Genomic DNA, 55284 nt, shown 5'->3' on the forward strand with positions numbered 1-55284 from the left:
GAGACGAGCACCTGGGGCTGGATGGCCTTGCCGGCGAGTTCGCTCTCGATGAGCGCCTGCACGTCCTGGGGCCGGCGTCCGGCGACGTGGATGCGCCCGGCATAGGGCACGGAGATGGAGCCGTCGCGCCCGACCGGCTGCTCGGGGATGAGGGCGGACTTGGAGCCGGCGGAGAAGCGGTCGGCGACGAGCGGCCCGGAGAACAGGCCGCCGGACCCGGCCTCCCAGACGGAGACGGAGACCATGTCGCCGACGCCGATGACGGGCTCGGTGGAGGGTCTGTGGTCGCCGAAGGAGGCGAGCAGGCTGTCGAGGGGTCGGCCGCGCAGGGCCTCGACGGCGGCGGGGGAGACGTCGATGATCTCGTAGCGGGCGAGCAGGGCGCCGTCGGCGGTGGCGACCTCGGCGCCGGCCTCGATCGCCGAGGCGGTCGGGCCCGCCGCCGGCAGCGCCGTGCAGCCCGCCATCGATCCGGCCGCCAGCGCGGCCATCAGCGCAGCGAGCGCCGTCTTACGCGAACGGAAACCTCGCAAGGTACCTCCCGGGATGAACGAGACTGCGCGGATCGAGCGGTCGGGCTGCGACGGCGCCGCGCGTTCAAGCTCAGCCATATGTCCACTTCGTTTCAAAAGACGTTTTCCAGCGCGGAAACATCGCCGGCGCCCAGGGCGTCGGCGCACGCGTCGAGAACCGGAGCGCGCGGACGGGTCAGCGATCCGGTGCTTGGGCCCAGATTAGGGGCAAGAGCGTGACCATTCAGGCGTTGGGCGGTGACGGGATCCGTTTCTCGGCGCGGTGTGCCCCGGCCGCCACGCACCGCCCGGCCTGGGACGGCCCCGCGCGCGGCGCGGGGTCGCCCGTCGTCCGCAGGTTTCCCGCGGCACGCCCCCTCTCTATAACGCCCGCGGCGCGCGTGCCGCGGCGCCGGGCAGAGACGGGACCCCAGAGCATGGCCGAGCAGGCCTCCGACGACCGGGACGGCGCCGCGCGCCGCAAGTTCCTGCACCACTTCCAGAGTTTCAACGCCAGCATCCGCTTCCCGGCGCCCTACACGGGTTTCGCCGGCAAGCCGATGAAGCACATCGCCGAGCGCGGCTACGTCTACGACCCGCTGGGCTACCGCACCGACGCCCTGCCCGGCCCGCGCGCGGCCGAGGACCTGCGGATCTTCGCGGTCGGCGACAGCACCCTCCTGGAGGGCCTGTCCACCCCCGACACGCTCCCGGGCCGGCTGGAGACGGTGCTGCGGGCGACGCACGGGGCGCGGACCCGCGTCTACAATTTCGGCGCGATCTCCGCCTGCCTCAACCAGATGACCGCGCTGATCACCACCCGACTGATGGACATGGAGCCGGACCTGATCCTCGTGGTCGGCGGGGCCACCGACATCTTCCAGCCCTGGAGCTTCGACCCGCGCGCGGGCTACCCGTTCGACCACTTCGTGACCGAGTGCCTGCAGGACTACTTCTTCGATCCGAAGGACCCGCTGGAGCCGGCGCCGCCGCTCTCCTACGAGAATCTCCAGGCGCTGATCTTCCAGCGGCTCGCCAACCTGCGGGCGCTGACCCTGTGGCAATCCGAGCCGTGGGAGTGGGAGGTGGTGCGCCAGTTCGAGCTGGGGCTGAAGCGGCTCGCGCGCCTGTCGCGCGGCCTCGACATCCCGGTGCGGTTCGTCTTGCAGCCGACGGTGGTGCGCAAGACGACGCTCGTCGGCGACGAGCGGTCGGTCGCCTCGGGCGCGTTCCTGGCCTATCTCGACCGGCAGGTCGAGCGCTTCGCGCGGGTGGTGGCCGGCGTCGGGGACGGCCCGCTCGCCGGCCCGCATTTCGGGGTGCACGACCTGAGCGCGGCGTTCCGCGACGACGCCCGCGCGCTGTTCACCGACATCGTCCACGTCGATTCGTTCGGCCGCCAGGCTTTGGCCGAGCGACTGGCCGCCGACCTCGACGCCGTGCTGCCGCGGCCGGTCCAGGCGGAGGCCTCCGCCTAGTGGACGCCCCCGAGACCGCGCCGCCGGTCGCCGTGCCGCCGATCGTGTTCATCGGCGACTCGATCACCGAGCAGTGGAGCTTCTACCGGGCCGGGACCTTCGAGGCCTACGGGCTGATCCCGCGCGGCGTCTCCGGCGAGACGGCCGGCTGGGTCGCCCGGCGCTTTCGCGGCGAGCTCGAGCGCAGCGGCGCGCGCGGCGTCCACCTCCTGTGCGGGGTGAACGATATCGGCCGCAACGGCGGCGTGTTCGTGTCGACGGACGAGATCGTCGCCACCCTGCTCGGCATGCTCGACGAGGCCCGGGCGCTGGGGGTGAAGGCCTGGGTCGGCTCGATCACCCCCGCCGCCAACATCCCGTGGAACCCCGGGGTGCCGGACGCCCCGGCGATGATCGACGCGGTGAATGTCCGCCTGCGCGCCGAGGCCCCGGCGCACGGGGCGACCTTCATCGACTACTACGCCGTGCTGGCCGACGGGTCCGGCGGCCTGCGCACCGAGTACGGCAGCGACGGCCTGCATCTCAGCCCGGCGGGCTACGCGGCGATCGAGCCGCTGATGCTGACGGCGCTCGGGCGGATCGCGCCGCCGGCGACCGCCGCGACTCCCGCCCCCGCGGCGCCCGAGGCGCCGGCGCGGACGGCGTTCGGTCCGATCGGGCGCACCGGCGCGGCAGCGCTCGCGGCGCTCGCCGCCCTCGTGGTGCTGGTCCTGCTGGCGCTCGCCGTCGCGCGATCCTGAATCGCTCGAACCCGAACCGCCTGCATCCCATCCGGTTGACTCGATCCCGGCCGCCGGCCGGGGACACGGAGTGGGCGGCGATGACGGGCGCGGACGGCCTTCGCAGGCGGATCGATCAGGGCACCGGCCGCGCCGCGGCCGACCTCGTGCTCAAGGGCGGCCGGTTCCTCGACCTCGTCACCGGCGACCTCGTCGCCTCCGACGTCGCGGTCTGCGGCGACCGGATCGTCGGCACGCACGGGACCTACCGCGGCGCGCGGGAGATCGACGTGTCCGGTCGCGTGATCGTGCCGGGCTTCATCGACACGCATTTCCACGTCGAATCGTCGCTGATGCCGCCGCTGGAATTCGAGCGCTGCGTCCTGCCTCGCGGCGTCACCACCGGCGTGTGCGACCCGCACGAGATGGCCAACGTGCTCGGCACCGCGGCGTTCGACTGGTTCCTCGACGCCGCCGGGGCGATGGCGATGGACCTGCGGGTGCAGCTCTCCGCCTGCGTGCCGGCCGCGCCGGGTCTGGAAACCTCCGGCGCCCGGATCGAGGCAGCCGACCTCCTGCGCTTCGCCGGCCATCCCCGGGTGCTCGGGCTCGCCGAGGTCATGAACTTCCCCGGGGTTCTCGCGGGCGATCCGGACCTCCTGGCCAAGCTCGCTGCCTTCCAGGGCCGGCCGATCGACGGGCACGCGCCGCTGCTGCGGGGGCTGCCCCTCAACGGCTACGTCGCGGCCGGCATCCGCACGGAGCACGAGGCGACCACGGCGGAGGAGGCGCTGGAGAAGCTGTCGAAGGGGATGACGGTGCTGATTCGCGAGGGCTCGGTCTCCAAGGACCTGCACGCGCTCGCGTCGATCCTGACCGAGCGCACCGCGCCGTTCCTCGCCTTCTGCACCGACGACCGCAACCCCCTCGACATCGCCGAGGAGGGGCATCTCGACCACGCGGTCCGCACCGCGATCCGCCTGGGCTGCCCGCCCCTCGCCGTCTACCGCGCCGCCTCGTGGTCGGCGGCCCGCGCCTTCGGCCTGCACGACCGGGGCCTCGTCGCTCCGGGCCAGCGCGCCGACCTCGTCGTCCTCGACGATGTCCTGGGTTGCGCCGTCTCGCGGGTGATCTGCGCGGGGCGCCCCGTGGACGAGGCTCTGTTCGCGGACCGGGCGCCCGTCGCCCCGATCGGCCGCGGCAGCGTCCGGGTGCGGCGGGTGACGGAGGCGGATTTCGCCGCGCCGGGCTCCGGGCCCTCGACCCCGGTGATCGGCGTCGTGCCGGGCAAGATCATCACGCGGCGCCTCGACCTCGCCCTCCCCTACCGGGACGGCGAGCGCCGGATCGACCTCGATCAGGACGCGGTGAAGGTCGCGGTGGTGGAGCGCCACGGCCGCACGCCGCCGGGGCTGCGCGGCATCGGCGTCGCCTTCGTGAACGGGTTCGGCCTGAGGCGCGGGGCGATCGCCTCCTCCGTCGGGCACGATTGCCACAATATCACGGTGGTGGGTGCCGACGAGGCCGACATGGCGGTGGCGGTCAACCGGCTCGCCGAGATCGAGGGCGGGTTCGTGGTGGCCGCGGGCGGCCGGGTGCTCGCCGAGATCGCCCTGCCGCTCGCCGGGCTGATGAGCCTGCTGCCGTTCGAGGCGATCGGCCGGGAGCTCGGCGCCCTGCGGGCGGCGGCGCGCGGCCTCGGCTGCACCCTGCCCGAGCCGTTCCTCCAGGTCGCCTTCCTGCCGCTGCCGGTGATCCCGCACCTCAAGATCACCGATCGCGGCCTCGTCGACGTGGACCGCTTCGCGCTGATCGAGGCGTGAGCCGCCGGAACCCGGGGATGGCATGCGCGAGATATCGATTGCGCACAATCGATGTCCGGTCTACCCGTCTTCCCGGGCCGGCCCTAGATGCCGGGTCTCGCCCACAACCGGAGACCGCACGATGTCCGTCGACGTGAAGTACCGCACCACCGCCACCGCCACCGGGGGCCGCGACGGCGCGGCCAAGACCGAGGACGGATCGCTCAGCGTCAAGCTCTCGACCCCGAAGGAGCTGGGCGGTGCCGGCGGAGAGGGCAACAACCCCGAGCAGCTCTTCGCGGCGGGCTACTCCGCCTGCTTCCTCGGCGCCATGAAGGCGGTCGCCCCGTCGCTGTCGCTGAAGGTCCCGGCCGACACCTCGGTCACTGCCACGGTCGGCATCGGCCCGCGCTCCGAGGGCGGCTTCGGCATCACCGCCGACCTCAAGATCAGCCTGCCGGGCCTCGACCGCGCCGACGCGCAGAAGCTCGTGGATAAGGCGCACACGATCTGCCCGTACTCCAACGCGACCCGCAACAACGTCGATGTCGGCCTGACCGTCGTCTGATTTTTTTCGGATTTGGCCGCCGGACGCTCGCGCCCGGCGGCATTTTTTCGCCACCCGTGCCGCCCGCGAATCACGCTCCGGGTTCGGCGCTCGCCCGCATGCAGACGCGCCCGTCCGCGTCGAGGGTGACGCCCTCGAAGCCCGCCTCGGTCCGCCGCCCGCAGACGGAGAAGGTCTGGTTGGCGGTCATCGGCGAGAGGCCGCGATACCGGAAGATCCGCGGCACCCGCCCCAGCAGCGCCGCCGCGAGGTTGACGAGCAGCGTCGCCTGCATCGGCCCGTGCACCACGAGATCGGCGTAGCCCTCGACCTCCGTCGCGTAGGGCCGGTCGTAGTGGAAGCGGTGGCCGTTGAAGGTCATCGCCGAGTAGCGGAACAGCAGGACCGGCGTCGCCGGCACCCGCCAGACCCGCTCGTAGGCGGAGGCGTCGTCGCGGGCCGCCTCGGCATTCGCCCCGGTCTGCGCGCCTGCCGCCTCGCGGTAGACGATGTCCTGCCGCTCTCGGACGGCGAGGCCGCGCGGGCTCGACACCGCGTGCGCGACGGTGACGAAGCACAGGCTGCCGCTGCGCCCGGCCTTGAAGGCCACGTCGCGCACGATCTCGGTGCGCGTCACCCCATCGCCCGCGCGCAGGGCGTCGAGGAACTCCATCTCCCCGCCCGCCCACATCCGCCGCGGCAGCGGGACGGGGGGCAGGAACCCGCCCTTGGCCGCGTGCCCGTCGGGCCCGAGCGCGTCGGCGGCCGGCGTCTCGGGGGCGAGGCACCAGTGCAGGGCCGGCGGCGCCTCGCCCGGGCCGACCGGGGCCAGATGCGGCCCCAGGGTCGCCTGGAACTCGCTCAGCAGCCGGGGGGTGACGAGGTCGGTGCTCTCGCGCGTGCGGCCGATCCAGGCGGTGAGATCGGTGTCCATCGCGCCCGTCTCAGGCCGTGCGGCCGCCGTCGACCGGCAGGTCGATCCCGGTGATGAATTCGGCCTCGTCCGAGGCGAGGAACAGGGCCGCCGCGGCGATGTCCCGGGCCGTCGACATCCGCCCGAGCGGGATCGTGGCGATGAACCTCTGCCGGTTCTCGGGTGTGTCGGGCACGCCCATGAACTCTTCGAGCAGCCCGGTCGCGCCCATCACCGGGCACAGGGCGTTCACCCGGACTTTCCAGGGCGCGAGTTCGAGGGCCAGCGACTTGGTGGCGAGGCTCGCCGCCCCCTTGGACGCGTTGTACCACGTCAGCCCCGGGCGCGGCCGCAGAGCCGCGGTCGAGCTGACGTTGAGGATCACGCCGCCGCCGTTGTCGCGCATCAGCGGCGCGGCCGCGCGCACCGCGTGGAAGATCGACTTCACGTTCACCCGGAAGACTCGGTCGAAGTCGTCCTCCGTCACCTCCAGGAGCGGGCGGTTGCGGTGGGTGGTGCCGGCGTTGTTCACGAGGATGTGCGGCGCCCCGAATCGCGCGCGGGTCTCCGCGACCATCGCGTCCACGTCGGCGGCGGCACCGACATCGGCGGCGAGGGCGATGGCGCTCGGGCCGATCCCGGCGGCCACCGCCTCGGCGGCCTCGCGGCGGATATCGACCACGGCGACCCGCGCGCCCTCGGCCGCGAAGCGCTCGGCGATGCCCGCACCGAAGCCGCCGCCGGCCCCCGTGACGATCGCGATCTTGCCCTCAAGCCTCATCGTCGCCTCCCGATCCATCGCTTCTACGGACGCCCGGAGAACTCGGCGCGGATCCGCGCGCCGTGCTCGCCGAGACCCGGCACCGGCCCGAGCGGCCGCACCGCCCCGTCGATCAGCACCGGCGGAGCCACGATATGCGCGGTGCCGGCCGGGGTCTCCACCGGCGTGCGCTTGAGCGCCGGGTGGGTGGCGAGGTCGACCAGCCCGTTGACGAAGCCGTAGGCGGTGCCGGCGGCCTTCAGCCGGGCGGCGGCGGCGGCGCGGGTCAGCCGCACCAGAACGGCGCCGATGCGCAGGTCCACCGCCGCGCGGTTGGCGACGCGGGCGTTGTTGGAGTCGAACCCCTCCGCCCGCGCCAGCCCGGGCTCGCCCAGAACCGTCTCGCAGAAGAGCGCCCACTCGCGCTCGTTCTGGATCGCGATCAGCACGAGGCCGTCGTCGGCGGTGGGGTAGGCGCCGTAGGGGCTGATCGAGGGGTGGGCGAGGCCGAGCCGCTGCGGCGCCTTGCCCGTGCCCTCGAAGTAGAGCAGCGGCACGTTCATCCAGTCGGCGGCGCCGCTGAACAGGCTGACCGAGAGGGCACTCCCCGCCCCCGTGATGCCGCGGGCGATCAGCGCCTCCAGCACGGCGGCGTGCGCGTCCATCCCGCAGGCGATGTCGCAGGCCGAGACGCCGATCCGCCCCGGCCCGGCCGGGTGGCCGGTGATGGCCGCGAGCCCGCTCTCGGCCTGCACCAGCAGGTCGTAGGCCTTCATGTCGCTGTAGGCGTGGCCCTCGCCGTAGCCCGAGATGTCGACGGTGATCAGCCGGGGATGGCGCGCCCGCAGCTCCGCCGAGCCGAAGCCGGCCCGGGCGGCGGCGCCGGGCGCGAGGTTCTGCACGAACACGTCCGTCCGCGCGAGGATCGCGTGCAGCAGCCGCGCGTCCTCAGGATCCTTGATGTCGGCGACGAGGCTCTCCTTGCCGCGGTTGAGCCAGACGAAGTAGCTCGCCAGCCCGTTCACGGCGGCGTCGTAGCCGCGGGCGAAGTCGCCCTCGGCGCGCTCGACCTTGATCACCCGGGCGCCGGCATCGGCGAGCCGCGAGGTGCAGTAGGGCCCCGCCACCGCCTGCTCCAGGGCCAGCACGGTCAGGCCGGCGAGCGGCCGCGTCTTCCCGGTCTCCGCAGGGCGTTCCGCCGTCTCCACCCGTCCGCCCTCCCGTGCTGCATCCCGTGGCGCGTCCGGTGGCGCCCATCGTCGAGCGACGTGACATGCGGCAAGCCGGACGGCCCGTCCAATATCTCTTCGGCCTACCTTCGATACGAGAATCGTATGGATATCCGCCGGCCCCGGTATCGTCTTTCGAGGGCGGAGGTGCTGCACGTCGCCCGGGCTGCGACCCGGGGCGCGATCGGCGCGTTCCGGGCCGGCTTCACCGCCTCGGCCCCGTTCACACCCCGGTGGTGGGCGCGCCGCCGGACCGGGGACGGAGGCGTGAGCCCTACTCGGCCGCCCGCAGCGGCTTCGGGTGCGCCGCCGCACCGGCGGCGTCCGGAACCGCCTCCGGCGCATCGCGCCACGACAGCCGGTGGGCGAGCCCGTCGAGGTAGAGGTAGATCACCGGCGTGGTGAACAGCGTCAGGATCTGGCTGATCGCGAGGCCGCCGACCATCGCGTAGCCGAGCGGCTGGCGGATCTCGGAGCCGGTGCCGGTGGCGACCATCAGCGGGATGCCGCCGAGCAGGGCCGCCATCGTCGTCATCAGGATCGGGCGGAAGCGCAGCAGCGCGGCCTGCCGGATCGCCGCCTCCGCGCTCACCCCCTCCTCGCGCTCGGCCTCGATCGCGAAGTCGACGAGCATGATGCCGTTCTTCTTCACGATGCCGATGAGCAGGATGATGCCGATCAGGGCGATCAGGCTGAAATCGTAGCCGCCGAGCATCAGCGCGGCGAGCGCCCCGACGCCGGCCGAGGGCAGGGTCGAGAGGATCGTGATCGGGTGGATGAAGCTCTCGTAGAGCACGCCGAGGATCAGGTAGACCACGAACAGGGCGGCGAGGATCAGCAGCGGCACGGTCGAGAGCGAGGCGCGGAACGCCTGCGCGGTGCCCTGGAAGCCGGTTATCACCGTGGCCGGCACGCCCAATTCCCGGTTCGCCCCCTCGATCGCCGCCACCGCCTGCCCCAGCGCGACGCCGGGGGCGAGGTTGAAGCTGATCGTCACCGCCGGGAACTGGCCCTGGTGGTTGATGGAGAGCGGCGCGACGGGCATCGTCGTCCAGGTCGCGAAGGCCGCGAGCGGCACCTGCCCGCCGCCGATCGGCGCGCGCAGGTAGATCCGATCCAGGCTGTCGGTCGCCCCCTGGAGCGCCGGCAGGATCTCCAGGATCACCCGGTAGGTGTTGAGCTGGGTGAAGACCTGGGCGATCTGGCGCTGGCCGAACGCGTCGTAGAGCGTGTCGTCGATCATCTGCGGCGAGATGCCGAAGCGGGCGGCGGCGTCGCGGTTGATCGTCAGACTCAGGGTGGTGCCGCGGGTCTGCTGGTCGGAGGCCACGTCGCGCAGTTCCGGCAGGGCCTGGAGCCGCTGGAGGATGCGCGGCGACCACGTGTTCAGCTCGACGAGGTCCGGATCCTGCAACGTGTACTCGAACTGCGTGCGCGTGGTGCGCGAGCCGGTGCGCACGTCCTGCGAGGCCTGCAGGAAGGTCTTGACCCCCTGAAGGCGCTCGAGCTGGGGCCGCAGCCGGTCGATCACTTGGAAGGCGGTCGCGTCCCGGTGGTCGCGAGGCTTCAGGGTGATGAACATGCGGCCGGTGTTCAGCGCCTGGCCGTTGCCGCCGATCACCATCGCCACCGTGTCGACCGCCGGGTCCGCCTGGACCACCGCGCCGACCCGCTCCTGGTGCTCCTTCATGGCGGCGAAGGAGATGTCCTGGGCGGCCTCGGTGATGCCGACGACGAGCCCGGTATCCTGCTGCGGGAAGAAGCCCTTCGGGATGACGATGAACAGGTGGATCGTCAGGGCCAGCGTCGCCAGGAACGACATCAGGGTCAGGAAGCGGTAGCGCAGGGCGAGGTCGAGCCCGGCCGCGTAGGCGGCGAGCAACCGGTCGAACGCCCGCTCGCTCATGAGGTACAGCCGCCCGTGCCGGGCGGCCCCGTGCGGCTTCAGCAGCCGCGAGGCCATCATCGGCGTCAGCGTCAGCGAGACGAAGGCCGAGACTGCGATCGCCATCGACAGCACGATCGCGAACTCGCGGAACAGCCGCCCGATGATTCCGCCCATCAGCAGGATCGGGATCAGCACCGCGATCAGCGACACCGAGATCGAGACGATGGTGAATCCGATCTCGCCCGCGCCCTTGAACGCGGCCTCCATCGGCCGCATCCCCTCCTCGACGTAGCGGCTGATGTTCTCCAGCACGACGATGGCGTCGTCGACCACGAAGCCGACCGAGATCGTCAGCGCCATCAGGGAGATGTTGTCGAGGGTGTAGCCGAACGGCCACATCAGCGCGCAGGCGCCGAGCAGGGCCAGCGGCACCGTCACGCTCGGGATCACCGTCGCCCAGAAGCTGCGCAGGAAGACGAAGATCACCGCGATCACGAGGGCGATCGTCAGCAGCAGGGTGAATTGCACGTCCTCCACGGAGGCGCGGATCGTCTGGGTGCGGTCGCTCAGCACCTCGACCTTCATCGCCGCGGGCAGCGTCGCGGTCAGCCGCGGGAGCTGTGCCTTGATGCTGTCCACCGTGTCGATGACGTTGGCGCCGGGCTGCTTGAAGATCACGAGGAAGACGCCGCGGCGGCCGTTGGTCCAGCCCGCCTGCTTCATGTCCTCCGGGCCCTGGACCGCTTGGCCGATGTCGCGCACCCGCAGCGGCGCCCCGTCGCGGTAGGCGACGATCACGTCGTTCCACTTGTCGGCCGCGGTGAGCTGGTCGTTGGCGTAGATGGTGTAGCTGCGCCGCGGCCCGTCGATGTTGCCCTTGGGCCCGTCCACGGTGGTGACGGACAGCGGCAGCCGCACGTCCTCCAGCGAAAGGCCCTTGGCGACCAGCTTGGCCGGATCGACCTGGATGCGGATGGCGGGCTTCTGCTGGCCGCCGATGAACACCTGCGCGACGCCCGAGATCTGGCTGATGCGCTGCGCGAGCTGGATGTCGGCCGCGTCGCTGACCTCGGTCAGCGGCATGCTGTCGGAGGTGGCCGAGAGCAGCAGGATCGGCGAATCGGCCGGGTTGACCTTGCGGTAGGTCGGCGGGCTCGGCAGGTTTTTCGGGAGCTGGCCGCCCGCGGCGTTGATCGCGGTCTGGATGTCGCCGGCCGCCGCATCGATGTTGCGGTTCAGGTCGAACTGCACCGTGACCACCGAGATGCCGAGCGTGCTCGTCGAGGTCATCTGCGAGACGCCGGGGATCTGCGAGAACTGGCGCTCCAGCGGCTGCGCCACCGACGAGGCCATGGTCTCGGGGCTCGCCCCCGGCAACTGGGCCGTCACCTGGATCGTCGGGAAGTCGACCTGCGGGAGCGGCGCGACGCCGAGCAGGGGGTAGGCGACGATCCCGAGGAACAGGATGCCGATCATGACGAGCGTCGTCGCGACCGGATAGCGGATGCTGGCGCTGGAGAGGCCGCCCGACATCTCAGTGGGCGCCCGGCTGCGCGCCGCCGCGCGCCTGGGCGGTGCGGGGCGGGTGCGCGTCGGCGACGAGGCTGCCGTCCTGCACCTTGTACTGGCCGGCGGTGATCACCCGTTCACCGGGGGAGAGGCCGCCGAGGATCTGCGTGCGGCCGGCATTCGAGCGCCCCGCCCGGATCGGGCGCTGCTGGGCGCGGCCCTCGGCGTCGACCACGTAGGCGAACAGGCCCTCGGGCCCGTGCTGGATCGCGTCGTCGGGCACCGTCACCGCGTCCGTCACGACCCCGATCCGGGTCCTGGTGGACACCGACAGGCCGGGCCAGAGGGCGTTGTCGCGGTTCTCGAACGTGGCCTTGAGCCGGATGGTGCCGGTCGCGGTGTCCACTTGGTTGTTGAACAGGGCGAGCGTCCCGGCCGAGAGCCGGGCGGTCCCCTCCGTGCTCCACGCCTCGACGGGGACGGTGCCGGCCTTCAGCGCCGCGGTGATCGCCTGGAGCTGCTCCTCGGGGGCGGTGAACACCACGAAGATGGGCTCGACCTGGGTGATCGTCACGATCGCCGATTGCCCCGAGGCGTTGATGATGTTGCCGATATCCACCTGCCGGAAGCCGGTGACGCCGTCGATCGGCGCGCGGATCGTGGCGTAGCCGAGCTGCGTCTGCGCGTTGTCGATCGCCGCCTGATCGGAGGCGACCTGGGCGGTGAGCTGCGCCACCATCGCCGTCTGGGTCTCGAGCTGCTTGCGCGAGGCGTAGGAGCCGAGGCCCGTGTAGCGGTCGAGGTCGAGGCGGGCGTTGCCGAGGTTGGCGACGTCCTGCTCCTTCTTGGCCTTGGCCTGGTCGAGGGAGGCTTGGTAGGGCCTCGGATCGATCTGGACGAGAAGGTCGCCCTTGCGCACCTTCTGGCCCTCGCGGAAATCGACCCGCTGGATCTCGCCGTCGACGCGGCTGCGCACCTGCACGGTGTTGTAGGCCTGGACCGTGCCGAGCCCGTTGAGCACCCGGTCGAAGGCGCCCTGCTCCACGGTCGCGAGGCTGACCGGCACGGGCAGCGGCGCGGGCTTGTCCGCCCGCACCGCGGTCTCGGTCATCCGCGCGTAGCCGTAGGCGCCCCCGGCGACGAGCCCGAGCAGGATCACGAGCGGCAGCGACCGGCGCGCGCGGATGCGCCGCCGCGCGTGGCGCCCGGCACCCGGGGCTTCGACCCGACGCCCGCTAGCTTCGGGCTCGCGCCCGCTCGGCGACTCCACCCGCGGCCTCCCTCACCTCCGACCTTCGGACCCTCGCGGATCCCGGGGCGGTTGATCGAACGCTAACATTCCGGGGACGATCACGCAGCCGTCCGACGCGGCCCGGAGCGGCGCTATCGCCCGACCGTCACAGGAAATGTATTCATTTCGGGTCCCGGACCGCGGACGCGCCCCCGCGACCCGCTGTCGCGGGCGATAACCGCTCCGACGCGGCCGCGGGATACACGTCCGCCGTCGCCCTATGAGCGTGACGGCCGGTCCCGCGGACCGGATCCCGCAACCGGCTGACGTCGAGGACCGGAATGGCCGACAGCGAACTGGACGCGATGCGCGAGGTGCACGCCGCGCTCCTCGAAGAGCGGCGGAACATCGCACGCGCGGTGGCCCGGCTCCGCAACACCCGGCGGCTGAAGGGGACCCTCCTGCCCGGCGACGGAGCGGAATCGGGCGCGCGGATCCTGGAGATCCAGCAGCAGATCGCGGCGGTCGAAGCGATCGTGGCGGCGCTGGCAGGTCCCGGTGTGTGACGCCGCACGTCGCGACGGCGATTTATCCGCAACACCGCGAAGCGGAAGCGTTCAGTAACCGAATGTCACCGGTTCATGCGCCTGAGTTCTGTGGGTCCGCGGCTCAAGCATGGCCCTGGATCTTGAAACCGCGTGCCAAGTCACAAAGATTGTGCACGAATCAATCATCGTCACGAGGAATGCAGGAATGCGCGAGGAAGCGGGCGAGGCGTCGGCGAACGACCGGACGCAGGAGATCACGCTGCTGGCTGGCGACATCGTTTCCGCGTACGTCTCCAACAATTCGGTTCCCGTCGCCGAGCTTCCGGGGCTCATCGCCAGCGTTCACGCGGCGCTCGCACGCCTCGGGTCCGGCATGAGCGCCCAGCCCGAGCCGGAGCCGGTCGAGCAGCCCGGCGCCGCCGAGATCCGCCGGTCGATCGGGCGCGACGGCCTCGTCAGCTTCATCGACGGCAAGACCTACAAGACGCTCAAGCGCCATCTCACCAGCCACGGCCTCGACCCGCGCAGCTACCGGGAGCGCTACGGCCTGCCGGGCGACTACCCGATGGTCGCCCCCGGCTACGCCGAGCAGCGCTCGGCGCTCGCCAAGGAGATCGGCCTCGGCCGTCCGGGGGCGCTGGCCGAGCGGCAGGGCCGCGGGCGCCGCGACGCCGCCTGAGGCCGTCCCCCCGGATCGGGGCCACCGTCCCGGCGGTCGCCCGTGGCGGTTCCGGATGACGTTCGCGCCGGGCTGTCGCCGGGGGACCCGGCGTCCGGGCTGGCCCGCCGGGAACCCGACTGCTAACGGACGCGCTCTCGACCGCGAGGGAGGCGGACCATGGACTCGCTCGATCGCCGCAGGGGCGGCACTTCCGCGGCGGAGGACGCCGAGGCGCAGCGTCGCAGGGACGCGGCGGCCCTCTGGTCGGCGCTCCGGGCCGAGCGACGCTCCGGCGACGAGCGGATCGCGCGGCTGCGCGCGATGCTCCTCGCCGCGGGCGACGACGCGGCGGCCTGACCGCTCAGACTTCACGATCGTCCGACGGGGCCCGGACGCGCTCGGCGAGGGCGAGGCCGGCCGCCAGGGCCATCGCCTCGGCCTGCACGATGAGCGCCGGGTCTCCGAAGCCGCGGGCGGCGTCGAGCAGCGCCAGGGCGGCGCGCCCGAGGCGCAGGTCGGACGCGTCCCCCGACGCGCGGGGGCCGGGATCGCGATCATCCATGGGCGTAGGCCGTGCTGAGGGCGCCCGAGCGCGCGATCCAGGCGGCGGTGTCGGTCACCTCGGCGTAGACGCGCATGATCGCGCTCACCGAGCGGTGGACCGCCTCGCCGGACAGCCCGTCGAGGTCGTGGCTCGCGGAGGCGTCGGACAGGAAGGTCAGGTCGTGTCCCCGGTGGAAGCCCTCCACCGCCGTGGCGAGGCAGGCGGCCTCCCCGGGGAAGCCCGCCAGGACGAGGGATACGTCGGCGCGCTCCATCGCGTCGGCGAAGGCGGGGCTGGCATAGGCCGAGGGGCGGTCGCGGTCGAAGATCGCGTCGCAGCCGTGCGGCTCGAACCCGTCGATCCACCGGGCGAACCGCGATCCGGCCTGGAACAGGGGCGCCCCGATCCAGCGGACGTAGACGACCGGCATCCCGCTCGCCCGGGCGTGATCGAGGGCGCGGCGGCAATTGGCCAGCGCGGGCGCGAGGAGCGGCAGGGCCAGGGGCCGTCCCGCCACCGCGTATTCCTGCTGGAGATCGACCAGGACGAGCACCGGAACCTGCGTCGGCCTGCGGTAGAGCGCCGGATTCAGCGGGCGGGTCATCGCGCGGCCACCCGCGTGTCGACCGAGGGCCGCGTCACCGGACGGATCCGCGACCAGTCGAGCACGCCCGCCCGGTGCCAGCGCCCCTCGGGCCGGATGAGCACGTAGGGGTCGGCGTCGAGGCCGATCGCCTGCGGGTGGGGCTCCGCCTCCAGCAGCATCTCGACGTAGTCGAAGTCCGAGAAGGTGAATTCCCGGGCGCCCTCGAAGACGCGCGCGCCGAACCGGCTCCAGAAGTCGACTAGCCGCCGCTGGGCGTGGCCGTAGATCTGCCGATAGCCCTTGACCCGGGCGAGCTCGATGCCGGCCCGCACCAGGGTAAAGGCGAGGCGCGTGTTGCGGTGCTCGGCGCGGACCGCGAGCCGCTCGATCTTGGCGAAGTCGGCGAAGAACCGGATGCGCAGGCACCCGGCCGGCTCGTCGCCGACGTAGCCGACGAGATGCGTGGCCGAGAGGTCGTTGCCGTCGAACTCCTCGTCGTAGGGGCAGGCCTGCTCGGCCATGTAGACCGAGGCGCGCAGGGCGATGACGCGGGCGAGGTCGTCCATGGAGCGGACCACCGCGACGCTCACGCCGCGCCGTCCGGGGCGGTGGCTGTCGTAGATCGGCGCCGCCTCGGGCGCGGGCGAGCGGGCGAGGTGGTAGAGCGACCGCGCCGCCGCCCCCGGGAGCGTGCCGCGGACGAAGCCGAGGCCGGTCAGCAGGTCGGCGCCCTCGGGCGTGGCGGCCCGTGCGTAGAAGTCGACGCCCCGGTAGAGCGGGCTCGACAGGCGGTCGAAGACGAGGCCGACGCCGCCGGCGAGCCGGCGCCGGGCGTGGACGCCCCAGACGTAGATGGCGGCCGGACGCTCGTGCTGGCCGGCGAGGAGGGCGGCGGGCGGATTGGACGCGTCGAACGCGCCGGATCTCAGCGCGGCGAGGCCGTCCGCGTTCAGCATCAGGCAGGCGACGAAGCCCTCGCCGCGGGGATCGGCCGCATCGAACCGGGCGCGCGGGGCGATCGCGTAGACCGAGTCGGGATTGGCCGTCATGACCCGGCGGACGGTGGCCAGCGACGCGAGGCCCGGGAGGTCGGCGCGGGCCACCGCGATCAGCCGCGCCAGATCATCCGGCGTCGGCGTGAATACGACCAAGTGCCGCGCCATGCGGCCGACATCCATCGTCAGGAGGCCGTGCCGCGGCGCGCCGCCCTGCCGGGCAGCGTCAACGTCAGATATGTCTCTCGGGAGGAACGTCGTTCCCGCGTGATGGAACGTCATGACTGACCTGTGGTCTACGACCTGATTGACCCGGCAATCCTTCGCATCTAACCCTCAGGTTGTATGCCTACATTTTGAAACAGGGGTGTTCCGCTCATGGAAAGGGTCGATGCCGGAACCGGCCCGATGCCCGACTGGCAAAGCCTCTTCGTTTTCCTGGAGCTGGAGCGCAGCGGCAGTTTCCGCGCGGCGTCCGGGCGCCTCGGACTGTCGATCAACGCGGTCCGGCGCCGGATCGAGCTGCTCGAAGCCAGCGTCGGCGCGCCGCTGATCACGCGCCACATCGACGGCATCCGGGCGACCGCCGAGGGCCGCGCGGTGCTCGAAGCCGCGGCGCAGATGGAGAGCGCGGCCTTCGGCGTGCTGCGGGCGCGCGACGCCGCCGGGTTCACCGAGGCCGGCGAGGTTCGGATCGCCGTGACCGAGGGGCTCGGCGCCTTCTGGATCGCCCCGCGCCTCGTGGAGTTCCAGCGCGCCAACCCGCGGCTCACCGTCGACCTGCGCTGCGCGATGGAATCGGCCGACGTGCTGCGGCTGGAGGCGGACGTCGCGATCCAGCTCACGCGGCCGACGAGCCCCGACCTGCGCGTGGTCAAGCTCGGCCGGATGCACGTGATGCCCTACGCGGCCGCGGTCTACGCGGATCTCTACGGCCTGCCCGACCGGGCGGCCGATCTCGTCCGCCACCGGATCGTCGTCCAGTCCGGCGGCCAGACGATCAACCTCTCGGACTACGCCCGCGCCCTGGACGGCTTTCCGGAAACGGTCTCGGTCGCGCTGAAGTGCAATACGAGCAGCGCCTATTACTGGGCGATCGCCCGGGGGGCGGGGATCGGCCTGCTGCCGACCTACGCGAGCCCCAGCGGCGCACGCGTGATCCCGGTGGACAATCTCGGCCATTTCGGCCTCGATATCTGGCTGACCTATCACCCCGACGCCGAGCGCATCGGCCGGGTGCGCCGGACGATCGACTGGCTGCGCGCCTCCTTCGACCCGGTGCGCTTCCCCTGGTTCGGCGACGCCTTCATCCACCCCCGCGACCTGCCCGCCAAGCTGCGCCGCGGGGCGATGCCCGAGCTGCTGCCGGAGTTCACGGAGGTGACGGACTGATCCGCCCGCGCGGCGCTCGGGCGCCGTCCGGATCCGCGTGGCGGAGCGATCCGACGGATCCGCCACGCGCCCTCCCGACGGGAGCGGCGCCGGGCCCCGGCCCCCCCGGATCCGCCCTCCGATTCGCCCGCCGATTCGCCCTTGACCCCATTCCGCGCATGATCCTTGCTCCGCCGCGACGGAACGGGCGAACGGGCGAGACGACGGTGCTGCTGACACCCCGCGAGAAGGACAAGCTGCTGATCGCCATGGCGGCGCAGGTGGCGCGCAACCGCCTCGCCCGCGGGGTGAAGCTCAACCATCCGGAGGCGGTGGCGCTGATCACCGATTTCGTCGTCGAGGGCGCCCGCGACGGGCGCTCCGTCGCCGAGCTGATGCGGGACGGGGGCACCGTGCTCACCGCCGATCAGGTGATGCCGGGCGTGCCCGAGATGATCCACGACATCCAGGTCGAGGCGACCTTCCCCGACGGCACCAAGCTCGTGACCGTGCACCAACCGATCCGCGGCGCGGCCTCCCACGACGTGCCCGGCGCGGTGACCACGCTGCCCGGCGAGATCGTCTTCAACGCCGACGCCGAGCGGACGACCCTGGAGGTCGCCAACACCGGCGACCGACCGATCCAGGTCGGCTCGCACTACCACTTCTTCGAGGTCAACCCCGGCCTCGTCTTCGACCGGGAGCGGGCGCGCGGCCGACGCCTCGACATCGCCCCGGGGACCGCCGTGCGCTTCGAGCCCGGCTCGACGCGGGAGGTGACGCTGGTTCCGCTGTCCGGCTTGCGGGCGGTGTACGGGTTCCGCGGCGACGTGATGGGACCGTTGTGAGCCCTTGCCGGCGATGCGTGCCTCTCCTTACAATCTCGTCGCTTGGTAAGGAGATTGCGGGTGAAGGCGATCGAAGCGACCATCACGTCGAAGGGTCAACTCACCGTACCGGCGGCCCTTCGGAAGGCGCTCGGACTCAAGGCCGGCGACAAGCTCGTCTTCACGCGGGACGCCGAGGGGCGCTTCGTCGTTGACGCCCGCACCGATGCCCTCGCCGACCTGCGCGGCATCGTCGGGTCCGACGCGCCGGGACCGGTCAGCGGCGCGCAGGTGAAAAACTGGATCGCCGAGAGCCGCACGGACCGCTGGAGGCGGGCGGGCGCGGCGGACGAGGACGGGACCGCGTGATCGGCCTCGACACCAACGTGCTGCTGCGCTGGCTCGTGGACACGGCAATCTGGCCCGACGATGCGCCGCAGGAGACGGCGCTGGTCGCCGAGACCTTGGCGCGCCGCGACGCGCGCTTCTTCGTCAACGTGATCGTTCTCGCCGAGACGGTCTGGGTCCTGGCGCGCCCCTTGCGACAGCGCAAGGCGCTCCTCGTGACGGTCGTTCGCCGACTCCTGGGGGCCGCGAACATCGAGATCGACCAGCGCGAGGCGGTGACGCGGGCGCTCGCAGCTTGGGCGACGGGTGCGGGCGACTTCGCCGATCATCTGCTCGGCGCGCTGAACGAGCAGGCCGGCTGCGCGACGACACTGACCTTCGACCGGAAGGCGGCGCGCGCGGGTCCGTTCACCCATCTGGTCCGGGAGACGTGACGGGGATGTCCAACACCCGAAAGCCCGCCGCCCTGCCGCGCTCGGCCTACGCGGCCATGTTCGGGCCGACCGTCGGCGACCGGATCCGGCTCGCCGACACGGCGCTGGAGATCACGGTGGAGCGCGACCTCACGGTGTACGGTGAGGAGGTGAAGTTCGGCGGCGGCAAGGTGATCCGCGACGGCATGGGCCAGTCGCAGGCGACCAACGCCGGCGGGGCGGTCGACACGGTGATCACCAACGCCGTGGTCCTCGACCACTGGGGCATCGTGAAGTGCGACGTCGGCCTCGTGCGCGGGCGGATCCACCGGCTCGGCAAGGCCGGCAACCCCGACGTGCAGCCGGGCGTCGACATCGTGGTCGGACCCGGCACCGAGGTGATCGCCGGCGAGGGCAAGATCCTCACCGCCGGAGGCTTCGACAGCCACATCCACTTCATCTGCCCCCAGCAGATCGAGGAGGCTTTGTGCTCCGGCGTCACCACGATGCTCGGCGGCGGCACCGGCCCGGCGCACGGCACCTTCGCCACCACCTGCACGCCCGGGCCCTGGCACATCGCGCGGATGATCGAGGCGGCGGACGCCTTCCCGATGAACCTCGCGTTTGCCGGCAAGGGCAACGCCTCGCGGCCCGAGGCGCTGGTCGAGATGGTGCGCGGCGGCGCCTGCGCGCTGAAGCTGCACGAGGACTGGGGCACGACCCCGGCCGCGATCGATACCTGCCTCAACGTGGCCGACGCCCACGACGTGCAGGTCATGATCCACACCGACACCCTCAACGAATCGGGCTTCGTCGAGGACACGATCGCGGCGTTCAAGGGCCGCACCATCCACGCCTTCCACACCGAGGGGGCCGGCGGCGGGCACGCCCCCGACATCATCAAGGTGGCGGGGCTGCCCAACGTGCTGCCGTCCTCGACCAACCCGACGCGGCCCTACACCAAGAACACGATCGACGAGCATCTCGACATGCTCATGGTCTGCCACCACCTCGACCCGTCGATCCCCGAGGACCTCGCCTTCGCCGAGAGCCGGATCCGGCGCGAGACCATCGCGGCGGAAGACATCCTGCACGACATCGGCGCGCTCTCGATGATGTCGTCGGACAGCCAGGCGATGGGCCGGGTCGGCGAGGTGATCATCCGGACGTGGCAGACGGCGGACAAGATGAAGCGCCAGCGCGGCGCGCTGCCGGGCGACGCGTCGGGCACCGACAACCTGCGGGCGCGCCGCTACGTGGCCAAGTACACGATCAACCCGGCGATCGCGCACGGCGTGTCGCGCCACATCGGCTCGGTGGAGCCCGGCAAGCTCGCCGACCTCGTGCTGTGGAGCCCGGCCTTCTTCGGGGTGAAGCCCGACCTCGTGCTGAAGGGCGGCAGCATCGCCGCCGCGCCGATGGGCGACCCCAACGCCTCGATCCCGACGCCGCAGCCGGTGCATTACCGGCCGATGTTCGGCGCCTACGGCCGGGCGCCCTACGCCACGGCGCTGACCTTCGTCTCGAAGGCCGCGGTCGAGGACGGGCTGCGAGAGCGGCTCGGCGTGCGCAAGGACTTGGTGGCGGTCGAGAACGTGCGCGGCGGCATCTCGAAGAAGTGCATGGTCCTCAACGACGCGACGCCCGAGATCGAGGTCGACCCCGAGACCTACGACGTGCGCGCCGACGGCGAACTGCTGGTCTGCGAGCCGGCCGAGGTGCTGCCGATGGCGCAGCGGTATTTTCTGTTCTGAGTGCGGTAGGATCGCGCGCTGGCGCGGAGTGATGGCGATGGACGCGAGGCCCGCGGGAAATCTCTACGAGGCCGATTTCTACGCCTGGGGCCGCCGGCAGGCGCGCGCCATCGCGGCCCGCGAGCACCGCGCCTTCGATATCGAGAACCTGATCGACGAGGTCGAGTCGGTGGGGCGCAGTCAGCGGGCGGCGATCGAGTCGCATCTGCGGGTTCTCGTCATCCACCTCCTGAAGTTCCGCTACCAGCCGGAGCGCGCCACGGCGAGCTGGCGCGTCACCCTGCGCGCCCAGAGGCGGGAGATCGAGCGGCTCGTGGCACGAAGCCCCAGCCTGCGCGGCTATCCGGCCGAGATCCTGGGGGAGGCCTACCGCGACGCGGTCCGCGGGGCGGCGCGGGAGACGGGCCTGCCCGAGGACCGATTCCCGGCGTCGATACCGTTCACGCTGGACCAGATCCTCGATCCCGGGTTCGAGCCCTGATGCCGCGCACCCGCGCCGCAGCGGCCGATGACCGGTTCGAGGCCGACCTCGCCGCCTGGGCGGACGCGCAGGCCCGTGCCCTGCGCGAGGGGCGTAGCGCGGATCTCGACGCCGCCCACCTCGCGCGCCTCGTCGAGGATCTGGCGCTGGAGCGGAAGACCGAGTTGCAGGCCCGTCTCGGCGTGATCCTGACGGGTCTTCTGCGCTGGGCGGAGCAGGTCGATCTGCGCGGCCATTCCTGGGCGGCGACCATCGACATCCAGCGCCTTCAGGTGGACGCCATCCTGGAGGAGAGCCCGAGCTTGCGCCCGGCGGTGGCGGACCTGATCGCCGCCGCCTATCCCGAGGCGAAGGCGCGCGCCGTTCTGGAGAGCGCGCTGTTCGACGAATCCTTCTCCGAATCCTGCCCCTTCACGGACGACGAGGTTCTGCGCGTGGGTTTCCTGCCCGATCCCTACGGCGACGACGCCGTCCGCGGCGCGGGATGGTGGAAGCGCCACCCGTGATCCGCGCCACCCGCATCCTCCGCGCCGACGCGCTCACTGGCGGCGAGATCGTCGACCGGGTCGTGCTCGACCACGGCGACCGGCACCGGCGGCGGACCAGCATGCGGGCGGTGGGCGGGCTGGCGTTCCTGCTCGATCTGCCCCGGGCCGTGGTGCTCGACGACGGCGACGCGCTGGTGCTGGAGGACGGCCGGCTCGTCTGGGTCGAGGCGGCGGCGGAGCGGCTCCTGGAGATCCGGGCGCCGAGCGAGCACGCCCTGCGGCGGCTGATCTGGCACATCGGCAACCGGCACATCCCGGCCGAGATTGGCGCGGACGCGGTGTGGATCGCCGACGACCACGTGCTCGCCGAGATGGTGCGGGGGCTCGGCGGCACCGCCGAGCCGGTCGAGCGGCCGTTCCGGCCGGAGGGCGGCGCCTATGCAGGCGGGCACGGCCAAGCCCACGGCCACTTGCACGGTCACGCCCACGGCCATCACCATGACTGACGGCGCGGTCAAGGCGCTGCGGCTGATGGCGTGGCTGTCGCCGGGCTATCCGGTGGGGGCCTACGCCTACTCGCACGGCCTGGAGGCGGCGGTCGAGGCGGGGGACGTGCGCGACGAGGCCGGCCTGAGCGCGTGGCTCGACGACGTCTGCGCGCGCGGGTCGCTGCGCAACGACCTGATCCTCGCCGCCCACGCCCGGCGCGCCGCGGCGGCGGGCGACGCGGCGGGCCTCGACGCGCTGAACGCCCTCGCCCTGGCGCTCGCGCCCTCGCGCGAATTGCACCTGGAGACGAGCCAGCAGGGCCGCAGCTTCCTCGACGCCACCCTCGGGGCGTGGCCCTGCCCGGACCTGCACACGCTCGCGCACGCCCTCGACGGGTCGGTCGCCTACCCGGTCGCGGTCGGCGCGGCGGCGGGGGCGCACGGGATGGCGCCGGGCCCGGTGCTCGCCGCCTACGGGCTCGCCTTCGTCCAGAACCTCGTCTCGGCGGCGCTGCGCGCGGCCCCCGTGGGGCAGGCCGCCGGCACCCGGGTGGTCGCGGCGCTGACGCCGGCCGTGGCCGGTCTCGCCGCCGAGGCGGAGCGCGCCGATCTCGACGCGCTCGGCTCCGCCTGCTTCCGCCTCGATCTCGGCTCGTTCCGGCACGAGACGCAGTATTCCCGCATCTTCCGATCCTGAGGCGCCCGATGATGTCCTCGAACGGCCCCGTCAACGGCCCCGTCAACGGCCCCTTGCGCGTCGGCATCGGCGGCCCGGTCGGCTCCGGCAAGACGGCGCTGATGGAGCAGCTCTGCAAGCGGTTCCGCGACCGCTACGAGATCTGCGCCATCACCAACGACATCTACACGAAGGAGGACGCGCGCATCCTCACCGTGGCCGGCGCCCTGCCGGAGGAGCGCATCCTCGGCGTCGAGACCGGGGGCTGCCCGCACACGGCGATCCGCGAGGACGCCTCGATCAACCTCGCCGCGGTGGCCGAGATGAGCCGGCGATTTCCCCGGCTCGACCTCGTTCTGATCGAATCGGGCGGCGACAACCTCGCCGCGACCTTCTCGCCGGAACTCGCCGACATCACCCTCTACGTGATCGACGTGGCCGGCGGCGAGAAGATCCCGCGCAAGGGCGGCCCCGGCATCACCCGCTCGGACCTGCTGATCGTCAACAAGACCGACCTCGCGCCGCTGGTGGGCGCGGATCTCGCGGTGATGGAATCCGACACCCGGCGGATGCGCGGGCAGCGCCCCTACGTGTTCGCCTCACTGCGCGCGGGCGACGGGGCGGACGCGGTCGCCCGCTTCGTCGAAGAGGCCGGTGGGCTCGGCCGGACCTGACCGTCTCCGCGCCGGTTGGAGCCGTTCCCGATCGCGGTGCACCCGGTCCACGACAGTTCGGAGTTTGCGTCGGCGTTTGCGTCGGCCGATCCCGCCAACCCCCTCATCCTGAGGTGCCGGTGCGAAGCGGAGGCCTCGAAGGAGACCTCCCGCCGGCCGCGCGATCCCTGGAGGTCTCCTTCGAGGCCCGCTCTCGCGGGCACCTCAGGATGAGGATCAGGGTCGGAAACACCCCTCGGTTCGCCGCGCCGTGTACTCTGCGCGTGGCAATCATGCACGGCTCTGATACGGCTTCCGGCTGAAGGGTTCGGGATCGACGCTCTCCGTCTTTGCGAGCGGAGCGAAGCAATCCAGGGGCGCCACCGTCTCAAACCGCGCGCTGCCCTGGGTCGCTTCGCCTACGGCTCGCGATGACGGCGTGGGCCCGGATCACCGAGCGGTTCACCCGGAAACGGTATGAGCCTTCGATTCGACGCGCTTTCTCGCGCCGATCCGGTATCAGCCTCGGCGGAGAGCGCTCTAATGTTCGGCGGAGGCCGAGCGCGCGCGGGTGCTGCGCGCGGTACCCATCAGCGCGTCGAGGCGGCTCATGCGGTTCGCGAAGCGATCCATCGCGGCCGCGCGGGCCTTGACCGCCGGGTTGACCGGGGCGGGCGCGGCGACGCGGGCGGTGTGGCGCGCGGGGCGGGCCTCGGCCGGCCGAAGCGGGACCACGAGCGCGGCGGCCAGCGCGAGAAGGGTCAGGACGCGGGTCATGGCGGGCAATCCCCGAGGGGCCCGCATTCTGCGCGCGGGCGGATCGAGGGAGCTTAAGCGCGGCAGTCGCGGATTCGTGTGCGCCAGCGCACGGCCCGGCGCCCGCACCGGGATGAACCGGGGGGCGGCCCCGGCGTTCAGGCAGATCGGGCCCGCGGGGTCCGCCCGGAACCGCGCCCGATGCAGTCGATCCGGTGGCTCGCCGCCCTGCCGTTCCTCGGGATGCTGGTCGGGCCGTTCTTCCTCAACCGCGTCGAGCCCTACATCCTCGGCCTGCCGCTGCTGCTGGCGTGGCTGGTGGCCTGCGTGGTCGGCACCGCCGCGGTGATGGCGGTGATCTACGTCGCCGATCCGGAGAACCGCCGCCCGGAGGATCGGCGATGAGCGCCGCCCTCGCCATCGTCGCGGCGGGCTTCGTCCTCGCCCTGGCGCTCGGCCTCTACGCCCGGTCGGGCCGCGAGATGGGGCTGGAGCAGTGGACGGTCGGGGGCCGCGGCTTCGGCACAGCCTTCGTGTTCCTTCTGATGGCGGGGGAGATCTACACCACCTTCACCTTCCTCGGCGGGTCCGGCATCGCCTACGGCAAGGGCGGGCCGGCCTACTACATCCTCTGCTACACGACGCTCGCCTACGTCACCTCCTACTGGCTGCTGCCGCCGGTCTGGGCCTACGCCAAGCGCCACGGCCTCTACACCCAGCCCGATTTCTTCGCGCGCAAGTACGACAGCCCCGCCCTCGGCATGCTGGTGGCGCTGGTCGGGATCGTCGCGCTGGTCCCCTACATGGTGCTCCAGTTCAAGGGGCTCGGGATCATCGTCTCGACCGCCTCCTACGGGGCGATCTCGCCGGCCGTCGCGGTCTGGATCGGCGCGGCGGCGGTGACCGCCTACGTCGTGGTGTCGGGGGTGCACGGCTCCGCCTGGACGGCGGTGCTGAAGGACATCAGCATTCTCGGCGTGGTGGTGTTCCTCGGCCTCTACCTGCCGCTGCACTATTACGGCGGCTACGAGGCGCTGTTCCGGGCGATCGAGACCGAGAGGCCCGGTTTCCTGGCGCTGCCGGAGCACGGCCAGAGCCCGGTCTGGTTCTCGACGACGGTGCTGCTCACCGCGCTCGGGGCCTTCATGTGGCCCCACACCTTCGCCTCGCTCTACACCGCCAAGGATCCGCGCGCCTTCCGGCGCAACGCGGCGATCCTGCCGCTCTACCAGCTCATCAACCTGTTCGTGTTCATGGTCGGCTTCGTCGCGGTGCTCCAGGTGCCGGGCCTGACCGGGCCGGACGTCGACCTCGCACTGTTCAAGCTGTCGCTCCAGAGCTTCCCGCCGTGGTTCGTCGGGGTGATCGGCGCCACCGGCGTGCTCACCGCGCTCGTCCCCGGCTCGATGATCCTGATCTCCGGCGCGACCCTGATCGCCAACAACCTCGTCCGGCCGTTACGCCCCAGTCAGGACGACGCGGCCACCGCCCGGCTGTGCAAGGCGCTGGTGCCGGTGATCGCGCTGGTCTGCGTCGGCTTCGCGCTGTCGGGGGGCGACACGATCGTGCAGCTCCTGCTGATGGGCTACAACTTCGTCACCCAGCTCTTCCCCTGCTTCCTGGCGAGCCTGATGCGACGCAACCCGCTCGACCGGCGCGCCGCCGCGGCGGGGATCGTCGCCGGGATGGCGACGGTGGCCGTCACCAGCCTGTCGGGCCTGAGCCTGTCGAAGCTCGCGTTCCTCGGGCCCCTCCAGGACGTGAACGTCGGCGTCGCGGCGCTCGCCGTGAACCTGATCGTCACCGCGGCGGTGGCGCGCCTGCCGGCCGCGCAGCCCCGCCCGCGGGCCGCCGGTTAGCGCATCGTCCTGGATATCGGATCCAGCACGATGCGCTAACCCTATGACTTTACATCATCTTTTCCGAAAGCCGGTGACCACCTTTCGGGACGATGCTCCTGGCCCGTTCAGCCGGTCCCGCCGCGGCGCGCGGTGAGCCACGAGGCGGCCAGCACCGCGACGCCTACGAGGGCGATCAGGAGCGTCGAGGCGGCGTTGATCTCCGGGTTCACCCCGAGCCGCACCCGGCTGTAGAGCCGCATCGGCAGGGTCGTCGATCCCGGGCCGGAGACGAAGCTCGCGATCACGAGATCGTCGAGGGACAGGGCGAAGGCCAGCAGCGCCCCGGCGACCACCGCGGGGGCGAGCAGCGGCAGCGTGACCGTCAGGAGGACGCGCAGCGGCCCGGCGCCGAGGTCGGCGGCGGCCTCCTCCAGCGTCGGGTCGAGGCCGCGCAGCCGCGCTGCGACCACCACCGCGACGAAGCCGGTGCAGAAGGTGGCGTGGGCGACGACGAGGGTGGCCAGCCCGCGGTCGAAGCCGATCCCGATGAACATCAGGAGCAGCGACAGGCCGATCATCACCTCCGGCATCACCATCGGGCCGTAGACGAGGCCGGTGAACAGGAAGCGGCCGCGGAAGCGCCCGTGCCGCTCCAGCGCCAGCGCGGCCAGCGTGCCGAGCACCGTCGCGATCAGGCTCGACAGCACGGCGACGCGGAACGACACCCAGGTCGCGGCGATCAGCGGCTCGTCGGCGAACAGCACGCCGTACCAGCGGGTCGAGAACCCGCCCCAGACGGTGACGAGGCTCGACGCGTTGAACGAGTAGGCGACGAGCACCAGGATCGGCGCGTAGAGGAAGGCGAGGCCCAGGACCAGGGCGGCGCGCGTCACCGGGGTCACGGCCGCTCCCCCTCCCCGCGCAGCCCGTCGCGCAGCAGCACGACCGGCCCGAGCACGATCAGCAGGATCAGCACCGCCACCGCCGAGGCGAGCGGCCAGTCGCGGTTGGAGAAGAACTCGCTCCACAGCACCCGGCCGAGCATCAGCGTCTCCGAGCCGCCGAGCAGGTCGGGGATGATGAACTCGCCGACCATCGGGATGAAGCACAGGCCGGCCCCGGCCACGATGCCGGGCAGGGCGAGCGGCAGGGTCACGCTCCAGAACACCCGGGTCGGGCCGGCGCCCAGGTCGGCCGCCGCCTCGCGCAGGGCCGGGTCGAGGCGGTTCATCACCGCGTAGACCGGCAGCACCATGAACGGCAGGTAGGCGTAGACGAGGCCGATCATCACCGCGGCGTCGGTGTTGAGGATCGCGAGCGGGCGGGCGATCAGGCCGAGTTTGAGCAGGACGAGGTTGAGCAGACCCTCCTGCTTCAGGATCGCGATCCAGGCGTAGACCCGGATCAGGAAGCTCGTCCAGAACGGCACGACGATCAGGGCGACCAGGAACGGCTGGCGGCGGGCGGGGGCGCGGGCGAGCGCGTAGGCGAGCGGCACGCCGAGGGCAGCGAGCAGCGCGGTCGCCCCGCCCGCGTAGGCGAGCGAGCCGAACAGCGCGTCGCGGTAGAGCGGGTCCCGGGCGAGGGTCAGGTAATTGTCGAGGTTCAGCGCCTCCAGGAAGGTCGACCACCCCTCCAGGCCCCCCTGCCAGTCGAGCAGAGGCAGGTAGGGCGGGATCGCGGTCGCCGGCTCGGACAGGCTGATCTTCAGGGTGATGACGACCGGCAGCAGGAAGAAGGCCGCCAGCCACAGGAATGGCGGCAGGCGCACCAGCCGGGCGAACAGGCGCTGGGGGGCATCGCGGTTCATGGCACGCGCGAACCTCCCCTCCCCCCTGTGCGGGGGAGGGTACCCTGCGCAGCAGGGGGGGGAGAGGGGAGCCCGGGGTCCGGCACGATCCCCGCGTCTCAGGCCGCGCGCTTCGTCCTGCATCGTCGCTCCCCTCTCCCGACCCCCTTCGGGGGCCACCCTCCCCCGCAGAGGGGGGAGGGAGATGCGGCGCTCGTCGCGACAACCCTCATGCCGGCAGGATCACGGCGGCGTCGGGGGCGAAACCGGCGCGGGTCTCGGCGCCGACGGGCTGCGCGCCCCCCTCCCCCGGAGGCCCGCTGGCGCGCAGGGGCGTCCCGTCGGGCAGGCGGAGGAGGCGGCGCACCCGGTCGCCGAGGAAGGTCGCGTCGGCGACCGTCACGGGAAGCCCTTCGGCCCCGAGGGCGAGGCTCTCCGGGCGGACCGCCACCACGACCTCGGCCCCCTCGGCGAGCGGGTCCGCCGGCCCGGCGGCGCGGACGGGCCCGTGGGCGGTGGCGACGACCCGGGTGCCGTCGGCTTCCGCGGGCCCGAGGCGGCCGGGGATCAGGTTCACGTCGCCGAGCAGCCCCGCGACGAAGCGGCTGGCGGGGCGCCGGTAGAGGTCGGCGGGGGCGCCGACCTGGACGAGCCGGCCGCGATCCATGACGCCGATCCGGTCGGCGAGCATCATCGCCTCCTCGGGGTCGTGGGTGACGACGACGAAGCTGGTGCCGAGCCGGCGCTGCACCGCGCGCAGCTCGCCCTGCGTCTCCTCGCGCAGGCCCCGGTCGAGGGCGCCGAGCGGTTCGTCGAGGAGCAGCAGCCGCGGCTCGCGGGCGAGCGCCCGGGCGAGCGCCACCCGCTGGCGCTGGCCGCCCGACAGGGTGTCGGGCCGCCGCGCGTCGAACCCGTCGAGGCGCACGAGGCGCAGGAGCTCCGCGACCCGCGCCGCGGCGGCCCCGCGGCCGAGCCCCTTCAGGCCGTAGCCGACATTGGCCGCCACGCTCATGTGCGGGAACAGCGCGTAGGACTGGAACATCATGTTCACCGGCCGGCGGTGCGGCGGCAGGCCGGTGATGTCCGCCTCGCCGAGGACGACCCGGCCGGATGTCGGCGCCTCGAAGCCGGCGATCATCCGCAGCAGGGTGCTCTTGCCGCAGCCCGAGGGACCGAGCAGGCAGAAGAACTCCCCCGGTTCGAGGGCGAGGTCGACGGCGTCCACGGCCGCGTGCGCGCCGAAGCGCTTGGTCAGCGCTTCGAGCCGCAGCCGGGTCTCGGCGGCCAAGGCCTCAGGAATCCTCGCGCAGGGCCTCGGCCACCCGCGCCTCGAGCAGGTCGGGCCGGCGCAGCACCAGGGCGCCGCGGGTGCGGTCCACCAGCCCCTCGGAGGCCATCGTGGTGAACTCGCGCGTCACCTGCTCCCGGCGGCAGCCGATGCGGGCGGCGAGCACGTGGTGATAGGGCGGCGGCGTCACCACCCGCTCGCCCGACGTGCCCGCGCGCGGCACCGACAGGCGCAGCAGCTCGGCGTAGAGCCGGTGGCGCAGGTCGAGCAGCGCGTGCTCCATCAGCCGCGTGTTCAGCTCGCGCACCCGCTTGGCCAGCAGCCGCATCAGCCGGTCGGCGATCGGCTCGGAGGCGAACACGATCTGCCGGAACACGGTGGCCGGGACCACGCAGACCTCGCCGCGGGTGAGCGCGGTGACGTTGGCCGAGCGGCCGATCCCGTCGATCGCCGCGAGTTCCCCGAAGAAGGCGCCGCCGCGCATCTCGCCGAGGATCACCTCCTTGCCGGACTGGGTCCGGTTGAGGATCCGCACCTCGCCGGTGGCGATGAAGTACACGTCGGTCGAGATGTCGTCGAAGTCGACGAGCGTCTCGTTCTCGTCGAAGCGGCGCCAGTGGCAGCGCGTCTCGAACGGGGCGAGCTCGATGCCCGGATCCTTGAAGAAGGGTATGGTCCCCAGCCGCGCCATCGCCGATACCCCTCACGCCCGCCCCGCCCGAACGGGTGCCCACCGGCAACACTGGGGAGGGAACAGCCGGCGCCGGTGGACCGCGCGGCGCCATGGGCCGCGCGGCCTTCCGGCTCGGCTTCGCGGATCGTGACCGGCCCGTCCCCCACGGTCAAGGCGCAGCCGCTGACCGTGAGTTGATTGGCGTGGATGGGCGCGCGCGGATACCTGTTTTAGCGTTGCTTTGTCCCATCCCGATGCACCCGACCGTCGCAGTTCCCGCCGAGATCTCACCGCCGATCGGGTCCCGCCGTTCGCAAGCCACGCTGGCCGCCGCCTTCGCCCGGGCGGGCCGCGGCCTGCACACCGGCGGGCGGGCGCACGTGCGCGTCTCGCCCGCGCCGGCCGATCACGGGATCGTCTTCCGCCGCCGGCTGGAGGACGGCCGGGTCGCCGACGTGCCGGGCCTGTGGCGCTACCGGGAATCGCAGCCGCTCTGCACGGCCCTGCGCCGGGACGGCGTCCTCGTGCGCACGGTGGAGCACCTGATGGCCTCGCTGCGCGCGCTCGCCATCGACAACGCCCTCGTCGAGATCGACGCCGAGGAGCTGCCGATCTTCGACGGCAGCGCCACGCCCTGGTGCGCGGCGATCCTCGCGGCCGGCCGCGTCGAGCAGGCGGCCGCCTGCCGGACCCTGCGCGTCACCCGGACCGTCGCCGTGTGCGACGGGCGCCGGACCCTGCGGATCGAGCCCGGCCCGGGGCTGCACGTGGCGGGGCACGTCGAGCTGTCGTATTTCGGGCGGATCGACTGGGCGGGCGCGATCACGCCCGAGAGCTTCGTGGGCGAGATCGCGCCCGCCCGCAGCTTCGGCCGCTTCTTCCGGGCGATGGCGGGACGCGTCTACGGCTTCGCCGCCCGCAAGCCGTTCCTCCAGGGCTGCTCCCCGCACTCGGCGGCGCTGCTGGTGCGCGGCCACGTGATCGGCGGCCTGCGGGTGCCGGGCGAGCCGGTGCGCCACCGCATCCTCGACGTGATCGGCGACCTCGCCCTCGTCGGCCACCCGGTCGAGGGCCGGATCACCGCCGCCCATACCGGCCACGAGCTGAACCACGCGCTGGTCGCCGCGCTGATGGCGGATCCCGCCGCCTGGGAGCTGGCCTGACGGGGCACACCCTCGCCCTCGCACCCTTGCCCTCGCACCCTTGCCCTCGCGCGCCCGCCCCGCCAGAACGCGGCCATGCTGCGCGTCAACGACCTCACCTACCGCTTCGGCGAGCGCCTGATCCTCGATGCCGCGAGCTTCACCATCCCGGAGGGCGCCCGGGTCGGCCTCGTCGGGCGCAACGGCGCGGGCAAGACCACCCTGTTCCGGGCGATCCTCGGCGAGTTGCCGGTGGACGCCAAGGCGGTGTCGCTGCCCAAGGGGATGCGGATCGGCGCCGTGGCGCAGGAGGCGCCGGCCGGCCCCGAGACCCTGCACGCGGTGGTGCTCGCCGCCGACGCCGAGCGCACCCGGCTGATGGCGGAGGCGGAGGGGGCCGACGGCCTGCGCCGGGCGGAGATCGAGACCCGGCTCGTCGATATCGGCGCGCATTCTGCGCCGGCCCGCGCCGCGGCGATCCTGCACGGGCTCGGCTTCGACGCGGCGGCGCAGGGACGCCCCTGTTCCGACTTCTCCGGCGGCTGGCGGATGCGGGTGGCGCTCGCCGCCGTGCTGTTCTCCGAGCCGGACCTGCTGCTGCTCGACGAGCCGACCAACTACCTCGACATCGAGGGCACGCTCTGGCTCTACGACTACCTGGAGCGCTACCCCCGCACCGCGATCGTCATCAGCCACGACCGCGACCTTCTGGACACTAGCGTCGACCACATCCTCCACCTCGACCGCGGCAAGCTCACCGTCTACCGCGGCGGCTACACCAGCTTCGCCCGCCAGCTCGCCGAGAAGCGCGTCCTCCAGGCCAAGGCGAAGGTCAAGCAGGACGCCGAGCGCGCCCACCTCCAGAGCTTCATCGACCGGTTCAAGGCCAAGGCGACCAAGGCGCGGCAGGCGCAGTCGCGGATGAAGCGGCTCGCCAAGATGGAGCCGATCGCCGCGCTGATCGAGGACGACGTGCCGGTGATCCACCTGCCGAGCCCGGAGAAACCGCTCTCGCCGCCGATCGTGGCGATGGAGCGGGTCAAGGCCGGCTACGGCGAGCGGACCGTGCTCTCGGGGCTCGACCTCAGCCTCGCCCCCGACGACCGGGTCGCCCTGCTCGGCGCCAACGGCAACGGCAAGTCGACCTTCTGCAAGCTGATCGGCGGACGGCTGCCGCCGCTCGCGGGCGCGATGAAGCGCGCGTCCAAGATGGACGTGGCCTACTTCGCCCAGCACCAGCTCGACGAGCTGCGCCCGGCCGAGAGCGCCTACGCCCACGTGCGCACCCTGATGCCGGACGTGCCCGAGGCCCGCGCCCGCGCGGCCACCGCCCGCCTCGGCTTCGGCGCGAACAAGGCCGACACGCCGGTCGAGAAGCTCTCGGGCGGCGAGAAGGCGCGGCTGCTGATGGGGCTCGCCGCCTTCCGCGGCCCCCACCTGCTGATCCTCGACGAGCCGACCAACCACCTCGACATCGAGAGCCGGCAGGCGCTGGTCGAGGCGATCAACGACTACGAGGGCGCGGTCATCCTCGTCTCGCACGACCGCTTCCTGATCGAGGCCTGCGCCGACCGGCTGTGGATCGTCGCCGACGGCACGGTGAAGACTTTCGACGGCGACATGGACGATTACCGCCGCCTCGTCCTCGCCGGACCCGAGCGCGAGGACGATCGGGGCGCCGAGCCCGCGGGCGGCCAGAAGGCCGAGGCGCGCCGGGCCGGCGTCGAGCGCCGCGCGGCGCTCGCGCCCCTGCGGAAGAAGCTCGACGGGATCGAGGCGCGGATGGCCAAGCTCACCGCGGCGATCCAGAAGATCGACGCGGCGCTGGAGGACGGCAAAGCCTTCCGCGAGAACGCCGCCAAGGCCGGCGAGATCGCCAAGATGCGGGCGGATGCGGCCAGCGCGCTCGCCGCGGCGGAGGAGGAGTGGCTGGAATTGTCCGGCGAGATCGAGGCGGCGACCGCCTGACGGCGCAACGTCATCGCGAGCGGAGCGACGCGACCCAGGGCTGCGCGCGGCCTGTAGACGTGGCGCGCCTGGATCGCTTCGCTCACGCTCGCGAAGACGTCCGCTACGTCCCCCCGAACCGGAACAGGCGCACCGGCGCGTCCACCAGCACCACCCGCCGATCCGCCGGATCCGGCAGCCACGCGTCGAGGTTCGCCCGCATGTCGGCGTACTGCACCTTCGACTCGAACTGGGTGTGCGGCCAGTCGCTGCCCCAGAGCAGGTGGTCGAGGCCGAGGGCGTCGCGCAGCAGCGGGATCGCGGCGCGGGCGGTCGCCGCGCCGTCGGCGCCGTTGCGGTAGGGGCCCGACAGCTTGACGTAGACCCCGCCCCCGCGGCCGATCTCCAGCAGGCGGCGGAAGCCGGGATCATCGACGCCGAGCTTCGGGTCGGGCTTGCCGAAATGGTCGGCCACCACGGCGACGCCGCCGTCGCGCAGCGGGCCGAGCAGGTCCGGCCAGCGGCGTGCCTCGGCCTGCACCTCGACCTGCCAGCGCAGGTCGGCGAGGCGCTTGAGGTGGGCGCGCCAGGCCTCGGAGGCGAGCGGCGGGTCCGGCTGGCCGATCAGGTTGAGGCGCACGCCGACGACGCCCGCCGCGTCGAGGGCCTTGAGGTCGTCGGCGGAGATCGCGGGGTCGACCACGGCGATGCCGCGGAAGCGGTCCGGATACCGCTTCAAGGCGTCGAGCATGTAGCCGTTGTCGGTGCCGAGGAAGCTCGGCTGCACGAGCACCGCGTTGGAGATGCCGTTGGCGTCGAGCACCCGGATGTAGTCCTCCGGGGTGGCGTCGTAGTCCGGCGCGTAGCGGCGGCCCTCGGTCAGCGCCAGCCCGCGCTTGAACACGTGGGCGTGGGTGTCGACCGCCGTCACCGCCGCGGCGGAAGCCGGGCGCAGCAGGGCGGAGGCGGCGAGCCCCGCGCAGCCGGCCAGGAGGGCGCGGCGGGGGATCATTCGGCAGGACTCGGGGCCGGCGCGGCGGCCCGGGCCCGGGTGCCGCGCCCGAGGATCAGGGTCATGATGCTGCCCGCGCCGGTCAGCGCCACGAGCGGCAGCAGGCCCAGCGGGAAGCTGCCGGTCGAATCCTTGATGACGCCGAGCAGCCACGAGGCGATGCCGGTGCCGAGATGCGAGATCGTGTTGATCGCCGCGATGCCGGCCGCGGCGGTGCCCGCCGAGAGCCAGTCGGTCGCCATCGCCCAGAACGGGCCCTTGATCGCGTAGTTGCCCATCAGCACGAGGCTGAGCAGCAGCATCGTCACCGCGAGCGAGGAGGTGAGGTTCGTCGCGAACAGGCACAGGCAGGTCGCCATCAGCGGAAGCGCCGTGCTCCACACCCGCTCCCCGGTCTTGTCCGCGCGCAGACCCCAGAAAATCATGAAGGCCGACGCGATGCCGAACGGGATCATGTTCAGGAGGCCGGTCTGGAGGTTCGTCAGGCCGAACGACTTCAGGATCTGCGGCTGCCACAGGGACAGGGCGTTGCTGGTGGCCGAGGAGCCCGAGTAGATCAGCGCCAGCGCCCAGACGTACTTGTTGGACAGGACCTTGTGCAGCGGCAGGTGCCGGGCGACCGGTCCGGCGTCGGCGCGGTCAGCGGCGAGGCGCTCCATCAGCCACGCCCGCTGCTGCGGCGTCAGCCAGCGCGCCTCGCCCGGGTTGCTCGGCAGCATCACCAGCGCGGCGAGGCCCAGCAGCACCGCCGGGATCGCCTCGACGATGAACAGCCACTGCCAGCCGTGCAGCCCGGCCGTCCCGTCCATCTGGAGCAGCGCCGCGGAGAGCGGCGAGCCGAGGAAGCTGGAGATCGGGATCGCCACCATGAACATGGCGACGATCCGGGCCCGGTACGCCTTCGGGAACCAGTAGGTCAGGTAGAGGATCACGCCGGGGAAGAACCCGGCCTCGGCCGCCCCGAGCAGGAACCGGCACAGATAGAAGCTGTATGGCCCAACGACGAAGGCCATCGCGATGCCGACGAGGCCCCAGGTGATCATGATCCGCGCGATCCAGAGCCGCGCGCCGACCTTCTCCAGGGCGATGTTGCTCGGCACCTCGCACAGCACGTAGGCCACGAAGAACAGGCCGCCGCCGATGCCGAACATCGCCTGCGTCAGGCCGAGGTCCTTGTTCATGGTGAGCGCGGCGAAGCCGGCGTTCACCCGGTCCACGTAGGCGATGAAGTAGCAGAGCACGAGGAACGGCACGAGGCGCCAGCCCACGGCGCGCATCGTCGAGCGCTCGATCTCCGGAATCGGTGCCGTGGTCGGGGCCATACGAAACCTCGCGCCGTTTAATCCCCACCGGCTTCGCGCAGGCCCGGGCGGGCCACCACCCCGGAGCGCGACACACGATCCGGTCTGTCACCGATCCGCCCGGCCGGGCGGGATGGTTTGCCCGGCGAGTCCGGACATGCGAGAGAGGCGGGATGTTCAGCCTCGAGACCCTCTGGCGCGCTCAGTACCGGCTCTCGCAGATCGGCAAGCGGCGGACCGGCTCGCCGCGCGTGCTCGTCATCGGCGTGTGCCAGGCCGGATCGATCGCCCGGGTGATGCGCTACCTGCTCCCCGACGCGCAGGTCGACTTCGTCTCGGCCTTCGGCGCGGCCAAACGCTTCCCGCGCATGGCCGACCTGATCGCCCACGCCGACCGCTACGACGCGGTGTTCACCAGCATCTGGCTGCCGAAGTTCAAGGACGGCGGCACGATCCTCGACCTGCGCGCGCGCCCGAACGTGCGGGCGATCCCGACCATCGTCTTCGCCGCCTACCACCCGGACCTCGTCCATGTCGGCGTGCAGGACAGCGTCAGCCTGCACGGGTTCATCTCGGGGCCGATGGGCCATTCCCACTCGGCGGTGACGCTGTTCGCCTACCTCGCCGGGTTCTCGCAGGAGCAGGCGCTGCGGCTGTTCAGCGAGCCGGTGTTCGAGCGGCTGGGCTACTTCGACTTCTGGAACGAGTCAGTCACGGCCCTGCGCGGCCTCGGCGTCCAGGCGGATTACGACCTCGACACGCACCTGACCCGCTGGGCCCGGCGCGGCTGCTTCATGCACTCGATCAACCACACCAAGCTCTACGTGGTCTCGGACCTCGCCCGCGGGCTGCTGACCCGGGCCGGCATCGCCTACGATGCCTGCGACCTCGACGCCTTCGTGCCCGACGACCTCGGCGGCATGGGCAGTTGGCCGGTCTACCCCGAGATCGCCGGGCATTACGGCATCCCGGGCAGCGCCCTGTTCTTCAAGGCCGAGACCCCCCGCTCGGGCCCGGCGCGGACCATGACCCGGGCCGCCTACGTGGCGGCGACCTACGCCTACTACGACAAGCGCCCGCGCGAGGTGCTGGTGAACGCCCGCGTGCAGACGTGGCGCGACGATCCGGTGACCGTCGAGTTCCTGCGCGAGGCCGCCGGCCGGGCCTTGAGCGCCGCGCGCCCGGCCGGCCGGGCCCCGGCGATGACCGGGACGCTGGCCGGCCACACCTCCTGACGTCCCCGGACCCGGCCTCAGGATCCGCCCCTCGAGACCCGGCGTTGTCGGGGACACTCCCGCAGCCCGCACCGGCCGGACCCGCGATGGCGCCTCGCTCCCGCTCACTCGCTCTCGCCGCGCTCGGCTCGGCGGCGGCCTACGCCGCCTGGAGCCGCTACCGCGCCGCCCGGCCCGCGGCGCTGCCCCCGGCCCTCCCCGGCCGGCGCGAGCGGCTGGACACCGCGCGGGCCGGCGGCGTCTCCCTCTACGGTTCGGCGGAGGCGGAGGGCACGCCGCTGCTGCTGGTCCACTCGATCAACGCCGCCGCCAGCGCCTACGAGGTCCGGCCGCTCTACCTGCACTACCGGACCCGGCGGCCGGTCTACGCCCTCGACCTGCCGGGCTTCGGCTTCTCCGAGCGCTCGCGCCGGCTCTACACCCCGCGCCTGATGGTCGAGGCGATCCACGCCGTGGCCGGGACGATCCGCGCCCGCCACGGCGGCGTCCCGCTCGACGCGGTCGCCCTGTCGCTCTCGGCGGCCTACCTCGCCCGCGCCGTCCTGGAACGGCCGGACGCCTACCGCAGCCTCGGCCTGATCAGCCCGACGGGCTTCGACGCGCGGCTCTCCGGCGAGGGGCCGCCCGACGGGCACCGGGGCCGCGACGGCGTGCGCGACGCCCTCGACGTGCCGATCCTCGGCCGGGCGCTGTTCGACGCCCTGGTGAGCCGGCCGAGCATGCGCTTCTTCCTCCAGAAGACCTTCGGATCGGCGCGGATCGACGAGGGGCTGCTCGAATACGACCAGGCGACCGCCCACCAGCCCGGCGCCGAGCACGCGCCGTTCTGCTTCGTGGCCGGCCACCTGTTCCCCACCGACACGACGCGGCTCTACGAGGACCTGCGCCTGCCGGTCTGGATGATCCACGGCGAGCGCGGCGACTTCGTCGATTTCCACCGCGCGCCGCGCTTCGCCGACCGGCCGAACTGGCGGATCGAGCGGCTGCCGACCGGCGCCTTCCCGCATTTCGAGCGCCCCGACGCGGTGACCGCGCGCTACGACGCGTTCCTCGCCGCGATCACGGCTCCGCCGGCCTGATCCGGTCGCGCGGCCGGGGCGGCGCACGGTGGACCCGGCTCGCGGCGATCCGCTAAGGGGGACCGGTAGCCCCGCCGAGCCGAACGGACGCCGATGATCGACCTGACCCTGGAGGCCGCCCGCGCGATCGTCGGCACGGCGCTGGAGACGGCCCGCGCCCGCGGGCTGAAACCCCTGGCGGTGGTGGTGTACGACGCCCGCGGCGCGCTTAAATCCGTCGCGGTGGAGGACGGCACGTCGCTGCGCCGGGCCGAGATCGCGATGGGCAAGGCCAACGGCGCCCTGGCGCTCGGCCTCGGCTCGCGGGCGATCCACGCCCGGGCCGAGGTGCAGCCCTACTTCGTCGCCGCGGTGAGCCACGTGGCCGGCCCGGCCGCGCTGGTGCCGGTGGCGGGCGGGGTGCTGATCCGCTCCGCCGAAGGGCGCCTGCTGGGCGCGGTCGGGATCTCGGGCGACACCTCGGACAACGACGAGATCTGCGCGGTCGCCGGCATCGAGGCGGCCGGGCTCGCGGCCGAGACCGGCGCCTGATGGGCCCGACGCGGCGGGGCTGGCTCGCGGGCGCCGCCGCGCTCCTGGCCGCGCCGGCCCGGGCCGAGGATCGCGGCCTCTACCGCCGCGGCAACGACGCCGACCCGGAGACGCTGGACCCGCACAAGTCCTCGACGGTGGCCGAAGCCCACATCCTGCGCGACCTCTGCGACGGGCTGCTCACCTACGACAATGCCGGCGCGATCATCCCCGGCGCCGCCCGGAGCTGGACCGTCTCCGACGACGGCCTGACCTACACCTTCGCCCTGCGCCCGGACGGCCGCTGGTCGAACGGCGAGCCGGTCACGGCCGCCGACTTCGTCTACTCCCTGCGGCGGATCCTCGATCCGGCCACGGGGGCCAAGTACGCCGAGGTGCTGTTCCCGATCCTCAACGCGGCGGCGGTCAACCGGGGCGAGCGGCCGTCGGCGGACCTCGGCGTCTCGGCCCCGGACCCGGCCACCGTGGCGATCCGGCTGGAGCAGCCGACGCCGTATTTCCTCGAACTCCTCACCCACCAGACCGCGCTGCCGGTCCACGCCGCCTCGGTGGCGCGCCACGGCGACGCCTTCACCCGGCCGGGCAATCTCGTCACCAACGGGCCCTACCGGCTGGTCGACCGGATACCCGGCGACCGGATCACCCTGGCGGCGAACCCGCACCACCCGGAGGCGGCCTCGGTCGCGATCACCCGCGTCGCCTACCTGCCGACGCCGGACATCGCCGGGGCCGTGCGCCGGTTCGCGGCCGGCGAGATCGATTCGCTCTCCGACCTGCCCGGCGACCAGATGGCCGCCCTGCGCCGCCGCTTCGGCGGGCAGGTGGTGCTCGGCCCCTCCCTCGGACTCGCCGCCCTGTGCGTGAATACCCGCAAGGCGCCGTTCTCGGACCTGCGCGTGCGCCGCGCCCTGTCGCTGGCGATCGACCGCGCCTACCTCGCCGAGGGCCTGTACGGCGGCACCATGAGCCCGGCCTACGCCCTGTGCCCGGCGGGCCTCGACCATTACGGCACGCCCCCCGAGGCGGAGGGGCGGCAGGGCCTGCCGATCGACCACGAGATCGAGGCGCGGCGCCTGCTCGCCGAGGCCGGCTTCGACCCGAAACGGAACCCGCTGACGGTCGAGTACCGGTTCAACGTCAGCGACAACAACCGCAACACCGCGGTCGCGCTCGCCGAGATGTGGCGCGACCTCGGGATCCGCACGCGGTTCGTCTACACCGACGCCAAGACCCACTTCGCCTACCTGCGCGACGGCGGCGACTTCGACATCGCCCGGATGTCGTGGATCGCCGACTACTCCGACGCCCAGAACTTCCTGTTCCTGCTCCAGACTGGGAACGACGGCTTCAATGCCGGGCGCTGGTCCGACGCGGCGTTCGACCGGCTGATGGCGGAGGCGGCCGGCGAGCGCGATCTCGCCGCCCGCGCCCGCCTCCTGGCCCAGGCGGAGGAGATCGCCGTGCGCGCGCTGCCCTGGATCCCGCTGATGCACTACCGCTCGAAGGCGCTGATCGCCCCGCGCCTGCACGGCTACACCCCGAACCTGCGCAACGCCGCCCCGACCCGGTTCCTGAGGCTCGACGCGTGATCCGGCTGGTCCTGCGTCGCCTCGCGCAAGCGGTGCCGACGCTGTTCGCCGTCGTGGCCGTCAGCTTCTTCCTGATGCGGCTCGCCCCCGGCGGACCGTTCGACCTGGAGCGGCCGCTGGCGCCGGCCGCCATGGAGAACCTGCGCCGCGTCTACGGGCTCGACCGGCCGCTGATCGCCCAGTTCGGCAGCTACCTCGCGTCGCTGGCCCAGGGCGATCTCGGCCCCTCCTTCTCGTTCCGCGACCTCACCGTGGCCGAGCTGATCGGGCGCGGCCTGCCGGTCTCGGCGACGCTGGGCGCCCTGGCGCTGGTGCTGGCGACCGGCCTCGGCGTCGGCCTCGGCTGCGTCGCGGCGGTCCGGCGCGGCGGCGCGGTCGATCGCCTGCTCGGGTTCGGCGCGGCGCTCAGCCTGTCGCTGCCGAGCTTCGTCGTCGCCCCCCTCCTCCAGATCGTGTTCGGGCTGACCCTGCGCTGGCTGCCGCTGAGCGGCTGGGCGGACGGCGATCCGCGCCACCTGATCCTGCCGGTCGTAACGCTGGCCCTGCCGCAGGTCGGGGCGCTGGCGCGGCTGACCCGGGCATCGCTCGGGGAAGCCCTGCGCACGCAGCCGGTGCGGACCATGCGCAGCCTCGGCCTGCCGCCGGGCCGGGTGGTGCGCCACGCGCTGCGCGGCGCGCTCCTGCCGGTAGTGGCCTATCTCGGGCCGCTTGCCGCCGCGCTGCTGACCGGCTCGGTGGTGGTCGAGACGATCTTCGGCCTGCCGGGGATCGGCCGCTACTTCGTCGAGGGCGCGCTCAACCGCGACTACACGCTGGTGATGGGCGTGGTGCTGCTGGTGGCGGCCCTCGTCGTCGCCTTCAACCTGCTGGCCGATCTCGCCTGCGCGTGGCTCGACCCGCGGCTGCGGGTGGCCGCGTGACCGGCGCCGTCGCCGCCGCGAGCCCGCGGGCCCGGGCCCTGCGCCGGCTCGCCCGGGAGCGCGGCGCGGTGGCCGCCCTGTGCGTGCTGGCCGCCATCGCGCTGGCCTGCCTCATCGGGCCCTGGATGACCGGCCACGAGCCGGAGCGCGCCTATCCCGACCTGCGACAGCTCCCGGCGAGCCTCGCCGCGCAGCCCGACGACGCGCGCCTCGCCGCGGCCCTGGACCGCCTCGCCTTCCGGATCCGCGCCCGGGTCGAGGCGGCCGAGCGGACCGGCGACGCCCTGCGGCTGACGCTCGCCGCCGACGCGCCGATCGACCGGCGCGGCCTCGTCTACCTGCCGCGCTCGGACCTGTTCGGGGTGCCGCAAGTGGCCTCCGAATCGGAGGGCGGCCGCCGGCTCGTCCTCGACGTGCCGGTGCGGCGCCTGCACTTTCCGCTCGGCACCGACGTGCACGGGCGCGACCTCCTCAGCCGCTGCCTCGTGGCCGGACGCGTCTCCCTGGCGGTCGGGCTGGTCGCCACCCTGGTCGCACTACTGATCGGCGTCGCCTACGGCGCGGTCGCGGGTTTCGTCGGCGGGGCTGTCGACGCGGCGATGATGCGGGCGGTCGACGCCCTCTACGCCCTGCCGTTCGTGTTCTTCGTCATCCTGCTGCTGGTGTTCTTCCGGGCGAGCCTCGGCTTGATGCTGATCGCCATCGCCGCGGTGGAGTGGCTCGACATGGCCCGGATCGTCCGGGCGCAGACGCTGACCTTGCGCGAGCGCGACTTCGTTCGCGCCGCCCGCGCCCTCGGCCTGACGGACGCGCGGATCATCGCCCGGCACATCGTGCCGAACACGCTGGGGCCGGTGGCGGTGGCCGCGACGCTGCTGGTGCCGCGGGTGATCCTGCTGGAGAGCTTCCTGTCGTTCCTCGGCCTCGGGGTGCAGGAGCCGGACACGAGCTGGGGCGTGCTGATCGCCGAGGGGGCCCGGGCGATCGAGGCGGCGCCCCACATGCTCGCGGCGCCGGCCGCCTTCCTGATCGCGACGCTGGTGAGCCTCAACCTGCTCGGCGACGGCTTGGCGGACGCGCTCGACCCGCGCTCGGCGTGAGGGTCAGCCCAGCACCCGGATCGGCGCCCCGGCGAGCCACGCCTCGATGTCCTCCACGGCCTGCGTGAAGTAGGTCCGGTAGTTGTCCCGCGAGACGTAGCCGAGATGCGGGGTCGCCAGCACGTTCGGCAGCCGCCGGAACGGGCTGTCGGCGGGCAGCGGCTCGGCCTCGAACACGTCGAGCCCGGCGCCGGCGATCCGGCCCGCTTCCAGCGCCCGCACCAGGGCGGCCTGATCGACGAGGCCGGCCCGGGAGGTGTTGATCAGGAGGGCGCCGGGCTTCATCCGGCCGAACTCGGCCTCGCCGAGGATGCCGCGGCTGCGCGCGCCCAGCACGAGGTGAAGGCTGAGCACGTCGGCGGCCTCGCACAGGGCCTCCTTCGAGGCTGCGCGCTCGACCCCGATCTCGGCCGCGCGCGCGTCGGTGAGGTTCGGGCTCCAGGCCACGACCCGCATGCCGAAGGCCTGGCCGATCCCGGCGACCCGCGCCCCGATCTTGCCGAGGCCGAGGAGCCCCAGCGTCGCCCCGGCGAGGTCGGTGCCGACCGTGCTCTGCCAGGGGCCGTTGGCGCGCAGGGCCGCGCCCTCGGCCGCGAGGTGGCGGGCGAGGGCGAGGATCAGCGCCCAGGTCAGCTCGGTCGGCGGGGACGGGCTCGAATCGGTGCCGCTGACCGTGATCCCCCGGGCGCCGGCGGCGGCCACGTCGATCGCCGCGTTGCGCGGGCCGCTGGTGACGAGGAGCTTCAGCCGCGGCAGCCGCGCCAGCAGGTCGGCCGGGAACGGCGTGCGCTCGCGCATCGCCACCAGGATCTCCGCGTGCCCGATCCGGGCGACGAGGTCGTCCCGGTCCGCGATTCGCTCGCGGAGCACCGAGACCGCGACGCGGTCGGCGAGCCGCGACCAGTCGGCGAAGCCGAGCGCCGCGTTCTGGTAGTCGTCGAGAATCAGGCAGGTCAGCATCGCCGGCTCGTGGTCCCGGGGCCTCTCGGAGCGCGCGGCTCCGGCCCCCGGCGGGTGCGCCCCGGCCCCGCGAGGTAGGCCGCGGGGCGCGCCGGTCAATCGCCGCTCAGGTGGCGGCGAGCGCCGCGAAGGCCGCGGCAACGGCGGCCGCGCCGGGATCCTCGACGCCCGCGAGGTCGCCGGCGGCGAGGTAGCTGGACCGCCCGGTGGCGGCGCGCGCCATCCCGGCGGTCGCCGCGGCACCGGCCCGGGCGGCCTCGGCCGCCGCCGCCAGCCCGCCGGTCCGCAGGGCGTCGAGCGCCGGTACCAGGGCGTCGAGCAGGGTACGGTCGCCCGGCGCCGCGCCGCCGTAGCCGCGCACCCGCGCCACGCCCTCGGCCCAGGCCTCCGGCCAGCCCGCGCCGGAGGCCAGCGCGGCGCCCGCGGCCGAGAAGAAGATCGAGGCGAGGACGCCGCTCGACCCGCCGGCCGCGCGGCCGATCCGCTCGGCCAGCGCCCGGGCAAGCGCCGGCGGGTCGGCCTGCGGCAGCCGGTCGAGGTCGGCCAGCACCGCCCTTGCGGCCCCGGCGAAGGTGGTGCCGGTGTCGCCATCGCCGACCCGGGCGTCGAGGGCGTTGAGCTCGGCCTCCGCCGCCACGAGCGCCCGCGCGGCGGCGGCGATCCGGCCTGCCACGACGGGATCGGCGGAGGGCGCGAAGGCCTCGCGCTCCAGCCCCGCCGGCAGGGCGCGCAGGACCGGCGCGGCGACCGGCACCGCCCGCGGCCAGGCCGGCACCGGGACGGCGGCGGTCAGCGCCGCCTCCAACGCGTCGTCGAGGGGCAGGAACGAGAGCGAGGCGCCGTGCATGTCGAGCGCCGTCATCGCCGGGGCCGGGCCGAGCAGCAGCCGCACGCGGCGGCCGAGATCGGTGGCGAGCACGGCCCGGGTCAGCACCTGCATCTCCAGGGCGGTCGTCGCCCCGAGGTTGTTCACGAGCAGTGCGAGGCGCTCCGCCCCGGCGACCGGCGCGGTGAAGCGCTCCGTCATCAGCCGGGCGAGGTCCCGGGCCGGCGGCAGGGCGATCCGCTCGGCGCCGGGCTCGCCGTGGATGCCGAGGCCGAGTTCCGCCTGCCCCGCGGCGAGACGCTCCGCCCGGGGCGAGCCGGGGATGGTGGCGGTGGACACCGCGATGCCCAGCGACTGGGCGGACGCCGCGGCGCGGCGGGCGAGCGTCGCGACCTCATCCAGCGGCAGGCCCGATTCGGCGGCGTGGCCCGCGATCTTGTGCACGAACAGCGTGCCGGCGATCCCGCGCGGCTGGCGCGCCTCCGGCAGGGCGATGTCGTCGGCGACCAGCACGGTCTCGACCTTGAGGCCGCGGCCGCGCGCCCGCTCGGCGGCGAGCCCGAAATTCAGGCGGTCGCCCGCGTAGTTCTTGACCACCAGGAGGCAGCCGGCCGGTCCGGTCACCGCCAGGATTCCGGCGAGCACCGCGTCGACGGACGGCGAGGCGAACACGTCGCCGCACACCGCGGCGCTGAGCAGGCCCGGCCCGACGAGGCCGGCATGGGCGGGCTCGTGCCCGGAGCCGCCGCCGGAGACCACGGCCACCCGTCCGGGGTCGGGCTCGGCGCGCACCACGACGCGGATCTCGGGGTCGCCGTCGAGCCGCGCCAGCCGCCCGCCGCCGGCGGCCAGCAGGCCGTCGATCGCGTCGTTGACGAGGGTGTCGCGCGCGTCGATGAAGTGGGTCGCGGAGCCGCCCATGCCCTGTCCTCCCGGTGCCGGCCGCGACGCGCGGCCCGGCCCGCATGCTTGGGCGCCCGGGCGGTCGCTGGCAACGGGTCCCGGGACGGGAACCGCGAAGCGGCTACACGGTCCGCGTGCCGGACGCGGGGATCGCCGCACCGCGTCGAGGGCCCGACCCCCACCCGGCCGTAACCGCTCGTTAACCGCGCATTGATCACGTGCGGGATACCTCGGGCGGCCATGGCCGTCCCCCGGCTGGCGCGGGTCCTCGCGGACAGCCAAGCAGCGGAGCGCCGCGGATGCGCGCACTGGCCCTGACCGTTCTCCTGGTCCTCGCCGCCGGCCCGGTCCGCGCGGCCACGGCCGACCTGCCGGCCCTGGAGGCGGCCTGGCACGGCTGCCTGCGCGAGGCCTACGCCCAGCCGATGGCCGGCCACGGCAGGCAGGCCCGGGAGCGGACCGCGCTCGCCGCGTGCAGGGCGCAGGAGGACGCCTACGTCATGGCCCTGATGGCGGCGCGCGCCGATCGGTCCGAGTTGCGCGTGCTGGCCTGGGCCCAGACCTGGGCCAATTCGGTCACCGCCTACGTGATCGATCCGGTCGCGGCCTGGATCGCGTCGCTGAAGCGCTGAGCGGACCCGCACCCCAGGGCCCTGCCAGCCGGCCGATCCTGCGGCCGCCGCGGACCCATGAACCGCGCGGGGTCCAGCGTGAACGGGCCGTTTACCGCGTGTGCGCAATTGCCCGGGCCGCCGCGATCCCGCCACGATCGAGGATCGTTCTATCGGGACCGCCACGGAGACGCGCCGCGATGCTGATCCTCAACCCGCTCACCGGCCAGATGGTCGAGGTCCGCGTGCCGCGTCCGCAGCAGAAGGGCGCCTGACGCGGGGACGCTCGGGCCGGGGAGCCCCCCGGTCGCCGGTGCTCCGTCGGCGGACCTGTATCCGCGCCCCGAACGGACCTTGCGGCCGCCGCGAGCATTGCTGTCCGGGATCGCGCCGCCGCCGAACTCTGCCCTACGACCGCCGCGGTCGTGGTTGCAGACTGAATTCATGCTTCGGACCGCCCTCGCCCTGATCGCCTGCCTCGCCCTCCTCGCCGGGGCGGGGCCCGCGGCGGCCGAGACGCGCGTCGCCCTGGTGATCGGCAACGCGGCCTACGCCGCCGCCCCCCGCCTGCCGAATACCGGCCGCGACGCGGCCGCTGTCGCCGAGGTCCTGCGCGCCACCGGGTTCCGGACCGTCACGCTCGCGCCCGATCTCGGCCGCGCCGCGCTGATCGCGGCCCTCAATGCCTTCTCCGAGCAGGCCGAGCGCGCCGACTGGGCTCTGGTCTACTTCGCCGGCCACGGCGTCGAGATCGGCGGCACCAACTACCTCGTGCCGGTGGACGCGCGCCTGAAGAGCGACCGCGACATCGGCGACGAGGCGGTGGCCCTCGACCGGGTGCTGGAGGCGATCGAGCCGGCGCGCAAGCTGCGGCTCGTGATCCTCGACGCCTGCCGGGACAACCCCTTCCTCACGACGATGCGGCGGACGCTGGCCACGCGCTCGGTCGGGCAGGGCCTCGCGCGCGTCGAGCCGGAGGGCGGCACCCTGATCGCCTTCGCCGCCAAGCACGGCCAGACCGCGCTGGACGGCGAGGGCCGGAACGGCCCGTTCGTGGAGGCCCTGGTCCGGCGCGTCCGCACCCCCGGGCTCGAGATCAGCAAGCTGTTCCGCCTCGTCCACGACGACGTGGTGGCCGCGACCGGCCGGCGGCAGCACCCGCACGTCTACGGCTCGCTGCCCGGCGACGACTTCTTCTTCCTGCCGGGCACCGCCCAGCCGCCGCCCGTGGCCGAGGCCGCGCCCCCGCCGGTCCGGATCGCCGCCCTGCCCCCGGCGGTCGCGCCGACGGTGGTCGCGCCAAAGGTCGTCGCGCCGACGGTCGTCGCGCCACCTGCCGAGGCGCCGCTCCACCGCAACAATCCGCCGGTCAACGGCCCGCTCGTCGGCTTCAGCCGCAGCAACGCGGGCTGGACGGCGAGCGTGTCGCTGCCGGAGCCGGCGCTCGCCCTATCGTGGCGCCTCGGCGAGACGGGGGCCTTCCGCGAGACCGGCCTGCTCGACGCCGTCGACCAGCGCACCGGCCGGCGGGTGCCCAATCCCGCCATCGCGCTTGGCGCCGACGTGCCGGCGGGGGTGCTGGAGGTCCGCTACGTCGATGCCGGCGGCGCGACCGTCGGACCGTTCCCAATCGCGTTCGATCCGCCGGCCGCGCTGCGCCGGGACCAGCGCCGCATGATCGAGATGGCGGCCGGGGGCTGGCTGTCGTTCCGGTCGTTCAACGGCGTGCTGCTCTACTTCACGCCGCTCGTCTCCTACCGCTGCGCCATCCGGGAATTGCGGATCGGCCTCGACCGGGCCGAGCCGGACCGCGTCGTGGCGCTGCCGCCCTGCGACGAGGCCAACCCGTTCGCCGTCCCCGGCACCTTCGTGCCCTATCTCAAGGCGCCCGAGGCCACCCGCGCGGCCTCGGCGCAGATCGTCTACACGGACGGGACGGTCTCGCCGGTCCAGCACTTCCGGCGCTGATCGCGCTTCCCCCGCCTCGACAGGACGCAGCATGCGGATCACGACCCACTTCCTCGGCCTCTGCCTCGGCGCCGCGCTGCTCGCGGGCGCGCCGACCTGGGATGCCCACGCGCAGGGGGCGCCGCCGAAGCCCGGCGCGGCCGCCGCGCCGGATCCCGCCACCCTCAAAGCCGCCCGCGAGGCGGTCGCGGCGATGCAGGGCGACCGCACCGCGACCCTCGGGGCGATGGCCGCCCCGATGACCGGCATGCTCCAGCAGATGGGGGTGAAGGAGCCCGACCGGGCGCAGGTGCTGGTGCAGGAGGTGGTGATGCCGACGCTCACCGCCCATTACGACGAGTTGCTCGACATCCAGGCCCGCGGCTTCGCGAGCGTGCTCAACAAGGACGACCTCCAGGCGATCTCGACCTTCTACGCCTCCCCCGCCGGCAAGCGGCTGGCGGCGGCGCAGCCGCAGCTCGCGCAGGTGCAGATGACGGGCATGCAGCAGTGGATGCAGGCGGTGATGCCCGACATGCAGGGCAAGCTCGCCAAGGCGATCCAGGCGCACGGCTGGGGCCCGGGCGGGACGGCGAAGGCGCGCTGAGCGGGCCCGGCCCTCAGGCACCCGGCGCGGCGGCCTCCGCGGCGCGGTGCCCGCAGGCGTAGCAGAAGCGCTCGAACGTGCTCTTGCGTTGGTCGCAGGCCGGGCAGCGCGCGTAGATGCCGAGGCCGCAATGCGGGCAGAAGTCGGCCTCGGGATTGGCGAGGTCGATCGGGCGCTCGCAGCCGGGGCAGACCTTCTTGGCGAGCCGCAGGAGCGCCTGATCGACCGCGATCTCGGTGCGCCGCTCCTCGTCGGGCCGCGTCTCGGCGGCGCTCTGCCGCTCGCGGTAGGCGTGCAGCGCGCCGATCACCGCCCGGCCGACGACCAGCGTGGCGACCGCGCCGACGCCGTACTGCACGTAGCCGCCGTAGCTCGGCATGTAGGGCACCAGCTCGACGAAGAAGGCGAAGGCCGCCGCCAGGGCGAAGCCCCAGACGAACGGCCAGTTGCGGGTGTGTCGGCGGCGCAGCAGCAGCCAGCCGGCGAGCGCCAGCAGCGGCAGGGTGAGCGCCAGCCGGTAGCCGAACACGCGCAGCTCCTGCCCGCGCTCGGCCGCGTCGAGCTTCTCCTGCGCCGCCGCCCGCCTCTCCGCGTCGGCGGCCTCCGCCGTCTCCGCCCGGTGCGACAGGTCGAGATCGGTGCGCGCCAGCCCTTCGAGCCGCTCCTCGACCGCGCGCTCGGCGGCCTTCAGCCCATCGAGCTGCTCGGTGCGCGCGACGAGGCCGGGATCCTGGTCGACGCGCTGGGTGCTGTCGCGGGTCTTGAGCCAGTTGGCGAAGGTCTCGCGCGCGGCCTCGGAGGCCGACCGGGCCGCCTCCAGGGCGAGCTGCGCCTGCTCCGCGCGGCGGCGGTTGTCGTCCAGCTCCCGGCGGATCCGCTTGAGCGCGTCCGCGGACGCCTCCGCCTGCGGCCGGTCGAGGAACTGATCGAGGGTGTAGCGGCGCTCGACCTGCGGCAGGTCGCCGACGACGAGCGAGCCGAGGCCGATCAGGAAGCCGGCGAAGGCGAGGGCGACGAGCCACAGGACGAGGGTGAAGGACCGCTCCGGCAGCCGCGTGCCGGACCTCACCGGCGGATCTCCCGAATCAGGACGGCGTGACACATCGCGGCGAACCCCTCCGACTGCGCGGCCGCGACGCTAGAACACGCTGGGGGAAAGGGGAAACCCGTCCGGGTCTTCCGGGCGCCGGTCGGGCTCCCCGAACCACCGGCGCAGGGCGTCGTCGGGGCGGGAGGCTCCGTCGCCCACCCAGGCGACGACGCCGTCGGGGCGAACCAGGATCGCGCGCGCGCCCCAGGCCTCCGGGACGGCCGCACCCGCGCCGTAGCGGATCCGCGCGCCCCAGCGCCGGGCGGTGGCCTCCAGGGCGGCGGACGGCGCGACATCGAGGATCACGCCGCGGCCGGTCCGCAGGTGCTCGGCGAGCCGCGTCCCGTCGGCCAGGGCGAAATCGGGGGCGCTGCGCCCCAGAAGCGGATGGTCGTCGCCCAGATCGTAGCGCAGGCCGACGCCCCAGACGCGCTCGGCGAAGTAGGTCGCGCCGTCGCGGGTCTCGATCAGGTCGCGCACGATCGCTTCGAGCGCCCGCGAACTCGGGCTCGGCCGCATCAGCGCGACCTGCGCCCGCGACCAGTGGAGGACCTGCGCGGCCGCCGGGGCCCGCTCGCGCGCGTAGCTGTCGAGCAGGCCCGCCGGCGCGTCGCCGCGGAGGGTTGCGGCGAGCTTCCAGCCCAGGTTCATCGCGTCGCCGAGCCCGAGGTTGAGTCCCTGGCCGCCGAGCGGCGCGTGGACGTGCGCGGCGTCGCCGGCCAGCAGCACCCGGCCGGCCCGATAGGCGGTCGCCTGGAAGGCGCGATCGGTCCAGGTGGTCGCGCGTTCGAGCGCCGTCACGGCGACATCGGTGCCGGAGACCCGGCGCAGCACCGCCTCGACATGCGCGCGGGTGATCGGCCGGGTCCGGTGGAAGGCGCCGCCGTCGAAATCGACCATCGCCAGCGTGCCGGGCGGCGCGAAGGTGTACATGCCGGCCGCCGTGTAGCGCCGGCCGGCGGGGAGCGCGTCGGGATCGGCCAGTACGACCTGCGCGGAGTAGCCGGTGAACTCGGGGTCGGTGCCGGAAAAGCCGATGCCCGCCGCCTTGCGCACGGCGCTGCGGGCCCCGTCGCAGCCGACGAGCCAGCGGCCCCGGACCGTGGCGCCGCCCGCGCGGACGGTCACGCCGTCCTCCGCGGGCTCGACGCCGTCCACGCCGCAGCCGCGCCGGATCGCGACGCCGAGGGCTTCGGCGCGCGCCGCGAGAACGGTCTCCAGGTGCGCCATGTCGGTCGCGAGGATGCCGGCCGAGCCAGCGAGGCGATAGGGCCAGCGCCCGGCGTCGATGCGGTCGTGGAAGAATGGGATCCCGGCGAAATGGCCGCCCGGGCGCCGCCGCTGCCCGGTCCAGTGCGCGGTCGCCGGCCCGTCGCGTCCGGCCGCGCCGGCGTCGACGGCCTCCAGGAGACCGCGGCGGTCGAGGCTCTCCGCGGTCGGTACGGACAGCCCGCGCAGACCGAAGGGCAGCGCCTTGAACGGCGAGGCCGGGTCCTCCGCCTGTTCGAGGACCAGCACCGCGCATCCCGCGAGCCCCAGCTCACAGGCGAGGAACAGGCCGACCGGGCCGGCGCCGACGATCACGACATCACAGGAATCCGCAGGGGAAATGGGCATGGCTTCGCTCCGTCGTCGTCATTCGACCGGAGCGTTTCCCGGGCGTGGAATCCGCGCGGACGAACAACCGGGCGCATGACGCGCCACGTGTCCGTCGCGGGGATCTCGGGCCCGAGGCCAAAGACCAGAGCTTTCGTTACCGAAAGGACTTGGGCTTACCAGACCAAGTCTGCCTTTTCCGACGCGGCAAGCCTACCGCAACGGCGACCGGGCCGCAACGGCCGAGGTGAGGATCGCAGGGCTCCGACCTCGGGTTGACGCAGGCTTGGCAGCGGTGTTTGCGAGAGGCCCCGTCATTCCGGGACTGCGCAGCAGGGCCCGGAATCCAGAACCGCCCCAGCGTGCCAGGCATGGCGCAAGACCCGGCGCGCGAGACTCGGCATGGTCAGCGGTTCTGGATTCCGGGCTCGCCTGCGGCGCCCCGGAATGACGGGCTGTGTGTGAGAGAGTCGATTACATCTCTCACAGGTTGCAAGTTGTTAACCCGAGCTCGGAGCCCTGGTGCGGATCGAACGGGCGGCGGAGCCGGGGATCCGACCTCGTACCGCCCCCGGTCCGAGGCTTCGCAATCCGTGGGGCCCCGTCACGCGCGAGCGGACGGCGCAGGCCCGAACATCCGGGCGGTCCGCGAGGAGGATGCCCGTCGTCGCGGAGGGTGGCGAAGCAGCTTCGCCGACCGCACGGCTCGGCCCATCGCAGCCCGCAAAAAACCCCGCGCGGAGACCGCGCGGGGCTCAGATTCGGAACCGGCCCGGTCACCGGGCCGGCCACATCGAGAGAATCACTCGGCGGCGACCTTGTGGGCCTGGGAGCCGTCCGCGTAGGTCTCGGCCTTGAGGCGCTTGCCCGGGGCGGCGCGGCCCGGCAGCGGCGGCAGGGCCTTGGCCTTCTCCAGATCGATGCCCGCACCCTCGGCGACGCGGCGGCCGTAATCCTCGTCCGCGTGCCAGAAGTGCCAGACCATCCGGAGCTGGATGGCTTCCGGGCACTGCTTCATGTCGCCCACGAGGTTGGCGATCAGGTCCTCGCGCTCCCAGTCCTGGAAGGAGCGGTAGCGAACTCCGGCCTGGGTGTAGTCGTCCTCGGTGCGCGAGGTCTGGTAGCGGCCGAGATTGCCGGTCACCGGCTGGTGATAGTCGCGCGCCGGCTTCGGCGCCTCGCGCAGGCCCTCGGCCAGCGTCGAGGGCTCGTAGTTGATGTGCCTGTTCGGGCCGGTGCCGTCGACGCCGTAGGTCATCTGGCCGTCGCGCTGGTTCGAATAGACCTTCACGCCGGGCTGCGGCGCGTTGATCGGCAGTTGCAGGTAGTTGGCCCCGACGCGGTAGCGCTGCGTGTCCGAGTAGGACAGCGTGCGGCCCTGGAGCATCTTGTCGTCCGAGAAGTCGATGCCGTCGACGAGCACGCCGGTGCCGAACGCGGACTGCTCGACCTCGGCGAAGAAGTTGTCCGGCACCCGGTCGAGCACCATCCGGCCGCAGGGCAGCAGCGGGAACTGGTCGACGGGCCACAGCTTCGTGTCGTCCAAGGGATCGAACGACAGGTGGTCGTTCGGGCCGTCTGGCATGATCTGCACGCAGAATTCCCACTCGGGGAAGTTGCCGGCCTTGATGTTGTCGTAGAGGTCGCGCGTAGCGTGGCCCACGTCCTTGGCCTGGATCTCGGACGCCTGGGCCGAGGTCAGGTTGCGCACGCCCTGCTTCGGCTCCCAGTGGAACTTGCAGAGCATGGCCTCGCCCTGATCGTTGACCAGCTTGTAGGTGTTGACGCCCGAGCCCTCCATCTCGCGGTAGTTCGCCGGGATGCCCCAGGGCGACTTCAGGTGCGTCACCATGTGGATCGCTTCGGGGTGCTGAGCCACGAAGTCGAAGAACCGCCACGCCTCCTGCCGGTTCGTCACCGGATCGGGCTTGAACGCGTGGATCATGTCGGGGAACTTGATCGCGTCGCGGATGAAGAACACCTTGAGGTTGTTGCCCACGAGGTCCCAGTTGCCCTCGACGGTCTTGAACTTGACCGCGAAGCCGCGCGGGTCGCGCTCGGTCTCAGGCGACTCCTTGGCGCCGGCGACAGTGGAGAAGCGCACGAACATCGGCGTCTTCACGCCGGTCTCGTTCAGCACGCGGGCGCGGGTGTACTTGGAGGCCGGCTCGTCGCCGATCTTGCCGTAGGCCTCGAACCAGCCGTGGGCGCCGGCGCCGCGGGCGTGGACCACGCGCTCCGGGATGCGCTCGCGGTCGAAGTGGGTGATCTTCTCGATGAACTGGTAGTTCTCGAGGGTCGCCGGGCCCCGCTCACCGACCGTGCGCGTGCTCTGGTTGTCGCGGACCGGATGGCCCTGGCGGGTGGTCAGGATCGGGCGCTGATCGCTCATGCGTGTCGTCTCTCCGTGGGCTGGGTCGACCCCGATATGGGGTCTCGACTCCAGACTGGAACCGTTCCGGCCTTGTTATGAGGCCGGCCGGATCGCGGAGCAAATGCATCGTCGCAAAGACAGTGATAGACACAGCCTATGAATCTGGCCGGTCTCTCCCTGCGCGACCTGGAATACGTGGTGGCCGTGGCCGACGAGGGTCATTTCGGCCGCGCTTCCGAGCGCTGCAACGTCAGCCAGCCGACGCTGAGCGTGCAGGTGCGGAAGCTGGAGGCGGCGCTCGGGCTCACCCTGTTCGAGCGCTCGAACCGCCGGATCCTGCTCACCGAGGCCGGTCAGGGCATCGTCCGGCAGGCCCGGGTGGTGCTGGCGGAGGCGCAGCGGCTGCTGGCGCTGGCGACGGAAGGGCGCGGCTCGCCGCTCACGGGCCGGCTGACGCTCGCGGCGATCCAGACGCTCGGGCCCTACTTCTTTCCGGTGGTGCTGCGCCCGCTGCGCCAGGAATTCCCGCTGCTGGCGCTGTCGCTGTCGGAGGGGCGGACCGCCGAGATCGTCGAGGGCCTGCGGGACGGGCGGATCGACGCCGCGCTGATCTCCCTGCCGGTGCCGCAGGGCGGGCTCGCGCTCTCGCCGCTGTTCGTCGAGCCGTTCCACCTCGCCTGCCCGGCCGAGCACCCGCTGGCGCAGGGCGGCGCGCTCTCGGCGACCGCCATCGCCGGGCCGGACCTGCTGCTGCTCGACGAGGGCAACTGCCTGCGCGACCAAGCCATCGCCGCCTGCGGCGCGGGGTCCGCGGCGGGCCGGCACGCCACCAGCCTGGAGACCCTGCGCTCGATGGTGGCCGCCGGGGCGGGCTACACCCTGCTGCCGGCGCTCGCCGTGCCCGCCGGCCCGGATGCCAGCGGCCTCACCGTCACCCGCGCCTTCGATGTGGACGGGCCGGGCCGGACCATCGCCCTGGCGTGGCGAGCGAGCGACCCGCGGTCGGCCGGGCTGGCGCATCTGGCAGCCTTCTTCCGCGCCCATGCCCCGCCGGGCACCGCCGCCTGCCGGGACGCCGCGATTGCGTGAACCGCGCGGCGCTGTACCGGCCGCGTGCCCGGGCCTATCACGGCCCGGGACGGAGCGGAGGCGGCGGATGCGGTGGAAGCGGATCGCGGCGGCGGCCGTCGCCGCCGGGGTAGCCCAGGGTGCGGCGGCCGAGGAGGCGGCGCGCGACACCTTCGCGCGCATCGACGCGATCGACCGCGCCTCCCTGGTGATGACGGTGGAGACGGGCATCGTCCCGCGCGCCCTCGGCGCCCGGATCGCCCGCGCCCTCGACCGGGTCGCCGCCGATGCCGACAAGCCCGGTGCGGCGCGACCCGACGACTACCTGAAGATCGAGCCGCTGATCACCGCGGTCGCCGGGCCTGACGCGACGCGGATGCATGCCGGCCGCAGCCGCCAGGACATCATCCCGACGGTGCTCAAGCTGGAGCAGCGCGACCGGCTCCTCGACCTCGCCGGGGCGCTCGACGCGGCGCGGGCGAGCCTGCTCGCGGTGGCGGTGCGCGAGGCCGACACGATCGTGCCGGCCTACACCAACGGCGTGCAGGCGCAGCCGACGACGCTCGGCCACTACCTGCTCGGCTACGCGGCCGCGCTCGCCCGCGACGCGGACCGCCTGCACGAGGCGTGGGCGCGGGTGAACCTGTCGCCGCTGGGGGCCGCGGCGCTCGGCACGTCGAGCTTTCCCGTGGACCGCAAGCGCCTCGCTGCGCTGCTCGGCTTCGACGCGCCGGTGGAGAACAGCTACGACGCGGGCCAGCTCGCGCCGATGGACCTCGGCCTGGAGCTGACCGGCGTGGCCGCCAACCTCGCCACCACGGCCGGCAGCTTCGCGCAGGATCTCTACGCCCAGTACCACCAGACCCGGCCCTGGATCCTGCTGCGCGAGGGCGCGCTGACGGGGCCGAGCAGCATCATGCCGCAGAAGCGCAACCCGGTGGCGCTCTACAGCCTGCGCATGACGGCGAGCGACGTGGTCGGCGGCGCCCAGGCCTTCACGATCATGGCGCACAACGTCGATTCGGGCATGCCCGACTACAAGCGCAACCAAGCGCAGCCGCCGGCGCGGACGCTCGCCGAGGCCGTCACCCTGTGCCGCCGCTGGACGAGCGTCCTCGACGGTCTGGTGGTGGATCGTGCGCGCGCCGCGGACGAGGTCGCGGCCGACTATTCCACCACCACCGAGCTCGCCGACCGGCTCCAGCGCGAGGCCGACGTGCCGTTCCGGCTCGGCCACCACTTCGCCTCCGAGCTGGTGAGCTACGGGCGGAGCCACGACCTGCGCCCGGCCGACCTGCCGTTCGCCGCGGTGAAGCGGATCTACGCGGAGGCCGCGGCGGGCTCGGGCCTGTCGCCGGAGCTGCCCCTCGACGAGGCGTCGTTCCGCGCGGCCCTCTCGGCGCGGGGCATGGTCGACGCGGCCAAGGGTCTCGGCGGTCCGCAGCCGCCCGAGGTCCGGCGGATGCTCGCCGCGGCGCAGGCCCGGCTCGACGCGGACCGGGCGTGGCTCGACGCCCGGCGCAAGGGCCTCGCCGGGGCGCAGGCGGGGCTGCGGGCCGCCTTCGCGTCGCTCCTGACGGAGCCGTGAAGCCGGAACGGACCGGCCCGACCGTGACAGGACGGCCCCGCCGGTGTAGCGGGCGGACCCGACGCCCGTCGCTGACGGGCCCTTCCGACC

53 protein-coding genes are annotated in these 55284 nt (G+C 73.2%); 32 read left to right on the plus strand and 21 right to left on the minus strand.

From position 1 onward, the window contains the following. On the minus strand, nt 1–491 hold a 491-nt coding region (locus Q8W71_RS19345; protein ID WP_305527116.1), incomplete at its 3' end, for a polysaccharide biosynthesis/export family protein. 458 nt (nt 492–949) lie between these two features. Here Q8W71_RS19345 and Q8W71_RS19350 point away from each other — a divergent pair. The 4 genes from Q8W71_RS19350 (at nt 950) to Q8W71_RS19365 (ending at nt 5079) form a co-directional block, all read left to right on the plus strand. Then, nucleotides 950–1990 carry an SGNH/GDSL hydrolase family protein gene (locus Q8W71_RS19350; protein ID WP_305527035.1) on the plus strand — a complete coding sequence of 347 codons (1041 nt, stop codon included), beginning with the start codon at nt 950–952 and terminating at the stop codon, nt 1988–1990. Then, nucleotides 1990–2730 carry a GDSL-type esterase/lipase family protein gene (locus tag Q8W71_RS19355; RefSeq protein WP_305527036.1) on the plus strand — a complete coding sequence of 247 codons (741 nt, stop codon included), beginning with the start codon at nt 1990–1992 and terminating at the stop codon, nt 2728–2730. Before Q8W71_RS19350 ends, Q8W71_RS19355 begins: the two co-directional genes overlap by 1 nt. Before the next feature lie 80 nt (nt 2731–2810). Then, a complete protein-coding gene (gene ade / locus Q8W71_RS19360; RefSeq protein WP_305527037.1) occupies nt 2811–4532 on the plus strand; it encodes an adenine deaminase in 1722 nt (573 codons plus the stop codon). A gap of 121 nt (nt 4533–4653) precedes the next feature. Continuing rightward, nucleotides 4654–5079 carry an organic hydroperoxide resistance protein gene (locus Q8W71_RS19365; RefSeq protein WP_305527038.1) on the plus strand — a complete coding sequence of 142 codons (426 nt, stop codon included), beginning with the start codon at nt 4654–4656 and terminating at the stop codon, nt 5077–5079. A gap of 70 nt (nt 5080–5149) precedes the next feature. Here the strand turns inward: Q8W71_RS19365 and Q8W71_RS19370 are convergent, their stop codons facing one another. The 5 genes from Q8W71_RS19370 to Q8W71_RS19390 all read right to left on the minus strand — a co-directional run bounded on the left by Q8W71_RS19370 (nt 5150) and on the right by Q8W71_RS19390 (nt 12468). Beyond that, a complete protein-coding gene (locus tag Q8W71_RS19370) occupies nt 5150–5992 on the minus strand; it encodes an HTD2 family dehydratase (protein WP_305527039.1) in 843 nt (280 codons plus the stop codon). Between the two features lie 10 nt (nt 5993–6002). Beyond that, on the minus strand, nt 6003–6752 hold the full coding sequence (locus Q8W71_RS19375; RefSeq protein WP_305527040.1) for a glucose 1-dehydrogenase: 750 nt from the start codon (nt 6750–6752) through the stop codon (nt 6003–6005). A gap of 23 nt (nt 6753–6775) precedes the next feature. After that, nucleotides 6776–7939, minus strand: a complete 1164-nt coding sequence (locus Q8W71_RS19380) for a CaiB/BaiF CoA transferase family protein (protein WP_305527041.1) — start codon at nt 7937–7939, stop codon at nt 6776–6778. A gap of 295 nt (nt 7940–8234) precedes the next feature. Beyond that, the gene (locus tag Q8W71_RS19385) at nt 8235–11381 is read right to left on the minus strand and encodes an efflux RND transporter permease subunit (RefSeq protein ID WP_305527042.1); all 3147 of its coding nucleotides are present in this window, start codon (nt 11379–11381) and stop codon (nt 8235–8237) included. 1 nt (nt 11382) lies between these two features. After that, nucleotides 11383–12468 carry an efflux RND transporter periplasmic adaptor subunit gene (locus Q8W71_RS19390; protein WP_370875479.1) on the minus strand — a complete coding sequence of 362 codons (1086 nt, stop codon included), beginning with the start codon at nt 12466–12468 and terminating at the stop codon, nt 11383–11385. Nucleotides 12469–12929: 461 nt separating this feature from the next. Between Q8W71_RS19390 and Q8W71_RS19395 the strand changes: the two genes are divergently transcribed. From Q8W71_RS19395 to Q8W71_RS19405, 3 genes are all read left to right on the plus strand, one after another. Further along, nucleotides 12930–13154, plus strand: coding sequence for an HOOK family protein (locus Q8W71_RS19395; RefSeq protein ID WP_305527043.1), 225 nt, complete (start codon nt 12930–12932; stop codon nt 13152–13154). A 187-nt stretch (nt 13155–13341) separates the two neighbouring features. Continuing rightward, complete coding sequence (locus Q8W71_RS19400; RefSeq protein WP_305527044.1) at nt 13342–13815, plus strand: Ros/MucR family transcriptional regulator; 474 nt, start codon at nt 13342–13344, stop codon at nt 13813–13815. 159 nt (nt 13816–13974) lie between these two features. After that, nucleotides 13975–14154 (plus strand): hypothetical protein, encoded by a 180-nt coding sequence (locus tag Q8W71_RS19405; protein ID WP_305527045.1) that lies wholly within the window; start codon nt 13975–13977, stop codon nt 14152–14154. A gap of 4 nt (nt 14155–14158) precedes the next feature. Here Q8W71_RS19405 and Q8W71_RS19410 read toward each other — a convergent pair whose 3' ends face one another. From Q8W71_RS19410 to Q8W71_RS32930, 3 genes are read right to left on the minus strand one after another with little or no spacing between them, the layout of a single operon-like run. Next, a complete protein-coding gene (locus Q8W71_RS19410; protein ID WP_305527046.1) occupies nt 14159–14359 on the minus strand; it encodes a hypothetical protein in 201 nt (66 codons plus the stop codon). Next, nucleotides 14352–14945 (minus strand): isochorismatase family protein, encoded by a 594-nt coding sequence (locus Q8W71_RS19415; RefSeq protein WP_305527047.1) that lies wholly within the window; start codon nt 14943–14945, stop codon nt 14352–14354. The genes Q8W71_RS19410 and Q8W71_RS19415 overlap by 8 nt, the downstream gene beginning before the upstream one ends. After that, nucleotides 14942–16090, minus strand: a complete 1149-nt coding sequence (locus tag Q8W71_RS32930; RefSeq protein ID WP_370875475.1) for a GNAT family N-acetyltransferase — start codon at nt 16088–16090, stop codon at nt 14942–14944. The genes Q8W71_RS19415 and Q8W71_RS32930 overlap by 4 nt, the downstream gene beginning before the upstream one ends. A 240-nt stretch (nt 16091–16330) precedes the next feature. On the opposite strand from Q8W71_RS32930, the gene Q8W71_RS19425 reads away from it, so the two are divergent. The 10 genes from Q8W71_RS19425 (at nt 16331) to ureG (ending at nt 23442) form a co-directional block, all read left to right on the plus strand. Continuing rightward, nucleotides 16331–17314 carry a LysR family transcriptional regulator gene (locus Q8W71_RS19425; RefSeq protein ID WP_305527048.1) on the plus strand — a complete coding sequence of 328 codons (984 nt, stop codon included), beginning with the start codon at nt 16331–16333 and terminating at the stop codon, nt 17312–17314. A gap of 206 nt (nt 17315–17520) precedes the next feature. Further along, the gene (locus Q8W71_RS19430) at nt 17521–18141 is read left to right on the plus strand and encodes an urease subunit gamma (protein ID WP_305527049.1); all 621 of its coding nucleotides are present in this window, start codon (nt 17521–17523) and stop codon (nt 18139–18141) included. Between the two features lie 60 nt (nt 18142–18201). Next, a complete protein-coding gene (locus tag Q8W71_RS19435; protein WP_305527050.1) occupies nt 18202–18489 on the plus strand; it encodes an AbrB/MazE/SpoVT family DNA-binding domain-containing protein in 288 nt (95 codons plus the stop codon). After that, the gene (locus tag Q8W71_RS19440) at nt 18486–18902 is read left to right on the plus strand and encodes a PIN domain-containing protein (protein WP_305527051.1); all 417 of its coding nucleotides are present in this window, start codon (nt 18486–18488) and stop codon (nt 18900–18902) included. The genes Q8W71_RS19435 and Q8W71_RS19440 overlap by 4 nt, the downstream gene beginning before the upstream one ends. A gap of 5 nt (nt 18903–18907) precedes the next feature. Beyond that, nucleotides 18908–20635 (plus strand): urease subunit alpha, encoded by a 1728-nt coding sequence (ureC, locus tag Q8W71_RS19445; RefSeq protein ID WP_305527052.1) that lies wholly within the window; start codon nt 18908–18910, stop codon nt 20633–20635. A 37-nt stretch (nt 20636–20672) separates the two neighbouring features. Next, the gene (locus tag Q8W71_RS19450) at nt 20673–21116 is read left to right on the plus strand and encodes a DUF29 domain-containing protein (RefSeq protein ID WP_305527053.1); all 444 of its coding nucleotides are present in this window, start codon (nt 20673–20675) and stop codon (nt 21114–21116) included. Then, nucleotides 21116–21622, plus strand: coding sequence for a DUF29 domain-containing protein (locus Q8W71_RS19455; RefSeq protein WP_305527054.1), 507 nt, complete (start codon nt 21116–21118; stop codon nt 21620–21622). Before Q8W71_RS19450 ends, Q8W71_RS19455 begins: the two co-directional genes overlap by 1 nt. Next, nucleotides 21619–22110 (plus strand): urease accessory protein UreE, encoded by a 492-nt coding sequence (locus Q8W71_RS19460; RefSeq protein ID WP_305527056.1) that lies wholly within the window; start codon nt 21619–21621, stop codon nt 22108–22110. The genes Q8W71_RS19455 and Q8W71_RS19460 overlap by 4 nt, the downstream gene beginning before the upstream one ends. Continuing rightward, nucleotides 22103–22789: an urease accessory protein UreF gene (locus Q8W71_RS19465; protein ID WP_305527057.1), complete on the plus strand. Its 687-nt coding sequence runs from the start codon at nt 22103–22105 to the stop codon at nt 22787–22789. Before Q8W71_RS19460 ends, Q8W71_RS19465 begins: the two co-directional genes overlap by 8 nt. An 8-nt stretch (nt 22790–22797) precedes the next feature. Continuing rightward, a complete protein-coding gene (gene ureG, locus Q8W71_RS19470) occupies nt 22798–23442 on the plus strand; it encodes an urease accessory protein UreG (RefSeq protein ID WP_370875477.1) in 645 nt (214 codons plus the stop codon). Nucleotides 23443–23961: 519 nt separating this feature from the next. Here the strand turns inward: ureG and Q8W71_RS19475 are convergent. Further along, nucleotides 23962–24198, minus strand: coding sequence for a hypothetical protein (locus Q8W71_RS19475; protein WP_305527058.1), 237 nt, complete (start codon nt 24196–24198; stop codon nt 23962–23964). A 180-nt stretch (nt 24199–24378) separates the two neighbouring features. Between Q8W71_RS19475 and Q8W71_RS19480 the strand changes: the two genes are divergently transcribed. Together Q8W71_RS19480 and Q8W71_RS19485 are read left to right on the plus strand one after the other, a co-directional pair. Continuing rightward, nucleotides 24379–24582: a DUF3311 domain-containing protein gene (locus Q8W71_RS19480; protein WP_305527059.1), complete on the plus strand. Its 204-nt coding sequence runs from the start codon at nt 24379–24381 to the stop codon at nt 24580–24582. Continuing rightward, complete coding sequence (locus Q8W71_RS19485) at nt 24579–26036, plus strand: sodium:solute symporter family protein (RefSeq protein WP_305527060.1); 1458 nt, start codon at nt 24579–24581, stop codon at nt 26034–26036. The genes Q8W71_RS19480 and Q8W71_RS19485 overlap by 4 nt, the downstream gene beginning before the upstream one ends. A gap of 107 nt (nt 26037–26143) precedes the next feature. On the opposite strand, the gene Q8W71_RS19490 is transcribed toward Q8W71_RS19485, so the two are convergent. The 4 genes from Q8W71_RS19490 to Q8W71_RS19505 all read right to left on the minus strand — a co-directional run bounded on the left by Q8W71_RS19490 (nt 26144) and on the right by Q8W71_RS19505 (nt 29786). Continuing rightward, nucleotides 26144–26920, minus strand: a complete 777-nt coding sequence (locus Q8W71_RS19490) for an ABC transporter permease (RefSeq protein ID WP_305527061.1) — start codon at nt 26918–26920, stop codon at nt 26144–26146. Then, entirely contained in the window at nt 26917–27828 is a 912-nt protein-coding gene (locus Q8W71_RS19495) for an ABC transporter permease (protein WP_305527062.1), read from the minus strand. Before Q8W71_RS19495 ends, Q8W71_RS19490 begins: the two co-directional genes overlap by 4 nt. A 208-nt stretch (nt 27829–28036) precedes the next feature. Beyond that, complete coding sequence (locus tag Q8W71_RS19500) at nt 28037–29095, minus strand: ABC transporter ATP-binding protein (protein ID WP_305527063.1); 1059 nt, start codon at nt 29093–29095, stop codon at nt 28037–28039. A 4-nt stretch (nt 29096–29099) separates the two neighbouring features. After that, complete coding sequence (locus Q8W71_RS19505; RefSeq protein WP_305527064.1) at nt 29100–29786, minus strand: Crp/Fnr family transcriptional regulator; 687 nt, start codon at nt 29784–29786, stop codon at nt 29100–29102. A gap of 236 nt (nt 29787–30022) precedes the next feature. Here Q8W71_RS19505 and Q8W71_RS19510 point away from each other — a divergent pair, with 236 nt between their 5' ends. Continuing rightward, nucleotides 30023–30931, plus strand: coding sequence for a UDP-3-O-acyl-N-acetylglucosamine deacetylase (locus Q8W71_RS19510; RefSeq protein WP_305527065.1), 909 nt, complete (start codon nt 30023–30025; stop codon nt 30929–30931). Nucleotides 30932–31006: 75 nt separating this feature from the next. Next, on the plus strand, nt 31007–32878 hold the full coding sequence (locus tag Q8W71_RS19515) for an ABC-F family ATP-binding cassette domain-containing protein (protein WP_305527066.1): 1872 nt from the start codon (nt 31007–31009) through the stop codon (nt 32876–32878). 103 nt (nt 32879–32981) lie between these two features. On the opposite strand, the gene Q8W71_RS19520 is transcribed toward Q8W71_RS19515, so the two are convergent. Together Q8W71_RS19520 and Q8W71_RS19525 are read right to left on the minus strand one after the other, a co-directional pair. Next, a complete protein-coding gene (locus Q8W71_RS19520; RefSeq protein WP_305527067.1) occupies nt 32982–33869 on the minus strand; it encodes an amidohydrolase family protein in 888 nt (295 codons plus the stop codon). Further along, a complete protein-coding gene (locus Q8W71_RS19525) occupies nt 33866–35191 on the minus strand; it encodes an MFS transporter (protein WP_305527068.1) in 1326 nt (441 codons plus the stop codon). Before Q8W71_RS19525 ends, Q8W71_RS19520 begins: the two co-directional genes overlap by 4 nt. 152 nt (nt 35192–35343) lie before the next feature. On the opposite strand from Q8W71_RS19525, the gene Q8W71_RS19530 reads away from it, so the two are divergent. The 6 genes from Q8W71_RS19530 to Q8W71_RS19555 all read left to right on the plus strand — a co-directional run bounded on the left by Q8W71_RS19530 (nt 35344) and on the right by Q8W71_RS19555 (nt 41624). Then, the gene (locus Q8W71_RS19530; RefSeq protein ID WP_305527069.1) at nt 35344–36405 is read left to right on the plus strand and encodes a WcbI family polysaccharide biosynthesis putative acetyltransferase; all 1062 of its coding nucleotides are present in this window, start codon (nt 35344–35346) and stop codon (nt 36403–36405) included. A gap of 86 nt (nt 36406–36491) precedes the next feature. Continuing rightward, complete coding sequence (locus Q8W71_RS19535) at nt 36492–37484, plus strand: alpha/beta fold hydrolase (RefSeq protein WP_305527070.1); 993 nt, start codon at nt 36492–36494, stop codon at nt 37482–37484. A 93-nt stretch (nt 37485–37577) separates the two neighbouring features. Beyond that, on the plus strand, nt 37578–38015 hold the full coding sequence (locus Q8W71_RS19540; RefSeq protein WP_305527071.1) for a GlcG/HbpS family heme-binding protein: 438 nt from the start codon (nt 37578–37580) through the stop codon (nt 38013–38015). Next, complete coding sequence (locus Q8W71_RS19545; RefSeq protein WP_305527072.1) at nt 38015–39604, plus strand: peptide ABC transporter substrate-binding protein; 1590 nt, start codon at nt 38015–38017, stop codon at nt 39602–39604. The genes Q8W71_RS19540 and Q8W71_RS19545 overlap by 1 nt, the downstream gene beginning before the upstream one ends. Then, on the plus strand, nt 39601–40524 hold the full coding sequence (locus Q8W71_RS19550; protein WP_305527073.1) for an ABC transporter permease: 924 nt from the start codon (nt 39601–39603) through the stop codon (nt 40522–40524). The genes Q8W71_RS19545 and Q8W71_RS19550 overlap by 4 nt, the downstream gene beginning before the upstream one ends. Beyond that, complete coding sequence (locus Q8W71_RS19555; protein WP_305527074.1) at nt 40521–41624, plus strand: ABC transporter permease; 1104 nt, start codon at nt 40521–40523, stop codon at nt 41622–41624. The genes Q8W71_RS19550 and Q8W71_RS19555 overlap by 4 nt, the downstream gene beginning before the upstream one ends. A 3-nt stretch (nt 41625–41627) precedes the next feature. Here Q8W71_RS19555 and Q8W71_RS19560 read toward each other — a convergent pair whose 3' ends face one another. Together Q8W71_RS19560 and Q8W71_RS19565 are read right to left on the minus strand one after the other, a co-directional pair. Beyond that, nucleotides 41628–42584: a D-2-hydroxyacid dehydrogenase family protein gene (locus Q8W71_RS19560; protein ID WP_305527075.1), complete on the minus strand. Its 957-nt coding sequence runs from the start codon at nt 42582–42584 to the stop codon at nt 41628–41630. 106 nt (nt 42585–42690) lie between these two features. Then, nucleotides 42691–44331, minus strand: coding sequence for a dihydroxyacetone kinase subunit DhaK (locus tag Q8W71_RS19565; protein WP_305527076.1), 1641 nt, complete (start codon nt 44329–44331; stop codon nt 42691–42693). Nucleotides 44332–44612: 281 nt separating this feature from the next. Between Q8W71_RS19565 and Q8W71_RS19570 the strand changes: the two genes are divergently transcribed. The 3 genes from Q8W71_RS19570 (at nt 44613) to Q8W71_RS19580 (ending at nt 47478) form a co-directional block, all read left to right on the plus strand. Further along, on the plus strand, nt 44613–44945 hold the full coding sequence (locus Q8W71_RS19570; protein ID WP_305527077.1) for a hypothetical protein: 333 nt from the start codon (nt 44613–44615) through the stop codon (nt 44943–44945). 423 nt (nt 44946–45368) lie between these two features. Then, nucleotides 45369–46892 carry a caspase family protein gene (locus Q8W71_RS19575; RefSeq protein WP_305527078.1) on the plus strand — a complete coding sequence of 508 codons (1524 nt, stop codon included), beginning with the start codon at nt 45369–45371 and terminating at the stop codon, nt 46890–46892. A gap of 31 nt (nt 46893–46923) precedes the next feature. Then, a complete protein-coding gene (locus Q8W71_RS19580) occupies nt 46924–47478 on the plus strand; it encodes a DUF2059 domain-containing protein (RefSeq protein WP_305527079.1) in 555 nt (184 codons plus the stop codon). Between the two features lie 13 nt (nt 47479–47491). On the opposite strand, the gene Q8W71_RS19585 is transcribed toward Q8W71_RS19580, so the two are convergent. The 3 genes from Q8W71_RS19585 to Q8W71_RS19595 all read right to left on the minus strand — a co-directional run bounded on the left by Q8W71_RS19585 (nt 47492) and on the right by Q8W71_RS19595 (nt 52556). After that, the gene (locus Q8W71_RS19585; protein WP_305527080.1) at nt 47492–48547 is read right to left on the minus strand and encodes a zinc ribbon domain-containing protein; all 1056 of its coding nucleotides are present in this window, start codon (nt 48545–48547) and stop codon (nt 47492–47494) included. 69 nt (nt 48548–48616) lie between these two features. Next, nucleotides 48617–50185 (minus strand): FAD-dependent monooxygenase, encoded by a 1569-nt coding sequence (locus Q8W71_RS19590; RefSeq protein WP_305527081.1) that lies wholly within the window; start codon nt 50183–50185, stop codon nt 48617–48619. A 781-nt stretch (nt 50186–50966) separates the two neighbouring features. Next, nucleotides 50967–52556, minus strand: a complete 1590-nt coding sequence (locus tag Q8W71_RS19595; protein WP_305527082.1) for a catalase — start codon at nt 52554–52556, stop codon at nt 50967–50969. A 138-nt stretch (nt 52557–52694) separates the two neighbouring features. On the opposite strand from Q8W71_RS19595, the gene Q8W71_RS19600 reads away from it, so the two are divergent. Beyond that, nucleotides 52695–53627 carry a LysR substrate-binding domain-containing protein gene (locus Q8W71_RS19600; protein ID WP_305527083.1) on the plus strand — a complete coding sequence of 311 codons (933 nt, stop codon included), beginning with the start codon at nt 52695–52697 and terminating at the stop codon, nt 53625–53627. A 67-nt stretch (nt 53628–53694) separates the two neighbouring features. After that, nucleotides 53695–55194, plus strand: coding sequence for a lyase family protein (locus Q8W71_RS19605; protein WP_305527084.1), 1500 nt, complete (start codon nt 53695–53697; stop codon nt 55192–55194). Nucleotides 55195–55284 lie beyond the last annotated feature (90 nt).

This window comes from Methylobacterium amylolyticum (assembly GCF_030700245.1).
Lineage (GTDB): Bacteria > Pseudomonadota > Alphaproteobacteria > Rhizobiales > Beijerinckiaceae > Methylobacterium.

What these genes read in the sequence shown, in the direction of transcription:
- Q8W71_RS19350 (WP_305527035.1), top strand. Translation starts at nt 950, where the DNA reads ATGGCCGAGCAGGCCTCCGACGACCGGGACGGCGCCGCGCGCCGCAAG.
- ade (WP_305527037.1), top strand. Translation starts at nt 2,811, where the DNA reads ATGACGGGCGCGGACGGCCTTCGCAGGCGGATCGATCAGGGCACCGGC.
- Q8W71_RS19365 (WP_305527038.1), top strand. Translation starts at nt 4,654, where the DNA reads ATGTCCGTCGACGTGAAGTACCGCACCACCGCCACCGCCACCGGGGGC.
- Q8W71_RS19370 (WP_305527039.1), bottom strand. Translation starts at nt 5,992, where the DNA reads ATGGACACCGATCTCACCGCCTGGATCGGCCGCACGCGCGAGAGCACC.
- Q8W71_RS19375 (WP_305527040.1), bottom strand. Translation starts at nt 6,752, where the DNA reads ATGAGGCTTGAGGGCAAGATCGCGATCGTCACGGGGGCCGGCGGCGGC.
- Q8W71_RS19385 (WP_305527042.1), bottom strand. Translation starts at nt 11,381, where the DNA reads ATGTCGGGCGGCCTCTCCAGCGCCAGCATCCGCTATCCGGTCGCGACG.
- Q8W71_RS19390 (WP_370875479.1), bottom strand. Translation starts at nt 12,468, where the DNA reads ATGACCGAGACCGCGGTGCGGGCGGACAAGCCCGCGCCGCTGCCCGTG.
- Q8W71_RS19395 (WP_305527043.1), top strand. Translation starts at nt 12,930, where the DNA reads ATGGCCGACAGCGAACTGGACGCGATGCGCGAGGTGCACGCCGCGCTC.
- Q8W71_RS19400 (WP_305527044.1), top strand. Translation starts at nt 13,342, where the DNA reads ATGCGCGAGGAAGCGGGCGAGGCGTCGGCGAACGACCGGACGCAGGAG.
- Q8W71_RS19405 (WP_305527045.1), top strand. Translation starts at nt 13,975, where the DNA reads ATGGACTCGCTCGATCGCCGCAGGGGCGGCACTTCCGCGGCGGAGGAC.
- Q8W71_RS19410 (WP_305527046.1), bottom strand. Translation starts at nt 14,359, where the DNA reads ATGGATGATCGCGATCCCGGCCCCCGCGCGTCGGGGGACGCGTCCGAC.
- Q8W71_RS19415 (WP_305527047.1), bottom strand. Translation starts at nt 14,945, where the DNA reads ATGACCCGCCCGCTGAATCCGGCGCTCTACCGCAGGCCGACGCAGGTT.
- Q8W71_RS32930 (WP_370875475.1), bottom strand. Translation starts at nt 16,090, where the DNA reads ATGGCGCGGCACTTGGTCGTATTCACGCCGACGCCGGATGATCTGGCG.
- Q8W71_RS19425 (WP_305527048.1), top strand. Translation starts at nt 16,331, where the DNA reads ATGCCCGACTGGCAAAGCCTCTTCGTTTTCCTGGAGCTGGAGCGCAGC.
- ureC (WP_305527052.1), top strand. Translation starts at nt 18,908, where the DNA reads ATGTCCAACACCCGAAAGCCCGCCGCCCTGCCGCGCTCGGCCTACGCG.
- Q8W71_RS19450 (WP_305527053.1), top strand. Translation starts at nt 20,673, where the DNA reads ATGGACGCGAGGCCCGCGGGAAATCTCTACGAGGCCGATTTCTACGCC.
- Q8W71_RS19455 (WP_305527054.1), top strand. Translation starts at nt 21,116, where the DNA reads ATGCCGCGCACCCGCGCCGCAGCGGCCGATGACCGGTTCGAGGCCGAC.
- Q8W71_RS19465 (WP_305527057.1), top strand. Translation starts at nt 22,103, where the DNA reads ATGACTGACGGCGCGGTCAAGGCGCTGCGGCTGATGGCGTGGCTGTCG.
- ureG (WP_370875477.1), top strand. Translation starts at nt 22,798, where the DNA reads ATGATGTCCTCGAACGGCCCCGTCAACGGCCCCGTCAACGGCCCCTTG.
- Q8W71_RS19475 (WP_305527058.1), bottom strand. Translation starts at nt 24,198, where the DNA reads ATGACCCGCGTCCTGACCCTTCTCGCGCTGGCCGCCGCGCTCGTGGTC.
- Q8W71_RS19480 (WP_305527059.1), top strand. Translation starts at nt 24,379, where the DNA reads ATGCAGTCGATCCGGTGGCTCGCCGCCCTGCCGTTCCTCGGGATGCTG.
- Q8W71_RS19485 (WP_305527060.1), top strand. Translation starts at nt 24,579, where the DNA reads ATGAGCGCCGCCCTCGCCATCGTCGCGGCGGGCTTCGTCCTCGCCCTG.
- Q8W71_RS19495 (WP_305527062.1), bottom strand. Translation starts at nt 27,828, where the DNA reads ATGAACCGCGATGCCCCCCAGCGCCTGTTCGCCCGGCTGGTGCGCCTG.
- Q8W71_RS19505 (WP_305527064.1), bottom strand. Translation starts at nt 29,786, where the DNA reads ATGGCGCGGCTGGGGACCATACCCTTCTTCAAGGATCCGGGCATCGAG.
- Q8W71_RS19510 (WP_305527065.1), top strand. Translation starts at nt 30,023, where the DNA reads ATGCACCCGACCGTCGCAGTTCCCGCCGAGATCTCACCGCCGATCGGG.
- Q8W71_RS19515 (WP_305527066.1), top strand. Translation starts at nt 31,007, where the DNA reads ATGCTGCGCGTCAACGACCTCACCTACCGCTTCGGCGAGCGCCTGATC.
- Q8W71_RS19520 (WP_305527067.1), bottom strand. Translation starts at nt 33,869, where the DNA reads ATGATCCCCCGCCGCGCCCTCCTGGCCGGCTGCGCGGGGCTCGCCGCC.
- Q8W71_RS19525 (WP_305527068.1), bottom strand. Translation starts at nt 35,191, where the DNA reads ATGGCCCCGACCACGGCACCGATTCCGGAGATCGAGCGCTCGACGATG.
- Q8W71_RS19530 (WP_305527069.1), top strand. Translation starts at nt 35,344, where the DNA reads ATGTTCAGCCTCGAGACCCTCTGGCGCGCTCAGTACCGGCTCTCGCAG.
- Q8W71_RS19535 (WP_305527070.1), top strand. Translation starts at nt 36,492, where the DNA reads ATGGCGCCTCGCTCCCGCTCACTCGCTCTCGCCGCGCTCGGCTCGGCG.
- Q8W71_RS19540 (WP_305527071.1), top strand. Translation starts at nt 37,578, where the DNA reads ATGATCGACCTGACCCTGGAGGCCGCCCGCGCGATCGTCGGCACGGCG.
- Q8W71_RS19545 (WP_305527072.1), top strand. Translation starts at nt 38,015, where the DNA reads ATGGGCCCGACGCGGCGGGGCTGGCTCGCGGGCGCCGCCGCGCTCCTG.
- Q8W71_RS19560 (WP_305527075.1), bottom strand. Translation starts at nt 42,584, where the DNA reads ATGCTGACCTGCCTGATTCTCGACGACTACCAGAACGCGGCGCTCGGC.
- Q8W71_RS19565 (WP_305527076.1), bottom strand. Translation starts at nt 44,331, where the DNA reads ATGGGCGGCTCCGCGACCCACTTCATCGACGCGCGCGACACCCTCGTC.
- Q8W71_RS19570 (WP_305527077.1), top strand. Translation starts at nt 44,613, where the DNA reads ATGCGCGCACTGGCCCTGACCGTTCTCCTGGTCCTCGCCGCCGGCCCG.
- Q8W71_RS19575 (WP_305527078.1), top strand. Translation starts at nt 45,369, where the DNA reads ATGCTTCGGACCGCCCTCGCCCTGATCGCCTGCCTCGCCCTCCTCGCC.
- Q8W71_RS19580 (WP_305527079.1), top strand. Translation starts at nt 46,924, where the DNA reads ATGCGGATCACGACCCACTTCCTCGGCCTCTGCCTCGGCGCCGCGCTG.
- Q8W71_RS19590 (WP_305527081.1), bottom strand. Translation starts at nt 50,185, where the DNA reads ATGCCCATTTCCCCTGCGGATTCCTGTGATGTCGTGATCGTCGGCGCC.
- Q8W71_RS19595 (WP_305527082.1), bottom strand. Translation starts at nt 52,556, where the DNA reads ATGAGCGATCAGCGCCCGATCCTGACCACCCGCCAGGGCCATCCGGTC.
- Q8W71_RS19600 (WP_305527083.1), top strand. Translation starts at nt 52,695, where the DNA reads ATGAATCTGGCCGGTCTCTCCCTGCGCGACCTGGAATACGTGGTGGCC.
- Q8W71_RS19605 (WP_305527084.1), top strand. Translation starts at nt 53,695, where the DNA reads ATGCGGTGGAAGCGGATCGCGGCGGCGGCCGTCGCCGCCGGGGTAGCC.